This is a genomic window from Kitasatospora sp. NPDC052896, assembly GCF_044547075.1.
GTDB lineage: Bacteria > Actinomycetota > Actinomycetes > Streptomycetales > Streptomycetaceae > Kitasatospora.
Genome location: NZ_JBITZU010000011.1, coordinates 115,343 through 171,011 on the forward strand (window position 1 = coordinate 115,343; position 55,669 = coordinate 171,011).

At 72.4% G+C, this 55,669-nt stretch carries 54 protein-coding genes and 1 pseudogene (2 of these 55 cut by a window edge); 33 read left to right on the forward strand and 22 right to left on the reverse strand.

All coding sequences use genetic code 11. The annotated features are described in order from the left end of the window. Positions 1-2,428: the 5' end (the start) of a type I polyketide synthase gene (locus ACIGXM_RS22660; protein ID WP_396563615.1), read on the reverse strand. It extends 13,040 nt beyond the left edge of the window; only the first 2,428 of its 15,468 coding nucleotides appear in the window; the start codon lies at positions 2,426-2,428; its stop codon lies beyond the left edge, outside the window. 353 nt (positions 2,429-2,781) lie between these two features. On the opposite strand from ACIGXM_RS22660, the gene ACIGXM_RS22665 reads away from it, so the two are divergent. The 3 genes from ACIGXM_RS22665 (at position 2,782) to ACIGXM_RS22675 (ending at position 4,629) form a co-directional block, all read left to right on the forward strand. After that, positions 2,782-3,900, forward strand: a complete 1,119-nt coding sequence (locus ACIGXM_RS22665) for an agmatinase family protein (protein WP_396563617.1) — start codon at positions 2,782-2,784, stop codon at positions 3,898-3,900. Positions 3,901-3,985: 85 nt separating this feature from the next. After that, complete coding sequence (locus tag ACIGXM_RS22670) at positions 3,986-4,237, forward strand: hypothetical protein (protein ID WP_396563619.1); 252 nt, start codon at positions 3,986-3,988, stop codon at positions 4,235-4,237. Then, on the forward strand, positions 4,237-4,629 hold the full coding sequence (locus ACIGXM_RS22675; RefSeq protein WP_396563621.1) for a type II toxin-antitoxin system VapC family toxin: 393 nt from the start codon (positions 4,237-4,239) through the stop codon (positions 4,627-4,629). The genes ACIGXM_RS22670 and ACIGXM_RS22675 overlap by 1 nt, the downstream gene beginning before the upstream one ends. Before the next feature lie 66 nt (positions 4,630-4,695). Here ACIGXM_RS22675 and ACIGXM_RS22680 read toward each other — a convergent pair whose 3' ends face one another. The 4 genes from ACIGXM_RS22680 to rpmB all read right to left on the reverse strand — a co-directional run bounded on the left by ACIGXM_RS22680 (position 4,696) and on the right by rpmB (position 6,967). After that, entirely contained in the window at positions 4,696-5,079 is a 384-nt protein-coding gene (locus ACIGXM_RS22680) for a hypothetical protein (protein WP_396563623.1), read from the reverse strand. Positions 5,080-5,196: 117 nt separating this feature from the next. Continuing rightward, positions 5,197-6,387 carry a CobW family GTP-binding protein gene (locus ACIGXM_RS22685; RefSeq protein WP_396563625.1) on the reverse strand — a complete coding sequence of 397 codons (1,191 nt, stop codon included), beginning with the start codon at positions 6,385-6,387 and terminating at the stop codon, positions 5,197-5,199. A 38-nt stretch (positions 6,388-6,425) separates the two neighbouring features. Continuing rightward, entirely contained in the window at positions 6,426-6,731 is a 306-nt protein-coding gene (gene rpsN, locus ACIGXM_RS22690; RefSeq protein WP_396563627.1) for a 30S ribosomal protein S14, read from the reverse strand. Next, positions 6,731-6,967, reverse strand: a complete 237-nt coding sequence (gene rpmB, locus ACIGXM_RS22695) for a 50S ribosomal protein L28 (protein WP_396563629.1) — start codon at positions 6,965-6,967, stop codon at positions 6,731-6,733. Before rpmB ends, rpsN begins: the two co-directional genes overlap by 1 nt. A gap of 153 nt (positions 6,968-7,120) precedes the next feature. On the opposite strand from rpmB, the gene rpmG reads away from it, so the two are divergent. The 7 genes from rpmG (at position 7,121) to ACIGXM_RS22730 (ending at position 12,690) form a co-directional block, all read left to right on the forward strand. Continuing rightward, positions 7,121-7,285: a 50S ribosomal protein L33 gene (rpmG, locus tag ACIGXM_RS22700; protein ID WP_184944103.1), complete on the forward strand. Its 165-nt coding sequence runs from the start codon at positions 7,121-7,123 to the stop codon at positions 7,283-7,285. A 31-nt stretch (positions 7,286-7,316) separates the two neighbouring features. Beyond that, the gene (locus ACIGXM_RS22705; protein ID WP_396563631.1) at positions 7,317-7,586 is read left to right on the forward strand and encodes a type B 50S ribosomal protein L31; all 270 of its coding nucleotides are present in this window, start codon (positions 7,317-7,319) and stop codon (positions 7,584-7,586) included. A 38-nt stretch (positions 7,587-7,624) separates the two neighbouring features. Then, positions 7,625-8,878, forward strand: a complete 1,254-nt coding sequence (locus ACIGXM_RS22710; protein ID WP_396563633.1) for a GTP-binding protein — start codon at positions 7,625-7,627, stop codon at positions 8,876-8,878. Positions 8,879-9,099: 221 nt separating this feature from the next. Further along, complete coding sequence (locus tag ACIGXM_RS22715) at positions 9,100-10,071, forward strand: metal ABC transporter solute-binding protein, Zn/Mn family (RefSeq protein ID WP_396563635.1); 972 nt, start codon at positions 9,100-9,102, stop codon at positions 10,069-10,071. Continuing rightward, positions 10,071-10,922 (forward strand): metal ABC transporter ATP-binding protein, encoded by an 852-nt coding sequence (locus ACIGXM_RS22720; protein ID WP_396563637.1) that lies wholly within the window; start codon positions 10,071-10,073, stop codon positions 10,920-10,922. Before ACIGXM_RS22715 ends, ACIGXM_RS22720 begins: the two co-directional genes overlap by 1 nt. Before the next feature lie 6 nt (positions 10,923-10,928). Continuing rightward, positions 10,929-11,852 carry a metal ABC transporter permease gene (locus tag ACIGXM_RS22725; protein WP_396563639.1) on the forward strand — a complete coding sequence of 308 codons (924 nt, stop codon included), beginning with the start codon at positions 10,929-10,931 and terminating at the stop codon, positions 11,850-11,852. 7 nt (positions 11,853-11,859) lie between these two features. Then, positions 11,860-12,690 (forward strand): metal ABC transporter permease, encoded by an 831-nt coding sequence (locus ACIGXM_RS22730; RefSeq protein ID WP_396563641.1) that lies wholly within the window; start codon positions 11,860-11,862, stop codon positions 12,688-12,690. A gap of 91 nt (positions 12,691-12,781) precedes the next feature. On the opposite strand, the gene ACIGXM_RS22735 is transcribed toward ACIGXM_RS22730, so the two are convergent. Continuing rightward, complete coding sequence (locus ACIGXM_RS22735) at positions 12,782-13,291, reverse strand: Fur family transcriptional regulator (RefSeq protein ID WP_396563643.1); 510 nt, start codon at positions 13,289-13,291, stop codon at positions 12,782-12,784. Between the two features lie 318 nt (positions 13,292-13,609). Between ACIGXM_RS22735 and ACIGXM_RS22740 the strand changes: the two genes are divergently transcribed. Then, positions 13,610-13,912 (forward strand): hypothetical protein, encoded by a 303-nt coding sequence (locus ACIGXM_RS22740; RefSeq protein WP_396563645.1) that lies wholly within the window; start codon positions 13,610-13,612, stop codon positions 13,910-13,912. A 68-nt stretch (positions 13,913-13,980) separates the two neighbouring features. Then, positions 13,981-14,310 (forward strand): ArsR/SmtB family transcription factor, encoded by a 330-nt coding sequence (locus tag ACIGXM_RS22745; RefSeq protein WP_396563647.1) that lies wholly within the window; start codon positions 13,981-13,983, stop codon positions 14,308-14,310. A 24-nt stretch (positions 14,311-14,334) separates the two neighbouring features. Here ACIGXM_RS22745 and ACIGXM_RS22750 read toward each other — a convergent pair whose 3' ends face one another. Both ACIGXM_RS22750 and ACIGXM_RS22755 read right to left on the reverse strand, forming a co-directional pair. Continuing rightward, complete coding sequence (locus tag ACIGXM_RS22750) at positions 14,335-14,523, reverse strand: hypothetical protein (RefSeq protein ID WP_396563649.1); 189 nt, start codon at positions 14,521-14,523, stop codon at positions 14,335-14,337. 124 nt (positions 14,524-14,647) lie between these two features. Further along, positions 14,648-15,583 carry a LysR family transcriptional regulator gene (locus ACIGXM_RS22755; RefSeq protein ID WP_396563651.1) on the reverse strand — a complete coding sequence of 312 codons (936 nt, stop codon included), beginning with the start codon at positions 15,581-15,583 and terminating at the stop codon, positions 14,648-14,650. 105 nt (positions 15,584-15,688) lie between these two features. On the opposite strand from ACIGXM_RS22755, the gene ACIGXM_RS22760 reads away from it, so the two are divergent. Further along, positions 15,689-16,786: an FAD-dependent monooxygenase gene (locus tag ACIGXM_RS22760; protein ID WP_396563653.1), complete on the forward strand. Its 1,098-nt coding sequence runs from the start codon at positions 15,689-15,691 to the stop codon at positions 16,784-16,786. Positions 16,787-16,885: 99 nt separating this feature from the next. Here ACIGXM_RS22760 and ACIGXM_RS22765 read toward each other — a convergent pair whose 3' ends face one another. The 4 genes from ACIGXM_RS22765 to ACIGXM_RS22780 form a co-directional block, all read right to left on the reverse strand. Then, a complete protein-coding gene (locus tag ACIGXM_RS22765) occupies positions 16,886-17,089 on the reverse strand; it encodes a cold-shock protein (protein ID WP_396563655.1) in 204 nt (67 codons plus the stop codon). A 376-nt stretch (positions 17,090-17,465) separates the two neighbouring features. After that, positions 17,466-18,485, reverse strand: coding sequence for an alpha/beta hydrolase (locus tag ACIGXM_RS22770; RefSeq protein WP_396563657.1), 1,020 nt, complete (start codon positions 18,483-18,485; stop codon positions 17,466-17,468). A gap of 261 nt (positions 18,486-18,746) precedes the next feature. Beyond that, positions 18,747-19,838, reverse strand: coding sequence for a mandelate racemase/muconate lactonizing enzyme family protein (locus tag ACIGXM_RS22775; RefSeq protein ID WP_396563659.1), 1,092 nt, complete (start codon positions 19,836-19,838; stop codon positions 18,747-18,749). A gap of 109 nt (positions 19,839-19,947) precedes the next feature. After that, positions 19,948-21,117 (reverse strand): alpha-hydroxy-acid oxidizing protein, encoded by a 1,170-nt coding sequence (locus ACIGXM_RS22780; protein ID WP_396563661.1) that lies wholly within the window; start codon positions 21,115-21,117, stop codon positions 19,948-19,950. A 290-nt stretch (positions 21,118-21,407) separates the two neighbouring features. Between ACIGXM_RS22780 and ACIGXM_RS22785 the strand changes: the two genes are divergently transcribed. The 4 genes from ACIGXM_RS22785 to ACIGXM_RS22800 all read left to right on the forward strand — a co-directional run bounded on the left by ACIGXM_RS22785 (position 21,408) and on the right by ACIGXM_RS22800 (position 25,343). Further along, positions 21,408-21,551 carry a hypothetical protein gene (locus tag ACIGXM_RS22785; protein ID WP_396563662.1) on the forward strand — a complete coding sequence of 48 codons (144 nt, stop codon included), beginning with the start codon at positions 21,408-21,410 and terminating at the stop codon, positions 21,549-21,551. 283 nt (positions 21,552-21,834) lie between these two features. After that, the gene (locus ACIGXM_RS22790; protein WP_396563664.1) at positions 21,835-22,446 is read left to right on the forward strand and encodes a hypothetical protein; all 612 of its coding nucleotides are present in this window, start codon (positions 21,835-21,837) and stop codon (positions 22,444-22,446) included. A gap of 219 nt (positions 22,447-22,665) precedes the next feature. Next, positions 22,666-22,818, forward strand: coding sequence for a hypothetical protein (locus ACIGXM_RS22795; RefSeq protein WP_396563666.1), 153 nt, complete (start codon positions 22,666-22,668; stop codon positions 22,816-22,818). A gap of 980 nt (positions 22,819-23,798) precedes the next feature. Further along, positions 23,799-25,343, forward strand: a complete 1,545-nt coding sequence (locus ACIGXM_RS22800; RefSeq protein ID WP_396563668.1) for an FMN-binding glutamate synthase family protein — start codon at positions 23,799-23,801, stop codon at positions 25,341-25,343. A gap of 218 nt (positions 25,344-25,561) precedes the next feature. Here the strand turns inward: ACIGXM_RS22800 and ACIGXM_RS22805 are convergent, their stop codons facing one another. Beyond that, entirely contained in the window at positions 25,562-26,770 is a 1,209-nt protein-coding gene (locus tag ACIGXM_RS22805; RefSeq protein ID WP_396563670.1) for an alpha/beta hydrolase family protein, read from the reverse strand. Positions 26,771-26,881: 111 nt separating this feature from the next. On the opposite strand from ACIGXM_RS22805, the gene ACIGXM_RS22810 reads away from it, so the two are divergent. Continuing rightward, positions 26,882-27,517, forward strand: coding sequence for a TetR-like C-terminal domain-containing protein (locus ACIGXM_RS22810; protein WP_396563672.1), 636 nt, complete (start codon positions 26,882-26,884; stop codon positions 27,515-27,517). Between the two features lie 176 nt (positions 27,518-27,693). Here ACIGXM_RS22810 and ACIGXM_RS22815 read toward each other — a convergent pair whose 3' ends face one another. The 3 genes from ACIGXM_RS22815 to ACIGXM_RS22825 all read right to left on the reverse strand — a co-directional run bounded on the left by ACIGXM_RS22815 (position 27,694) and on the right by ACIGXM_RS22825 (position 33,971). Further along, on the reverse strand, positions 27,694-30,603 hold the full coding sequence (locus ACIGXM_RS22815; protein WP_396563674.1) for an ATP-binding protein: 2,910 nt from the start codon (positions 30,601-30,603) through the stop codon (positions 27,694-27,696). 164 nt (positions 30,604-30,767) lie between these two features. Beyond that, the gene (locus ACIGXM_RS22820) at positions 30,768-30,992 is read right to left on the reverse strand and encodes a hypothetical protein (protein ID WP_396563676.1); all 225 of its coding nucleotides are present in this window, start codon (positions 30,990-30,992) and stop codon (positions 30,768-30,770) included. Positions 30,993-31,043: 51 nt separating this feature from the next. After that, positions 31,044-33,971, reverse strand: a complete 2,928-nt coding sequence (locus tag ACIGXM_RS22825; RefSeq protein WP_396563678.1) for a type 2 lanthipeptide synthetase LanM family protein — start codon at positions 33,969-33,971, stop codon at positions 31,044-31,046. Positions 33,972-34,377: 406 nt separating this feature from the next. Here ACIGXM_RS22825 and ACIGXM_RS22830 point away from each other — a divergent pair, with 406 nt between their 5' ends. The 3 genes from ACIGXM_RS22830 to ACIGXM_RS22840 are packed head-to-tail and all read left to right on the forward strand — an operon-like array spanning position 34,378 to position 35,974. Beyond that, positions 34,378-34,794, forward strand: coding sequence for a septum formation family protein (locus ACIGXM_RS22830; RefSeq protein ID WP_396563680.1), 417 nt, complete (start codon positions 34,378-34,380; stop codon positions 34,792-34,794). Then, positions 34,791-35,273 (forward strand): hypothetical protein, encoded by a 483-nt coding sequence (locus tag ACIGXM_RS22835; protein WP_396563681.1) that lies wholly within the window; start codon positions 34,791-34,793, stop codon positions 35,271-35,273. The genes ACIGXM_RS22830 and ACIGXM_RS22835 overlap by 4 nt, the downstream gene beginning before the upstream one ends. Then, complete coding sequence (locus ACIGXM_RS22840; protein WP_396563750.1) at positions 35,270-35,974, forward strand: hypothetical protein; 705 nt, start codon at positions 35,270-35,272, stop codon at positions 35,972-35,974. The genes ACIGXM_RS22835 and ACIGXM_RS22840 overlap by 4 nt, the downstream gene beginning before the upstream one ends. A 117-nt stretch (positions 35,975-36,091) precedes the next feature. Here ACIGXM_RS22840 and ACIGXM_RS22845 read toward each other — a convergent pair. Further along, a pseudogene (locus tag ACIGXM_RS22845) lies at positions 36,092-36,157 on the reverse strand (hypothetical protein); the annotation flags it as partial. Then, a complete protein-coding gene (locus ACIGXM_RS22850) occupies positions 36,130-36,342 on the reverse strand; it encodes a hypothetical protein (RefSeq protein ID WP_396563683.1) in 213 nt (70 codons plus the stop codon). The gene ACIGXM_RS22850 and the pseudogene ACIGXM_RS22845, both read right to left, overlap by 28 nt. A 212-nt stretch (positions 36,343-36,554) precedes the next feature. On the opposite strand from ACIGXM_RS22850, the gene ACIGXM_RS22855 reads away from it, so the two are divergent. Next, positions 36,555-37,892, forward strand: coding sequence for a hypothetical protein (locus ACIGXM_RS22855; protein WP_396563685.1), 1,338 nt, complete (start codon positions 36,555-36,557; stop codon positions 37,890-37,892). Positions 37,893-38,100: 208 nt separating this feature from the next. On the opposite strand, the gene ACIGXM_RS22860 is transcribed toward ACIGXM_RS22855, so the two are convergent. Beyond that, positions 38,101-38,778: a response regulator gene (locus ACIGXM_RS22860; RefSeq protein WP_396563687.1), complete on the reverse strand. Its 678-nt coding sequence runs from the start codon at positions 38,776-38,778 to the stop codon at positions 38,101-38,103. Then, the gene (locus ACIGXM_RS22865; protein WP_396563689.1) at positions 38,772-39,986 is read right to left on the reverse strand and encodes a sensor histidine kinase; all 1,215 of its coding nucleotides are present in this window, start codon (positions 39,984-39,986) and stop codon (positions 38,772-38,774) included. Before ACIGXM_RS22865 ends, ACIGXM_RS22860 begins: the two co-directional genes overlap by 7 nt. A gap of 341 nt (positions 39,987-40,327) precedes the next feature. Here ACIGXM_RS22865 and ACIGXM_RS22870 point away from each other — a divergent pair, with 341 nt between their 5' ends. The 6 genes from ACIGXM_RS22870 (at position 40,328) to ACIGXM_RS22895 (ending at position 45,552) form a co-directional block, all read left to right on the forward strand. Next, a complete protein-coding gene (locus ACIGXM_RS22870) occupies positions 40,328-40,909 on the forward strand; it encodes a DUF2306 domain-containing protein (protein WP_396563691.1) in 582 nt (193 codons plus the stop codon). Between the two features lie 267 nt (positions 40,910-41,176). Next, positions 41,177-41,650 carry a hypothetical protein gene (locus ACIGXM_RS22875; RefSeq protein WP_396563693.1) on the forward strand — a complete coding sequence of 158 codons (474 nt, stop codon included), beginning with the start codon at positions 41,177-41,179 and terminating at the stop codon, positions 41,648-41,650. A 3-nt stretch (positions 41,651-41,653) separates the two neighbouring features. Next, a complete protein-coding gene (locus tag ACIGXM_RS22880) occupies positions 41,654-42,496 on the forward strand; it encodes an endonuclease/exonuclease/phosphatase family protein (RefSeq protein ID WP_396563694.1) in 843 nt (280 codons plus the stop codon). Positions 42,497-42,687: 191 nt separating this feature from the next. After that, positions 42,688-43,101 carry a YybH family protein gene (locus ACIGXM_RS22885; RefSeq protein WP_396563696.1) on the forward strand — a complete coding sequence of 138 codons (414 nt, stop codon included), beginning with the start codon at positions 42,688-42,690 and terminating at the stop codon, positions 43,099-43,101. A gap of 221 nt (positions 43,102-43,322) precedes the next feature. Further along, the gene (locus ACIGXM_RS22890; protein ID WP_396563698.1) at positions 43,323-44,942 is read left to right on the forward strand and encodes an MFS transporter; all 1,620 of its coding nucleotides are present in this window, start codon (positions 43,323-43,325) and stop codon (positions 44,940-44,942) included. Beyond that, positions 44,932-45,552: a TetR/AcrR family transcriptional regulator gene (locus tag ACIGXM_RS22895; protein ID WP_396563699.1), complete on the forward strand. Its 621-nt coding sequence runs from the start codon at positions 44,932-44,934 to the stop codon at positions 45,550-45,552. Before ACIGXM_RS22890 ends, ACIGXM_RS22895 begins: the two co-directional genes overlap by 11 nt. A gap of 182 nt (positions 45,553-45,734) precedes the next feature. Here ACIGXM_RS22895 and ACIGXM_RS22900 read toward each other — a convergent pair whose 3' ends face one another. Then, positions 45,735-46,946, reverse strand: coding sequence for an FAD-dependent monooxygenase (locus ACIGXM_RS22900; RefSeq protein WP_396563701.1), 1,212 nt, complete (start codon positions 46,944-46,946; stop codon positions 45,735-45,737). 125 nt (positions 46,947-47,071) lie between these two features. On the opposite strand from ACIGXM_RS22900, the gene ACIGXM_RS22905 reads away from it, so the two are divergent. After that, entirely contained in the window at positions 47,072-47,713 is a 642-nt protein-coding gene (locus ACIGXM_RS22905) for a TetR/AcrR family transcriptional regulator C-terminal domain-containing protein (RefSeq protein ID WP_396563703.1), read from the forward strand. A 104-nt stretch (positions 47,714-47,817) separates the two neighbouring features. Here ACIGXM_RS22905 and ACIGXM_RS22910 read toward each other — a convergent pair whose 3' ends face one another. Next, on the reverse strand, positions 47,818-48,594 hold the full coding sequence (locus ACIGXM_RS22910; RefSeq protein WP_396563705.1) for an SDR family oxidoreductase: 777 nt from the start codon (positions 48,592-48,594) through the stop codon (positions 47,818-47,820). A 197-nt stretch (positions 48,595-48,791) separates the two neighbouring features. On the opposite strand from ACIGXM_RS22910, the gene ACIGXM_RS22915 reads away from it, so the two are divergent. The 4 genes from ACIGXM_RS22915 to ACIGXM_RS22930 form a co-directional block, all read left to right on the forward strand. Then, complete coding sequence (locus ACIGXM_RS22915) at positions 48,792-49,664, forward strand: helix-turn-helix transcriptional regulator (RefSeq protein ID WP_396563707.1); 873 nt, start codon at positions 48,792-48,794, stop codon at positions 49,662-49,664. Positions 49,665-49,831: 167 nt separating this feature from the next. Then, complete coding sequence (locus ACIGXM_RS22920) at positions 49,832-52,636, forward strand: LuxR C-terminal-related transcriptional regulator (protein WP_396563709.1); 2,805 nt, start codon at positions 49,832-49,834, stop codon at positions 52,634-52,636. Between the two features lie 538 nt (positions 52,637-53,174). Further along, positions 53,175-53,369 (forward strand): hypothetical protein, encoded by a 195-nt coding sequence (locus ACIGXM_RS22925; RefSeq protein ID WP_396563711.1) that lies wholly within the window; start codon positions 53,175-53,177, stop codon positions 53,367-53,369. Between the two features lie 229 nt (positions 53,370-53,598). Next, a protein-coding gene (locus ACIGXM_RS22930; RefSeq protein WP_396563713.1) for a lantibiotic dehydratase crosses the window boundary here: on the forward strand, positions 53,599-55,669 show its 5' portion. 446 nt of this gene lie beyond the right edge of the window; 2,071 of the gene's 2,517 nt are visible here — the first part of the coding sequence; the start codon lies at positions 53,599-53,601; its stop codon lies off the right edge, out of view.

The following is a 55,669-nucleotide window of genomic DNA, read 5'->3' on the forward strand; positions in this document are numbered from 1 at the left end:
CGATCGCGTCGCGGAACCGGACGGCCTCGCGGACGTGGCGCACCCAGTACTCGGGCGAGGTCAGGTCCGCGGCCTGGTCGAGGGTCGAGACGATCGGGATCTTCGGCTCGTGGAACTCCAACCCCTCGGCCACCGCACGGAACTCGGCCAGCATCGGGTCCATCAGCGGCGAGTGGAACGCGTGGCTCACCGTCAGCCGCTTCGTCTTACGACCCTGCTCCGCCAGCTTGCCGGCAACCGCCAGCACCGCCGCCTCGGCACCCGAAAGCACCACCGAGGACGGTCCGTTGACCGCCGCGATCCCCATCTCGCCGGACAGCAGCGGCAGCACCTCGTCCTCGGACGCCTGCACCGCCACCATCGCACCACCGGCCGGCAGCGCCTGCATCAACCGACCACGCGCCGCCACCAGCTTCGCCGCGTCCGCCAGCGACAACACACCCGCCACGTGCGCGGCCGCGATCTCACCGATCGAGTGACCCGCCAGGAAGTCCGGCTTCACACCCCACGACTCGACCAGGCGGAACAGCGCCACCTCGACGGCGAAGAGCGCGGGCTGGGTGCAGCCGGTCTCGTCGATCCGCTCACCCGCGAAGACGACATCCTTCAGCGACCGGTCCAGGTGCCCGTCCAGCTCCGCGCACACGGCATCGAACGCCTCGGCGAACACCGGGAACGAGCCGTACAACTCGGCACCCATCCCGGCCCGCTGACTCCCCTGCCCGGTGAAGAGGAACGCCAGCCGCCCCTCGGCCACCGAGCCGCGGACGACGTTCGCCGCCGGCTCACCCGATGCCAGCGCACCCAGCCCGCGCAGGAACTCCTCGCGCCCGCCGGCCACCAGCACGGCCCGGCGCTCCAGCGCCGCCCGGCCGGTCGCCAACGAGTGGCCCACGTCGAGCGGTTCGAGCCCGGGCTCGGCCTCCAGCCGCTCCCGCAACCGAGCCGCCTGGGCGCGCAGTGCCTCCTCGCTCCGGCCGGCCAGCGGCCAGGGCAGCACGGCGGGCGCCGGGACCGCCGACTCGGCGCCCGTCTCCGGCTCCTCGTCGGTGGGTGGCTGCTCGATGATGGTGTGCGCGTTGGTGCCGCTCATCCCGAACGAGGAGATGCCCACCCGGCGCGGCTGCCCGGTCTCGGGCCAGGGTCGGGCCTCGGTGAGCAGTGAGACCGCCCCGGCCGACCAGTCGACGTTCCGGGTCGGCTCGTCCACGTGCAGGGTCTTGGGCAGCACGCCGTGCCGGATCGCCATCACCGTCTTGATCACCCCGGCGACGCCGGCGGCGGCCTGGGTGTGCCCGATGTTGGACTTCAACGAGCCCAGCCACAGCGGGCGCTCACGGTCCTGACCGTAGGTGGCGAGCAGCGCCTGGGCCTCGATCGGGTCACCCAACCGGGTCCCCGTGCCGTGCGCCTCGACGGCGTCCACCTGGTCGGGGGTCAGCCGGGCGCTGGCCAGCGCCTGGAGGATGACCCGCTGCTGGGACGGGCCGTTCGGGGCGGTCAGGCCGTTGCTGGCGCCGTCCTGGTTGACCGCCGAGCCGCGCACGATCGCCAGCACCGGGTGCCCGTTGCGCCGCGCGTCGGAGAGCCGCTCGACCAGCAGCATGCCGGCGCCCTCGGCCCAGCCGGTGCCGTCGGCGGCGTCCGCGAAGGACTTGCAGCGGCCGTTGGCCGCCAGCCCGCGCTGGCGGCTGAAGTCGACGAAGGTGCCCGGGGTGTTCATCACCGTGACACCGCCGGCCAGTGCCAGCGAGCACTCGCCGTTGCGCAGCGCCTGCACCGCCAGGTGGAGCGCCACCAGGGAGGACGAGCAGGCCGTGTCCACCGTCACCGCCGGGCCCTCCAGGCCCAGGCTGTAGGCGATCCGGCCGGAGACGACGCTGGCCGCGTTGCCGGTGCCAAGGTAGCCCTCGACGTCGTCCGCGGAGTTCAGCAGGACGGCCAGGTAGTCCTGACCGCTGGTCCCGGCGAAGACGCCGACCCGGCTGCCGTGCACCGACAGCGGGTCGATGCCGGCCCGCTCGAACGCCTCCCAGGACGTCTCCAGCAGCAGCCGCTGCTGCGGGTCCATCGCCAGCGCCTCACGCGGGCTGATGCCGAAGACGGTCGGGTCGAAGTGGGCGAGGTCGTGCAGGAAGCCACCCTCGCGGGTGTACGAGGTGCCCGGGTGGTCCGGGTCCGGGTGGTAGAGCGCCTCGACGTCCCATCCGCGGTCGGCCGGGAACTCGGACATCGCGTCCCCGCCGGCGGCGACCAGCTGCCACAGCTCCTCGGGCGAGGCCACCCCGCCCGGGAACCGACAGCTCATGGCGACGATGGCGATCGGTTCCTGGTCCTTGGCCTCCACCTCGCGCAGCCGCAACCGGGTCTGGTGCAGATCGGCCGTCACCCGCTTGAGATAGCCGCGGAGTGTCTCTTCATTCGCCATTTAACGTGACCTCTTTACGGCGTTCCGGCTGCCGATCCGCGGTGGGGCCGCTTGCGATCGAAACGATATCCGGCGTCACGCTAGGGCTGCCCCATCGGACCGCCAACCCCTACCCACCCCCTAGGTGACGTCCGGTAATTCGTCGCGCGCGGCGAGGGAACGGCGGCCACCGCGAATAGGGGTGAACCCGGTTCCGAATAGGGGTCAAAGGGGTCGAACAGGAGGCCGGCCAGGGTTCGGCGGATTTCCCGACCCGCCTAGGCTGGTGCCCCAGCAGAGTATGCGAACCAGTCGATGAACCAGCTGCACCAATCGAATGCGGAATGCGACGTAACGTCCACCGGGGAGATGTGTTGAACGACAAGCCTCAGACGCCCGAGCACCGCCTGGAGATCGACCGGTCGACGGCGCCCGGCCGGGAGCCGGGGCCGATCGACCTCCGCCGGTACTACGCGCACCCCGCCTACTCGGGCATCGCGACCTTCATGGGCGTTCCGTACTGCCTCAACCAGGAGGACCTGCGGGCCGGGAACGTCGACGTGGCCGTGCTGGGCATCCCGCTGGACGCCTCGGTCGGCCACCGCGGCGCGTCGTACGGGCCCCGCATGATCCGGTCCGACGAGCGCTACATCTTCAACACCCCCGAAGCGGTGATCAACGCCAGCACCCGGATCAACCCGTTCGACGTGCTGAAGGTGGTGGACTACGGCGACGCGGCCGTGGACCCCTTCAGCACGGCGAACTCGATCGGCCCGATCCGGGCACTGGTCCGGGAGATCGCCGAGGTGGGGGCGGTGCCGGTGCTGCTCGGCGGCGACCACTCGCTGCTCTGGCCGAGCGTCGGCGCGCTGGCCGACGTCTACGGCCCGGAGAAGATCGGTGTCATCCACTTCGACGCCCACCCCGACTGCCACGACACCATGTTGGGCCACCGGGTGACCCACAGCACCCCGATCCGGCGGATCATCGAGGACGAGAAGATCCCGGCCGGCAACGTGGTCCAGGTCGGCCTGCGCACCGTCACCGGCCCCGACAACCAGCTGTTCAACTGGATGCGCCGGCAGGGCATGAAGTCGCACTTCATGGCGGAGATCGAGCAGATCGGCTTCCACGCCGTCCTGGACAAGGCGATCGCCGAGGTGCAGGAGAACGCCGAGTTCGTCTACCTCTCGCTGGACATCGACGTGCTCGACCCGGCCTTCGCCCCCGGCACCGGTACCCCCGAGCCCGGCGGCCTGACCAACCGTGAGCTGTTCCCGGCCTTCCGCCGGATCTGCCACGAGACCAAGGTCATCGGCATGGACGTGGTCGAGGTCGCGCCGCACCTGGACGCCGGCTACTCCACCACGATGAACGCCCGCCGCGCCATCTTCGAGGGCCTGACCGGCCTGGCGATGAACCGCCTGAAGATCACCGGACCGAACTACCTCAACCCCATCGTCTCCGGCCAGATCAAGTTCCCCATGGGCTGACGCCCCGCCGGAAGCTGCGGCGGCCCGGCCACCCGCGCCGCCGCACCTCGACCGATCCTTACCACCGCCGGTAGGACTCGGAGGCATGAGCGGGAGCAGGAAGTACTCGATCAGCCTGCCCGAGGGCCTCGCCGAGGCCGTACGGGCTCACGTCGGCCCCGGCGGATTCTCGGCCTACGTCGCCGAAGCCCTGGAGCAGCGGGTCGCGATGGACAAACTCGGTGAGATCACGGCCGACTTCGGGACGGACCACGACGAACCGACCCGTGCCGAGGTCGAGGCCGCCCGGGCACTGCTGCGTCACGATCACCGCGCCTCTGGCGGAGCCGCCGCCTGATGGCCGGCACGCTCCTGCTCGACAGCGAGGGCCTCTCGAAGCTCTACCGCAAGGACCGCACCGTCGCGGTGTTCGTCCAAGCCGCCGCGGAGGAGGGCGTACGGGTGGCCACCAGCGCGATGACCACCCTCGAAACGGACTACGCACGCGTCCACCCGGCCCGCGTCGCGTGGATCCTCTCCCGCATCGACGTCCACGACGTCACCCGGGCGATCACCGACCAGGCCGCCGCGCTGCTGCGCCACCACCGCCTGCACGGTCACGAGTACGCGATCGACGCGGTCCTCGCCGCCATCGCCCGCACCTCCCCGGGGCCGGTGACCCTTCTCACCTCCGACCCCGACGACCTCGCTCTGCTCTGTGGCCCCACCATCCAGGTCGTCAAGGTCTGAGGGCGCCCGGCTCACGGCCGGCACCGGTTCGAGGTACCGGTTCGAGGTACCGGTTCGAGGTACCGGTTACCGCCCGGGCGCGCGGGTGCGCTGCGGCGGAGTGGCCGCGCTCCCCGCGCCCCGACACGATCCCGTCGTCTTGGTCGACGAGGTGTAGTCCTCGCGCAGCGCCACCACGGCGGGCAGCAGGTCACCGGTGCGCAGCAGGACCCGACCGTCCGGGGTGCGCACGTCCCACAGCGCGTCGCCGGCCCGGACGGCGGCGCCCAGGCAGAGCGGGCGGGTGATGTCGGTGACGTCACTGAAGGTGACCCGTTCGGCGGCGGCTGCCGCCGAGTAGGTGCGGCCCATGCACTTCACGAGCACCGCCCGGGCGCCGACCTCCTCGAAGCCCAGCACGTGGGGGACGGCGGCGGCATCGGCGTCCTGGCGGACCGGGGACTCCAGCATGAGCCCTCACTCCAGGCAATCGTTCTGAAACACAGAGTTAACTGTGCCACAGTCGCGCCGCCCGCTCAAACAGTCCGTCCGCCCCGACTCCGCCGCCCCGGGCCCAGCGGCTCGGGCTCAGGAGCCGACCGGGTCGAGCAGGTCCTCGAAGGCGTCCGGCAGCGCCTTCCACCCCGGCTCCCCGGCCGCGAGCTCGACGTCGGTGAGCAGGCAGGAGTCGAGCAGTTCGGTGATCCCGTCCGCGTCCAGCCCCTCCGCGGTGAAGCTCAGCTGCTGCACCCGGTCGCCGTGCCGGCGGTCCCAGTCGAGCGCGGCGGCGGCCCGCCGGGCGGGCGGGTAGAGCTCCCAGACGGCGTCCGGCAGCGCGGCGAGCCACGGGCCGCACTCCTCGACCGCCAGGTTGGCCCCCGCCGCGTCCCAGGCCAGCATCAGGTCCGGCCGGTTGGCCAGCCAGAACCGCCCCCGGCTGCGCTGGGCGGCCGGGACCAGCTCCTCCAGCGCCTCGTACAGCCGCTCGGGGTGCAGCGGCCGACGGCGCTCCCAGACCAGGGTGGCCACGCCCGCCTCGTCGGCCTGCTGCGGCAGCAGGGCGAGCGCCGGGTTGACCCGGTCCCGGGCGGCGGCCACGTCGAACCCGGCGAGCGCGGCGGCGCCCAGCGCGCCCGTCCCGAGCTTCACCGCCCGCACCGTCGGGTGGAGTTGGCGCAACATGGCGAGACCGGCGTGCAACTCGGCGCTCCCGGCGGCCTCCCGCGCGGCGGCGACGGCCAACACCCCGGCGTACTCGATCTGGTGGGCCAGCGCCTCGGCGAGGGTGCGCTCGTCGTCGGCGCAGGTGTGCAGCCGGTGCTCGGAGAGCTGGTCGGAGACCGAGAGTTCGGGGACGACCCGCAGCGCGTCCACGGCGGTGACCACGCCGACCACGTCCACCACCTCGTGCATGCACCGGTCGCCGGTCTCACCGCCCGCGATCACCTCGACCAGCGGGTGCGGGTCGCTGCCGCCCCACAGCTCCACCACGGCGAGGCGATGGCGGCCGGCCTCGGCGATCCGCCGCAGTTCGGGCAGCAGGTCCTCGCGCAGGGCGCAGCACGGACAGTCGTTGGTGAGCGGCACCCGGACGTCGTGCAGCGGCCCCGAGGCGTCCCGGGCCTCCCGACGGACCCGGCCCTCGCCGGCCCGGGCGAGGTCGTGGTGCAGGACCACCGCGTCCCGGTGGGCTTCGAGCAGTTCCAGGACGGCCTGGCGGCGGGCGGCCTCGTGCAGGCCGCCGACCACCACCACGGGCAGCAGGCTGGATGGGGACACCCCTTGGTCTTCCTTTCCGATCGAGTTCGGTGCCGGTGCTACCAGCTGGCCTTGCGGACACCCGGGAGGAACCCGGCGTGGGCCTGCTGTCGCAGGCCGATCCGGGAGAGGCCGAAGGCGCGCACGTACCCGCGCGGGCGGCCGTCGACGGCGTCGCGGTTGCGCACCCGGGTGGCACTGGCGTCGCGCGGCTGGCGTCGCAGCTCGGCCTGCGCGGCGGCGCGGTCCTCGGGCGTGGTGGCCGGGTTCGCGATCAGCCGCTTGAGTTCGGCCCGCCGCTCGGCGTACCGGGCGACGATCACGCGGCGCTGCTCGTTCTTGGCGATCTTGCTGCGCTTGGCCATCAGACCTTCTCCCCCCGGGCGCGCACCCGGGCGACGGCCCGCTCGATGCCGAGCTTGTCGACCGTCTTGATGCCCTTGGCGCTGAGCGTCAGGCGCACGAAGCGGCCCTCGCTGGGCAGCCAGTAGCGCTTGGTCTGGATGTTCGGATCGAAGCGGCGGCGGGTGCGGCGGTGCGAGTGCGAGATGGCGTTGCCGAACCCGGGCTTGCGGCCGGTGAGTTGGCAGTGGGCGGACATGGCGTCTCCGTGTCGACTGGGGGCAGGGCGGGAGGCCGGGCGGGGAATGCCACGACTGCCGCCGACGTTGAACCGACACTACACCAGATGAAAACGAAAACCATTACGCTAGTGTGGTGCGGCAGCCGCCGCGCCCCGCCCGGAAGGACACCCATGGCCCGCAACGAACTGCGCCCGATCATCAAGCTCCGGTCCACCGAAGGGACCGGCTACACCTACGTCACCCGCAAGAACCGCCGCAACGACCCCGACCGCCTCGTCCTGCGCAAGTACGACCCGGTCGCCCGCAAGCACGTGCTCTTCCGCGAAGAACGCTGACCCCGCCCACCCCCACCTCTGGGAGACCGCCATGAAGCCCGGCATCCACCCCGAGTACCGCCCCGTCGTCTTCCGCGACAACGCCGGCGGCCTCGCCTTCCTCACCCGCTCCACCGCCACCAGCACCCGCACCATCGAGTGGGAGGACGGCAACACCTACCCCGTCGTCGACGTCGAGATCTCCTCCGCCAGCCATCCCTTCTACACCGGCACCGCCCGCGTCCTGGACACCGCCGGCCGCGTCGAGCGCTTCCAGCGCCGCTACGGACTCACCGGCTCGAAGCCCAGCACGGCCAGCTGACCCCAGGTCGACTCCGCCGGCCACCCGAGAGGAGCGAGATGCCCCCGCAGGGCGAGCCGCCGCCACTGCCCGTCACCGTGCTCGGCGGCCTCGCCGCCGGAGTCCGCGACTGCGTCGCCGACCTGGCGCGCATCGAGACCCCCGGGGTGGCGGCGCTCGCCCTGCGGGCCCACCCCGACGGCCGGGAGCTCGCCTGGCGGCTACTGGAGCGCTCCGGGCCACTGGACGGCGGATCGGTACCGGTGGACGGCGACCGGGGGCCCGATTCCCGCCCGTCCTCCTCCCGCCTCCTGCCGGCGGCCCTGCTGCCGCTCCTGTTGCGGCTGGCTCGTGCCGGCCGCCACCGGCACCTGCTGCTCACGCTCCCGCCCGGGATGGAAGCCGACCTGGTCGCCCTCGGCCTGCTGCACGGCCAGGCACGCGGGCAGGCGCTCGCCGACCACCTGCGGATCGACACGGTCGCCGTCGCCGTCGACCTCTCCCGGACCGAGGACGACCTCAACAGCGGCGACCGGCTCGCGCGGCACGGACTCGCCCTCGGCCCCCACGACCGGCGCACCCTGGCCGAGACCGCCGCCCGGCACCTGGAGAGCGCCGACCTGGTGGTGACCGCGAGCACGAACGACCCGGACCCCACCGCCTCCGCACGCGCCGCGACACTGATCCGCCACCTCGCCCCCGCCGCCGCCACGACCCACCTCTGCCACGACCCACTGACCGGGTCACTCCGCACCTCCGACCCCGCGCCCCTGACCGGCGCGCACCTCTTCGACGCCGACCGCGCCCGGGAGCGGCACGGGCCGCTGCCCCCGCCCACCCGTCCGCCCGCGCCCGAGTACGGGGTCCGCTCCACCCGCTGGACCTCCCGCCGACCGCTGCACGCGCGACGCCTCCACGACGCGCTGGAGCAGATCTGTGCGGGCGCCCTCCGCGGCCACGGCCACCTGTGGCTGGCCAATCGCCCCGGCACCATCCACCGTTGGGAGTCCGCCGGCGAGCACCTGGCCATCCAGACCACTGGCAACTGGCTCCCGGACCACGACGACCCGGCCTGGCAGGCCGCCTCGGCCCAGCGCCGCACCTTCGCCGCGCTGCTCTGGGACCCCTACTACGGTGAGCGCCGCTGCGAGTTGACCTTCACCGGCATCGACCTCGACGTCCCCGCGCTGCACCGGCTCCTGAACGACTGCCTGCTCACCGACACCGAACTCTCCCTCGGCGCGGAGCGCTGGACGCTCTCGGACGACCCCTTCGCCGACGCCCTCGGCCCCGCGGACCTGCCGACACCCTGACGCCCGCCGGCCACCGCCCACGGGTCGCGTGCCCGCCGCTCCCGGCCGTCGACCCCGCGGTGCCGCACGCCCGGCCCGGGCGCGGCTGGCCACAGATCACAAGTTGGCAATGATTTCCATGTTGCATAGATATGAAAATCATTACCATCTAACGTGATGGCGTCACCGAGAGCCGGAGTCCGCCGTGCGGACCTGGCAGGCCGTCGCAAGGAGTACTCGTCATGTCCGTTCCCACCAAAGCCCGTTCAGCCGGTCCGCGCCGCACCCGGCCCGCACTGCTCGCCGCCGTCACCGTGCTGACCGCGGCCGCCGCCACCGCCTGCTCCTCCTCCGCACACGGCGCGAGCGGCACCGGGTCGTCCGGCGCGACGATCCAGGCGGTGGGCGCGGAGAACGAGTACTCCGACGTGATCAGCCAGATCGGCGGACAGTACGTCACGGCGACCGGGATCATGAGCAACCCGAACACGGACCCGCACACCTTCGAGGCGGACCCCAAGGTCGCGCACACCGTGAGCTCCGCCCGGCTCATCGTCCAGAACGGGGTCGGCTACGACGACTTCATGGCCAAGATCGAGCAGGCGTCGGGCAGTTCCGGCCGCCAGGTGATCGACGTCCAGAAGCTGCTCGGCCTGCCCGACTCCACCCCGAACCCGCACCTGTGGTACCAGCCGGCCACCATGCCCGCGGTGGCGAAGGCCATCGCCGACGACCTCTCCACCATCGACCCCGCGCACAAGGACTACTTCGAGGCGAACGCCACCAGGTTCGACGCCTCCCTGCAGCCCTGGACCGAGGCCATCGCCCAGCTCAAGGCCGCCTTCCCCGGCGCCGCGGTGGCGACCACCGAGCCGGTGGCCGACTACCTGCTCGACGCCGCCGGCATCAACAACCTGACGCCCTGGGCGTTCCAGGCCGACGTGATGAACGGCACCGACCCCTCGCCGCAGGACGTCGCGGCCGAGCAGGGCCTGTTCACCCAGCACAAGGTGAAGGCGTTCGTCTACAACCAGCAGGTCACCGACTCGCTGACCCAGTCGCTGCTGACCCTGGCCAAGCAGAACGGCATCCCGGTCATCGGCGTCTACGAGACCATGCCGACGCCCGGCTACACCTACCAGTCCTGGATGAGCGCCGAGGTCTCCGCACTCAAGAACGCCCTCGCCAACGGCACTTCGGCGCCGACCCTGTGATGACCGGCGACGGGACACGACACGGTGACGTCCTCTCGCTGGCGGGCGTCAGCGTGTGGCGGGGCGGCCGGCGGATCCTCGACGAGGTGGAATTCTCCCTCGGTCCGGGCGAGTTCACCGGCCTGATCGGATCCAACGGCGCCGGCAAGACGACGATCCTGCGGGTCGTGATGGGGATGCTGGCCCCCACCGAGGGCCGGATCCTGGTCGACGGCCGGCCACTGGGCCGGCGCAACCGTTCGGTCGGCTACGTCCCGCAGAAGGTGCTGATCGATCCCGACGCCCCGCTGCGCGCCCGCGACCTGGTCGGGCTGGGCCTGGACGGCGAGCGGGTGGGGGTGCGCACACCGTCCCGGCAACGCCGGCAACACGTCGAGGAGATGCTCGACGCCGTGGACGCCTCGGCGTTCGCCGACTCCCGGGTGGGCAACCTCTCCGGCGGCGAGCAGCAGCGGGTGTTGATCGCTCACGCGCTGATCAGCCGCCCGCGGCTGCTGCTCATGGACGAGCCGTTGGCCAACCTCGACATCCGCAGCGGGCAGGAGATCGTGGACCTGCTCGCCCGCATCGCGAAGGAGCAGCGGATCGCCGTGCTGCTCTCCGCGCACGACATGAACCCGCTGCTCCCCGTGCTGGACCGGGTCGTGTACGTGGCCGGAGGGCGCACGGCGGTCGGGACGACCGACGAGGTGGTGCGGACCGAGGTGCTGAGCAAGCTGTACGGGCACCCGGTGAACGTCCTGCGGGTCGACGGGCGCGTCCTGGTGGTCTCGGGTTCCAGCGTCTCGCTCGACCCGGCGCCACGGCAGCCGGGGCGCCCGGTCGCCGAGGCTTCGACCGAGGGGCGGTGAGGTGTGGTGGCAGGAGTCCTCGACGCCGTCTTCGCCCCGGGCTTCTTCGACAGCGACCCGGTGCGCACGGCACTCCTCGCCGGGGCGGTGGTCGCGGTGGTCTCCGGCGCGGTGGGGGTGATCACCGTCCTGCGCGGGCAGTCGTTCGCCGGGCACGCGCTGAGTGCCCTGGGCACGCTGGGCGGCTCGGCCGCCTTCCTGGTCGGCCTCACCCCGCTCTGGGGCTTCCTCACCAGCGGCTTCGTCGTCGCGGGGGCGATGGAACTGGTCGGCGCGCAACGGCAGCGCGGTCGCGACGTGGCGACCGGCCTGGTGCTGAGCACCGCGCTCGGCCTCTCGGCGCTGCTCATCTACTTCGAGACGATCGTCAACAGCACGACGGGGGTGACCATCACCATCCTGTTCGGCTCCCTGTTCGCGCTCAGCGGCATCACCGTGCCGGCCATGGTCCTGCTCGGCGCCGTCTGCCTGGCGGTCGTCGCCCTGCTGTACCGCCCGCTGCTGCTCAGCTCGGTCAGCTCGGAGCTGGCCGCCGCCCGCGGCATCCCGGTGCGCGCCCTGGGTCTGGCCTTCCTCCTGCTGCTGGCGCTGTCGGCGGCACTCTCCTCGGTGGCGGTGGGCACCATCCTCAGCACCGCGCTGCTGATCGGGCCCGCGGCGACGGCACTGCGGCTGACCCGCCGGCCGGCCCGGGCGATGGCACTGGCCGGCGCCATCGGGGTGCTGTCGACCTGGATCGGAGTCGTCCTGGCCTACGACAGCTACCGCTGGCCGCCGACCGGCAAGGGCTGGCCGGTGAGCTTCTTCGTGGTGGCCGTGGTCTTCACGCTCTACCTGCTCGCCGACCTCGGCAGCCGGATCCGGGCGGCACGCGCCCGCCACCGTGGCGGATCGGCGCTCACGGCACGTTCCCTGGCAACGGTGAGGTGAGGCTGGGATGTTCGCGGACTACATGGTCAACGCCTGGATCGTGGCGACCGTCGTCGCCGTCGTCGCCCCGGTGGTCGGGTTCTTCGTCGTGCTGCGCGGCTCGGCGTTCGTCTCGCACGCCGTACCCGAGGCCGCCTTCGCCGGAGCGGCCGGAGCGAGTCTGCTCGGCCTCAACACGGTTGTCGGCCTCGGCGTGTTCGCACTGGGTGCCTCACTCGGCATCGGCCTGCTCGGTCGGCGGGGCCGCCACGACGTGGTGACCGCCCTGGCGCTGGCGATGCTGCTCGGCATGGGATCGCTGTTCCTCAGCTGGAGCACCGAGTACGCCCCCGAGATCTACTCGCTGCTCTTCGGCGAGGTGCTCGGGGTCAGCGGCAACGAGATCGGGCTCACCGCCGTGCTCGGCGCCGGCTGCCTGGGCGCGATCGCCCTGCTCTACCGGCCGCTGCTGCTCACCTCGGTGGTGCCCGAGATCGCGGCCGCCCGCGGCATCCGTGGCCACCGCGTCGAGATGGCCTTCCTGGTGGTCGTCGCGCTGGCCACCACCACGGCCGTGCCCGTGGTCGGCGCGCTGCTGATGTTCAGCCTGATGGTCGGCCCCGCGGCCGCCGCGCGCTGCCTCACCGACGAGCCGCTGCGCACGATGGCCCTCTCGGTCGTGATCGCGCTGCTGACCGTCTGGTCCTCGATCGCCGCGGCCTACCAGACCAACTGGCCGATCGGCTTCTTCGTTACCGCGCTCGCCTTCGGCAGCTACCTCCTCGCCCATGCCGTGCGCTGGGTGCGCCAGGTGTACCGCAGGAGCCGGGCACCGCTTCCGGCCGGAGCCTCGGCCTGACGGTCCGTGGGGAGCCGGCCGGCTCCCCACGGACCGTTCCGGTCGCGCCGGCGCCACCGGTGGCCGGAGTGGTGGTCCGGGTGCCCCGGGATCAGTGGGCGGGTCGGCCGTCATCGGCGGCGGCGAGGCAAGTCGTGCAGACACCGGCCAGCTCCACGGTGTGCCGCACGTCCGCGAACCCTGACTCCTCGGCCACCTGGTCCGCCCAGGTCTCGACCGGGCCGGAGTCCACGGCCACGCTCAGCCCGCACACCCGGCAGATCAGGTAGTGCCGGTGGTCGGCGCCCGGACGGTAGCGGAACAGCCGTTCGCCGTTGACGTCCCGGACGACGTCGGCCCGGCCGGCGTCGGCGAGCGCGGTGAGCGTGCGGTAGACGGTGCTCAGCCCCACCCGTGACCCCCCGGTCAGCAGACCGGCGTGCAGGATCTGGGCGCTGACGAAGCCCTCACTGCCCATCAGCGCCTCCAGTACGACGGTGCGCTGGGGAGTCGGCCGCCCGATCGACGCGAACTCACCGGACGGCGTGCGGCCGGCCGCGCCGGTTCGCTCCGCCGTGCGGCCGAGGGACGGGGCCGGCACGGAGACGTCGGTGTCGTTCACGTTCCTCCCCGTTCCGGCGTCGCGGTCGGCACGAGTCGGGCGGGATGCCCGCGAGCCTTACGGGGCACGGCAGCACGCATGGTGTGGAGTACTCCTCGGGAACCTGCGGCCCCGGCAGGAGGGGCCCACTACGGCCCACGCTAATCGGAAACGATTTTCAAAACCAGAGCAGGACGGCATCGAGTTGCGCGCCGCCCTGGAAACCCGACCCGATCGGAGCACCCCCACGCCGACCGCCACGTCCCGCACTTCACACATGCACAGATCGCCATATGCTAATGTCCATTCTTGTCAGGCACCGAACAAGGAGGCACGCGCATGTCCGCCACCGTCGAGCACCGGCCGCACCCCGACCACGCCCACACCCACGGCGAGGGCTGCGGCCACGTGGCCGTACCGCACGGGGACCACGTCGACTACGCCCACGACAACCACCTCCACCGCGCCCACGGGGACCACGTCGACGAGTGCGCCAGCACCGGACACGTGACCCACGAAGGCCACCAGCACGAGCACGGCCCGGACTGCGGTCACGTCGCCGTGCCGCACGGGGACCACACCGACTTCATCCACGACGGCCACCGCCACGCCGCCCACGAGGGCCACTGGGACGACCACTGACCGATCGCTCTCCGCGAGCGTCCGAGCACGGACAAGTGAAAGTCGTTGTCATATGCTAATTTCCGCATATGACAACGACTCCTCCGGACGACGAGGCCAGACCGGACCTACAGGCCGCCAGCGAGCTGCTGCGCGCGCTGGCCGCCCCGGTCCGGTTGGGCATCGTGCGCGAGCTGGCCGACGGCGGCAAGCGCGTGCACCAACTCGTCACCGCCCTCGGCGTGAGCCAGCCCCTGGTCTCCCAGCACCTGCGAGTGCTGCGGGCCTTCCGGATCGTCACCGCCCATCGCCAGGCCCGCGAGATCGAGTACACCCTCACCGACGGCCACATCGCCCACATCGTCCTGGACGCGATCCGGCACGCCCAGGAGTCCGGCACGCCCAGAGCGGAACGGTAGGGCCGCGCACCGGCGCGGCCCGGGTCAACCGCCGGAGCGCAGCCGCCGATGGCGCTCCCACAGGTCGGGCCGGTCGTCCTTGCCGAAGTACCCGGCGAGGAGCAGTTCCAGGAGAACGCCCTCGACCTCGGCCGCCACGCCCCGCGCTTCGAGCTGTTCCTCGACGCGCTCCTCCGGGGCCTGCCGGCGCGGGAACCAGGCACCGAACGACACCGGGAAGCCCGGCCCGCTCCGCGATCCAACCCTCCGGCGCCTCCGGCGGGTCCTCGATCCCCGGAGCCAGGAGGGCAGGAGCCCAAGCCGTGACCGCTCGACCGCGGTCCAGGTCCGCCGGCCTTCAACCCATCGGTTCCGGAACCGGAGCCGTGCCGGCGGCGCCCGGAGCCCGCGTGACGGCGGCGAGGGTGTCGGTGATCAGGGTGCGGAGCCAGCGGTGGGCGCTGTCGCGGTCGTGGCGGGCGTGCCAGGCCAGGACGGCGGGGACGGCCGGGGCCGGTCCGGGCAGGGGGTAGCCGCGCAGCGGTGCTGGGAGTGCGTGGCCGGTGAGCAGCCTGGGGACGACGGTGATCAGGTGGTGGGCGGCCACCGTCCGCAGGGCCAGGGCCAGGGTCGGCACGGTGAACGCGACGCGCCTGCGGAGGTGCTGGGCGTCGAGCAGGTCGTCGACGCGGTCGTGGACGCGCCCCCGGCGGGAGATCACGACATGGGGAAGCGAGGCGAATCCCTCCCAGGTGGAGGGGTCGTGCGGTAGGTCGTGGTGGCCGACGACGGCCAGGGTGTCGGTGAGCACGGTCGTCGAGCGGGTGTCGGCGTGCCGGGGGGCCGCGTCGGTGACCTGGAGGTCGACGTGTCCCCGGCGCAGTTCGTCGACGGTGGTGTCCGCCTCCCCGAGGAAGCGCAGGCGGACCCCGGGCGCCGAGTCGGTGAGCTCGGCGGCGAGGCGTGGGAGCAGGGCGTCGGCGATGACGTCGTTGCACTGGAGGGTGAAGGTCCGCTCCAGCGCGGCGGGATCCACCTCGGCCGTCGGGCTGAGGACGGCCTGGGCCCGGGTGACGAGTTGGTGGACCTCGTCACGGATCTGCTCGGCGTAGGGCGTGGGCAGCATGGACCGGCCGGTGCGGACCAGGATCTGGTCCCCGGTCGCCCGCCTGATCCGGCTGAGGGTGCGGCTCATGGCGGGCTGGGAGAGGTGCAACCGGTCGGCGGCGGCGCTGACGCTGCGCTCGTCCAGCAGGGCGTCCAACGCGGTCAGGAGGTTCAGATCCAGATGCATGAGGGTAATGCTAAGCATCACAACTATGCATTTGAGGTTATCGAACTCCCCGCGTTGACTGGGTGTCAGGCGCCGGCCGGCGCCCGGGAACGCGAGGAGGCAACGATGCGTACAGTGATCGCCGGAGGGGGTCTGGTCGGGCTCACCACCGCGGCGTCCCTCCAGCTGATCGGACACGAGGTCACGGTGCTGGAGCAGGCGCCGCGGGTGCGTGCCGCGGGAGCGGGGATCGGCCTGTGGCCCAACGCGCTGCGCGAGTTCGACCGGATCGGCGTCGGCGCGGACGTTCGCGGCATGGGTGGGGAGATCGACGCCTGGTTCTTCGACGCCGCCGGCCGCCCGCTGCGCACCCCCGGCCACCACGAGTCCGACCACCAGTTCCTGCTCGTGCCGCGGCCCGGTCTGAACAGCCTGCTGGCCGACACCGTCGGCCGCGACCGGATCCTCCTCGACGCCCGGGTGACCGGGTACACCGAGCGCGAGTCGGAGGTTGTCGTCCACCTCGCCGGCGGTGCGGAGCTGCACGCGGACCTGCTGATCGGTGCGGACGGCGTGCACTCCCGCGTGCGCGCAGAGCTCGTGCCCGGCAGTGCCGCCACGGCGCACGCCGGGCACTACGCCTGGCGCGCCGTCGTGCCCGCGGGGGACGAGCGCCCGGAGGGCACGGTGCTCACGATCGGGCGGGAGCGCACCCGCGGTGGGTACGCGCGAGTCGCGCAGGGGCGGACCATGTGGATGGTCAACCAGTTCGACGCCGGTCCGCTCACCGGCACCAAGCGGGACCGGGCGCTGCGGCGCGCCCGGCACCTGGCCGAGGCGGGCTGGCACGACGACCTGCTGGAGATGATCGCCACAACCCCCGAGGAGGCGATCCTGGAGAACGCGATCATGCTCGTCCCTCCCCTGTCACGCTGGACGAGCGGGCGGGTCGCGCTGGTCGGGGACGCCGCGCACGGCCTGTCCCCACACATCTCCGCAGGTGGCACCCTCGGCATCGAGGACGCAGGTGTGCTGCGCGCCAGCCTGGCGGCCGGGCCCGACACGGCCCGGGCGCTCGCCCGGTACGAAGACGCCCGCACCGCGCGGTTCGACCAGGTCCGCGAGCACGCCGCCGCCGTCGAACACGCCACCGGAGCAGCCGAGTTCGCCCAGCGGTACGCCGCGTTCAGCCACTGGATGCTCAGCACCGCGCCCACCACCTGAGCCGGCGGGGCGGCGCTACCCGGCGGGTCGGCATCGGGCTGTCTCCCCCAGCGGGAACGGCCCGTCCCCAGCCGGGACGGGCCGTTCGCGGGTACGGCGTCAGGCGGGGCGGATGTGCTCCGCCTGCGGGCCCTTCTGGCCCTGCACGACGTCGAACTGGACCTTCTGGCCTTCCTGCAGTTCGCGGAAGCCCTGCGCGTCGATGTTCGAGTAGTGGGCGAACACGTCGGCGCCGCCGCCGTCCTGCTCGATGAAGCCGAAGCCCTTCTCGGCGTTGAACCACTTCACGGTTCCGGTAGCCATTGCCTGTCTCCTGTTCGGGGCAGTTGCCGGGCCGGCACTGTTGCGGGCCCGCGCGGAGGTGATCGCCAAGGTCCGGAGAGGGCATGTGCTGGACAGCGAAAACGCCCGCGGCTACCACCGCGGGCGAACGACTTCGGAACCACGACTGCTGTGATCGACGCTACACCCGGACCGGCCCCACCGCACGGGATGCGGGGCGCCGGGCGCGGTCAGGGACGGCAGCGGTGCCGGCCCTGGTGCCCCGGCCGGAGAGGGCTGAACGGGTCCCCGGGCGACGGGCCCGCCCCTGCCGGGGTGGGCCGTTCGTGTGTCCAGGTGCCGGGCCGCCCCCGGAGCGCCGGCCGTCACCGGCCCCCGCCGACTCACGGGAGCGGGTTCATCGTCCGACGATCCGCCGGAGCCAGCGGGAACGGGCCTCGCGGGCGTCCTGGCTGAGGACCGCCCGCGGTGCGAGTGTGTCGAAACCGTGGAAGGCGCCGGGCCACACGTGCAGTTCGGCCGCGCCACCGGCCTGCCAGATCGCGTTGGCGTAGGCCACGGCCTCGTCCCTGAAGGTCTCGGCCGACCCGACCTCGACGTAGGCCGGGGGGAGCTCGGACAGGTCCGTGGCGCGGGCGGGGGCGGCGTAGGGCGGCAGGTCGGCAGCGCCGTACCGGTCGCCCAGCAGTGCCTGCCAGGCGGTCGCGTTGGAGGTTCGGTCCCAGGTGTCGCGGCCGGCCATCTGGTGGCTGGAGAAGGTGTCGTTGCGGTCGTCCAGCATCGGGCTCAGGAGCAGTTGACCGATCGGAACCGGCCCGCCGCGGTCACGGTTCAGCAGGGCGAGTGCTGCGGCGAGTCCCCCGCCGGCGCTCTTGCCCCCGACGATGATGCGGTCCGCGTCGAGGCCCAGCCCGGCCGCGTGCTCAGCCGCCCAGACGAGTCCGGCGTGACAGTCCTCCACCGGTCCGGGATACTGCGCCCGCGGCGCCAGTCGGTACTCGACGGAGATGACGGCGAGCCGCAGCGGGAGGGCCCATTCGCGAAGCAGCCGCGGAAGTACGGACCAGGCGTTGCCCATGATCATTCCGCCGCCGTGCATGTAGTACAGGACTGGCAGCGGCCCGGCGATCCCGGCGGGCCGTGCGCTGACGAGCCTGACCTCCCTGCTCCCCTGGGTCCCCGGCACACGCAGTTCCTCCACCGCGAACCGGCCGCCGGCCTGGAGCTCGCGCACCGTCGGCCTGGGCCGAGCAGCGGCGTCCCGCTGCTGCCTGGCCGCAAGGCCCTCCAGGGTGACCGGCTCCCGCGCGTCCCCTCCCACCGCTGTCAGCGCGGTGCGCAGCTCCGGGTCGAGGGGAGGCGCGTGCCGAGCCGTCGAGGCGGGGCCGTGCTGCGACGGCGTTCCACTGGCACCCACGACAGAACCTCCCCCGGTCGAGGGACGCCCGGCGGCGTCCCGACCGGGACAGCTTGTCAGCCCGACCGTGCCCGTGGGGAGGCCCGGGGCCACCCGAGGGGTCAACAGCCGCCACGGCGGTCGACTCGGCTCTCGCACCACCACCGGGGCAGGAGTCGTCCGGCGGCCCGGGACGACCTACCACCACCCCGCGATGCGAGGAAGCACCGCCCTTGTTGGAGCGCCTGAGACGTCCGGCGACCTGAGACGTCCGGCGATTCGTCAGAAAACCTCCAGGGTGAGGTTCTCGATGGCGTCGCGGTCGACGCGGTAGCCCAGTCCGGGGTGCTTCGGGGCTTCCAGATAGCCGTCCTCGTCGACCCTCGGCACGTCGGCCATGCCCATGCTCAAGAGGGTTTCCGGGACGATGATCTCCGCGAACTCGCAGTTCGGGACCGACAACGCGACGTTCACGTACATCGCGAGGTTCAACGGCGGACCGTAGCTGTGGATCTCGTAGTTCACGCCGAACGCCTCGGCCGCGTGGGCGGATTTCAGGACGTGCGACAGACCGCCGGCGTACTCGCCGAGGCTGCGGACGTAGAAGCCGATGCCCGACTTCAAGTAGTCGCGCAGGGCCGGGAAACCCACGTAGTTCTGCTCGCCCACCGCCAGCGGGGTCCTGAGCTTGCTGCTGAGATGCGCCAACCCGTCGAGGTCGTAGTCGGAGATCGGATTCTCGTACCAGAAGTAGCCCAACTCGTCCAGTGCGTAACCGACTTCGAGGGCGTCGGGGAGGTTGTACGCGCACACCGGGTCGATCATGAGGTCGATGTCGGGGAACTCCGAGCGGAGGGCGCGTACCAGTTCGACGTCGCGCTTCGCGTCCCGGAAGGGGTGCACCTTGGCCGCGGTGTAACCCTGGGCGACGGCATCCGAGATCACCTTCAGGTAGCCGTCGACGGTCGGGTACGGGACGGTGCTGGCGTACCCGCGGATCCTGTCGCGGCAAGCGCCGAGGTACTTGTACAGCGGGAGGTCCACCGCCTTGGCGTTGATGTCCCAGAGACAGACGTCCGCCGCGGCGAGCGCCTGCGGGTGGCTGTTCGGCGGCAGGACCCGCATCATCTCCTGGGAGATCGCGCCGACGTCGTAGCTGTCCCGCCCGACGAGGATTTCGCGGGCCAGTTCGACGCCGTGCCCGATGGTCCCCGTCGGAATGCAGTAGCTGATGTAGTTGCCCTCGACGCCGTCTTCGGTGATGACCGACGCGAACACGAGCGGGGGCATCCTGTTCGCCTTGCCGCTCGCCGGGATGACGCTCTCACCGACCTCGGTCCGCAGGGTGCGGTACTCGACTGACCTGACCTTCATGGATCATTCCCTGCTTTCTCCGCACGTCTAAGGGTCGAGTCGGACGATGTCCTGCCGGAAGCGTCTTCTGAACCTGTGCGCCCATCGGCGATCGGCGGCCTTCGGCCCGCTACCCGGTGACGCGCACGACCCCGGCTTCGCGGAGCTCCTCGAGGTCCTTGAATCCGGCCACCGCCATGCAGAGGTCGAGCTCGGCGAGGAAACCGCGGAGGTAGTGCGTGAGGCTCTCCGCGCCGCCGTAGGAGAGGGCGTAGGCGTAGGGTCGCCCGAGGCCGACGGCCGTGGCACCGAGAGCCAGCGCGATCAGGGCGTCGGTCGCGGAGCGGACGCCGGAGTCGAAGACGACCGGGGTCGTCCCCGCGGACTTCAGGACGTCCGGGAGCAGTTGGAGCGTCGGGACACCGGAGTTGACCTGCCGGCCACCGTGGTTGGTGACGTAGATGACGTCCGCGCCGTGGTCGATGGCCTTGCGGGCGTCCTCCGGGTGCTGAATCCCCTTGACCGCGACGGGCAGCGTGGTCTGCGTCCTGATCCAGTCGAGGTCCTCCCAGTCCAACGGCTTGGCGAACACCGTCGCGTAGTGGCGCTGCGCGGGAGCGATGTCCTCCTCCGGCGGCTTCGAGAGGTGCTTCAGGAAGTTCTCGTCCGTGTAGTAGTTCTGCATGCAGAAACCGCGGAACTGCGGGAAGTTGCCGATCACGAGGTCGTTCGGCCGGAAGCCCAGTGTCCAGGAGTCGACGGTGAGCAGAATTCCGGAGTATCCGCTGCTCTCGGCCCGTTGGATGAAACTCGCCGCCAACTCCCGGTCGTTGGGGAGGTAGAGCTGGAAGAAGACGGGGGTGCCGCCGGCGTGCGGGACCACTTCCTCCATGCGGGTCTGCGAGAAGGTCGACAGGCAGTAGGGAACGCCGGTCGCTCCGGCCGCGGTGGCCGCGGCGACGTCGCCGTGGAAGTCGGGCGAACAGAGGCCGATCATGCCGATGGGGGCCATGAAGATCGGCACGTCCACCTTCTTGCCGAACAGGACCGTGGAGAGGTCGCGCTCGGGTGGGCTGGTCATCATCCGGGGGATGATGCCGTATCGCGAGTACGCCTCGACGTTGGCGCGCTGCGTGCGCCCGTCCCCGGCGGCCGAGGAGACGTAGCGGTACACCCAGTCCGGGAGGGCCTTGGCGGCCTTCTCCTCGATGGAGGGGTAATCGAAGGGATAGCGGGAGGCGATCCCTTTCAGGGCCTCCGCGTAGACGACGTTCTGGAAATCACCGAATTGGTGCACCATATGGCTTTCACCCTTCCGCTGCCGGTCCGGGCGGGGCTCGTCATCGACCGTCGAGAGGGCAGCGGCGGGGCGTGGAAGCGTCCGGATGCTCGCCGCATCGATGGCCTTCGCATCGGTCGCTGAATGCACGGGAGGCGACCTGGACACAAATTCCAGGTTTTTCAGGATTCGCAGGACTTTCACCCGAATGCTGATCCGACTTTAATCCGATCCGCAAATGGCCGCAACCCCGGACCGCGCGGGCGGCCTGCCCGCGCCCGGCGACAACGGGAGGCGGCCGGAGACCGCCGATGGGGGCGAGCCGTGACCCGGCCACGGTCCGGCACCGTGACGCCGTCACCCGGTCGAAGCCGCCCACGACCTACTTCTCCGACCCGAAACTGCTGCGGCTGAGTGACAACGGGTACGGCTCCCCGAGGATGTTCACGATGTGACGAGTTGACTCCTCTTAACTTCTTCTGAGATTCGGATGTGTGACCCGGCAGGTGGTCGCCCGCGTCCGCTACCCATGGAGGTCATTGGATGAGTCTTCGTCCCTGGGTCGCAACGTCGCTGGCGGGTGCGGCCATCGCCCTCGCCCCTCCGTTGGCAGGCATCGCCGCGCAGGCGTCCGCACGCGCGCCCGACTCCTCGTGGCTCCAGAAAGGGGGCGGGGAAGGGGGCGGGGGCCACCATCGCCACAATCCCTTTCGGAACTGCTACAGCCCCCGCAGCGTCGTGCTCATCGACAAGGACTTCAGGGCGATTCTGCGTAACGGCCGGCGTGGGCCGGAGGCCCTCGTCCTCCTACGGGTCTCGCCTTCATCCTCGTCGCCGGACGCACCGTGGACGAACTTCTCCATTTCCACGTATCTGAACGTGAACTATCCCACTCAGACCGAAAACCAGTACGAGTTGGAGATTCGTGACTTCTTCCGGGTCCACCCACTCTTCGTGGTGAAGGCCTTCGACCGCCACGAGCGAGCCTTCCCCTTCCCCGTCACCCACTGCGTCGACGACGAGGACGAACGCGGCCGGGACGGCAAGGACCGGGACGACCGTGATCGTGACGACCCCGACTTCCCACACGATGGTGCGGCTGCCGACGGGGACGGGTCGTCCAGCTCCCCGTCGCCGCAGGCGGGGGGCAGCCCTCAGAACGGCCAGCAGAAGCCGGGGGCTCCCGGCTCCGGGAGTACCGTCCGCCCTCTTCCGCCCGGCACCGCGGCTGCCGGTTGGGACAGTGGTCTTCTGAGTGCGAAGCACATCGGGATCGCGGCCAGCGGTCTGCTGGTGGCCCTGGGAACGCTGGCCACGGCCTGGCTGCTGCGACGTCGTTCCGGCTCGTGACACTGGGCCGGAAGAGGAACCGGCAGCGCCTCCGGAGGGCGGTCACCCGGGACGTTGCCGCGTCCGTGCACTCCGTTCAGCGGCCCGCGTGGCCGACGGTCGGACGAAGAACCGCGGTCCGACCCTCATCGGCGGGCGGGCACGGCCGCGACTGCTGGTCGCCGGAGCCCTCGCAGCGGGACCGGTCAGGAGGAACTGCTTCCTCCGACGGAGGCCGACATGGCCGTGTGGCCGGGCTTCGCCGTACGACTGGGCTTCGCCGAGGCGCTGGGCTTCGCCGAGGCGCTGGGCGTGGCCGAGGCACTGGCTGTGGCCGAGGCGCTCGGGCGGGGGTCGTGGGGACAGATCAAGTCGGGGTTCTTGATTCCGTAGCTCAGACCCCACTCCCGGTCACAGCCGCCCCAGTACCTTTGCACCCAGCCGCAGTAGGGGCCGCCGTAGCTGTAGCAGGGGGGCCATGATGCCTGCGGGCCCGGATTCGAGGCGGGCAGCCCGGGCGATCCGGCCTTGCCCTCCGACGTGCCGGGGGCGCCGACCATGCGGACCTGCGTGGCAGCGGAACTCTGGGATGTCCAGTGCGTGAGGAAGAGCGGCAGGCCGATGGCTGAGGCGGAAGCCGCCACCGTTGCGGCGGCGAGAGCGCAGCGGGTCAGGCGCATGACTGTTCCCCTTGGCTTTGCGGTCTGCGGCAGGTGTGAACGAACTCCGTGAGCGCCGCCGCCGTGAGCGCCGGATTTTAACGTAGGGTTCGGAGCTCCCCCCAGCAGCCAGCGAACCGCCAGCCAGACGGCCTTGCGCCGGTTTTTCACCCGAAGAGTCTCGCCTCGATCCACTGTCGTTCGACACCGCACCGCGTGTGTGCCGCCCCGCGACGGCCGGGCGAGCGGATCGCGGTGACGGATCATCAGACAACCTTGACGACAATCCGGTTGACGGTCCAATGGCCTCGGTCGCCAACTGCCTCCCCGGAACTCCACCGACCGTCCGCGACCCGTCGCGCACCGCCTCGCCCCATCGCCAACAAGATCTCGGAGCGGGACACCCGCGGCGCTGCCGACCTCGGACGGAGTGGTAGAGGTCGGCGATCCGGCGTGACACGCAACTGTCCGTCGGCGAGCCCGCGGCGGGGGAAGCCACTCGGGGGCACTGCGCCGCCCCACCCGGCCCACGTCGCCAGCGCACCTGGACCAGCCCCCTGACCGCAGGGCCGTCCGCGCGGCCTCCTACTATCGTCTCGCATTCTTCGACGGACGCCGATGCCCGCTTGGCGGTGTGCCCGCCGTCCAACGCCCCAACACGACACGACGGCTCCACCGCCTGGCGGTGGAGCCGTGCATCGAGGAGGAACGTTCATGCACGCCCGGAGGATCGGCGCGGTCGCCGCGACAGCGTTGGCGGTTCTGGCTGCCCGCGACCTCATCCAGAAGAGGCACGCACTGCTCCGGAACTTCCCGGTGATCGGGCACGCCCGGTACCTGTTGGAGACGATCGGACCGGAGCTGCGGCAGTACATCGTGACCTCGAACGAGGAGGAGCGCCCGTTCAGTCGTGACCAGCGCACCTGGATCTACGCGTCGGCGAAGGAGGAGAACAACTACTTCGGGTTCGGCACCGAAGTCGACGTCGAGCACGTGCAGGGGCACGCCTACCTGAAGCAGCGCACGTTCGCCGGCACTCTGCCCGACGCGCACGACCCGCAGGCCCCCCTGCCCTCGGCCAAGGTGCTGGGCGGCCCGCGCGGGCGCGCCAAGGCGTTCCGACCGGCGAGCGTGGTGAACATCTCGGCGATGAGCTTCGGATCGCTCTCCGGCGCGGCCATCACGGCGCTCAACAAGGGGGCGGCGCTGGCGGGCACGATGCACAACACGGGCGAGGGCGGCCTCTCCCCGTACCACCGCAACGGCGGCGACCTCGTCCTCCAGATCGGTACGGCGTACTTCGGCTGCCGCAACGAGGACGGCAGCTTCAACCTCGACAAGCTCAAGGAGGTGGTCGCCGGCGCCCCGGTCAAGGCGATAGAGATCAAGCTCTCCCAGGGCGCGAAGCCAGGGCTGGGCGGGATGCTGCCGGGCGCGAAGGTGACCCCGGAGATCGCCGGGATCCGCGGCATCCCGGTCGGCGAGGACTGCGCCTCCCCGTCGCGGCACACCGCGTTCGGCGACGTCGACTCGATGCTCGACTTCGTCGAGTTGCTCGCCGCCGAGACCGGTCTGCCGGTCGGGGTCAAGAGCGCGGTGGGGGAGATGGGCTTCTGGCAGGAGCTGGCCACGCTGATGGCGCGTGGTGACCGTGGTGTCGACTTCGTGACCGTCGACGGCGGCGAGGGCGGCACCGGGGCGGCACCGCGGATCTTCGCCGACTCGGTGTCGCTGCCGTTCCGGATGGGCTTCTCCCGGGTCTACGGCACCTTCGCCGAGCTGGGGCTGACCGACGAGCTGACCTTCATCGGCTCCGGCAAGCTCGGCCTGCCCGAGAACGCCGCGGTCGCCTTCGCCCTGGGCGTCGACATGATCAATGTCGCCCGTGAGGCGATGCTGTCCATCGGCTGCATCCAGTCGCAGAAGTGCCACACCGACAAGTGCCCCACCGGCATCGCCACCCAGAACCCGTGGCTGGCCCGCGGCCTCGACCCGACCTCGAAGGCCACCCGGGCCGCCGTCTACCTGCGTACCCTGCGCAAGGAGCTGATCAAGGTCTCGTCGGCCCTCGGCGTCGCCCACCCGGCACTGATCACGGCCAACGACATCGAGGTCATGAACGGCGACTACGAGGCCCGCACCCTGGCCGGCGTCTACGGCTACAAGGAGGGCTGGGGCGAGCTCGGCCCGCACCTCGCCGACGGGATCCCGGCGCTCCTCTCCACCGGGCCGACCTCCGTCCAGCGGCCGGCCGTCTGACGAGCCGGCGGCGAGGAGCACCGCGCTCAGGGCCCCGCGGGTGCCGTCGAGGCATCCGCGGGGGTCGCGACCCTGATCGTCGCCCTTCGGCCCCGCCCACCGAGGACGTGAGAGCCTTCGCCGGGTCGGGCACGTCCGGCCGCGTCGCACCGTCCCGGCGTTGTCGGGGCTGCTTCCCGCCCTCCCCGGCGTTCCCCGACTCGGACTGCCCCCGCCTCCTACTCGGCCGCCGGGGCCAGGGTGGTGCCGAGCCAGTCGAAGGCGACCTGGTGGAAGCGGGACATGGCGCCCATGTGGCAGTGCTCGCCCGCGCCCTCGGCCTCGGGGAGGGTGACCAGGGTGTGCGGGCAGGTCAGGGCGGCCTCGACGCGCTGGGGCTGGCCGCGGAAGAACTGGTCGTTCTCGGCGTCCAGGACGAGGGTGGGGCAGTCGATGAGCTGGGCGACGCCGTCGAGGGTGTAGGCGGCGGTGCGACGGACGTAGTCCGCCACCGAGCTGGCGCCGAACGTCCACACCCCGTTGCGCATGGCCCAGCGGATCTGGGTGCTCTCCCGCATGAGCAGGCTCAGGACGGGCTCGGCGAGGTCGTCCCGGCCGGCCTCGACCCACTCCCGCAGGAACGCCGGCATGACCCGGGCGTGGGCGTCGCCGTAACTGTAGAGGCCGTCGTCCAGGACCAGGGCGGCCAGGCGGTGCTCGTACGCGGCGGCGCGGGCGGTGAGGTAGCCGCCGAGGCTGTAGCCCATCAGGACCAGCCGGTCGGCGGCGATCTCGGCGCGGGTCAGCGCGTAGTCGACCACGGGGGTCACCACGGCCTCCCAGTCCGGGCGGAAGACCAGGTGCTGCTCGCGCAGCGCCGCGCCCTGACCGGGTCCGTCATAGGCCAGCACGTTGTAGCCGCGGCGCAGCGCGGCCGCGCCGATGGCGAAGTAGACCTCTTCCAGGGTGGAGTCGAAGCCGCTGGTGAAGATGACGGTGGGACGGGGGGCACCGGAGTCGTCGACGAGGAAGAGGTAGCCGGGCAGGGTGGTGTCCTCGTAGGGGATGCGCACCGGCTCGACGGGGGTGTCCATCAGGGTCGCGGCGGTCGCGAAGGTCTCGCGGGAGAGGGTCGAGAGGAGCTTGACCTCGGGGTCGTCGGCGGGGTCGTCGCGGCGGTAGAACTCGGCGGTGCGGTAGTAGTTCGACGCCCGCAGCAGGGCCTCCCGGGCGCTGACCCGGTGCCCGGCCGCCAGGGCGCGGTCGCCGATGGCGTGGACGCGCTCCGCGGTGTTCTTCCACTCCCGCAGCCAGGCCTCCTCGTCGCCCTCGCCGATGTTCCGGACGGTGGCCACGACCTCGCCCAGGTCGGCGCCGCCGTCGTTGGCGAACCCGGCCGCGCGCAGCGTCTCGAAGGAGAACGACTCGTCCTCGAACAGGAATCGCATGATGCACCCCTCACTGATTGTCGAGACGGAACGGTTGCGTCTCGGATACGAGAAGACTCTAGCTCTCACCAAGTCGAGACGCAACCGTTCCGCCTCGTGTAGATTCGGGGCATGCCCAACGCACCCACGCCCCAGACCCCCGCTCCCGCTCCCGCTCCCGCTCCCGAGCGCCGGCTGCCCGGCGGGCCGGTACTCCAGGACTCGGTGACCGAGGCGATCTCGGCCGCCTTCTTCGAGGAACTGGCGTCGGTCGGCTACGCGCGGCTCTCCCTGGAAGCGGTCGCCAAACGGGCCGGGGCGGGCAAGGCCGCCATCTACCGCCGCTGGCCGTCCAAGCTGGAGATGACCGTCGCCCTGGTCTGCGCGGTCGCCGTGGACGCACCCGGGGTCACCGACACCGGCACGCTCCGCGGCGACGTCCTCGCCTTCCTCTCCGAGGCCGCCGGCGCGCTGCGCCACCGACTCCCCTCGAAGATCATCCCCGACCTGCTCGCCGAGAGCGGCCGCAACCCCGAGCTGGCCCAGGCACTCCTCGCCGCCGTCCGTGACCCCCGCCGCACCCGAGCCACCCACCTCCTGGAACGGGCGATCGAGCGCGGCGAACTCCCCGCCGACGTGGACCGCGAACTCGCGCTCGACCTCCTCGCCGGCCCGCTCTACTGGCGCCTGGCGGTCGTCCGCACCCCGACCGGACCCGACTACCTCGAGCGCCTCACCGACAAGCTCCTCGCCGCCTTCGTCGCCTGACGGTGACCAGCACCGCACCGGCGCTCACCGTGCTGGCTGTCGGGTTCGCCCGCTGGCCTGCTCATGGGTGGGGAGACATCGTCCTCAGCGGCGATCCGACCCCGGGGGTACTCGCCGCGCCGACCGCCGTCCTGACGGCGGCTGCCACCGGCCCCCGCGTGGGGATGACGCTCCGGTCAGCCCGGTTGGGCCAGCCCGTCGGCCAGGGCCTGCAGCCCGACCCGGTCGGCCTGACCGGTCTTGCGCAGCAGGCTCGCCAGGTGCTTCTCCACCGTCCGGGGGGAGATGGACAGCCGGCGCGCGATGTCCTGGTTCCCCAGTCGCTCGGCGACCAGCGCGAGCACCTCGAACTCGCGACCCGTCATCCCCGTGGTGCGCAGGTCGGCCGGTATCTGCTCGCGCCCGTCGCGGCGTTGGGAGACCGTCGCACCCGTGCGGCGCAGCAGGGCCCGGCAGGCGGCCGGCACGGCCGGCACGTCGAGGGCGTGGAAGTAGTCCTCGGCCACGCGCAGCCACGTCACGGGGTCACCCCAGCCGTCGGCCAGGGCCGCCTCCGCCGCCAGCCGCAACGCGAGATGACTGCCCGTCGGGAAGATCCCGGCGGCGGAGCGCATCTGTTCGACGGTCCGGGTGGCCTGCTCCGGGTGGCCCTCGCGGCCCAGCAACACCGCCTCGGCGACCAGCAGGAACTGGTGGTTCCAGGCGAGTTCGGCCGCCGGGGCGAGCGCCACGGGGGTGAACCCGGCCCGGCCCACCCGGCCGGCGAGCACGTCGAGCAGCGGGCGCAGGCCGTAACGGCCCGCGAGGTAGAAGACATTGGGATGGTCGCCCTCCCACTCCGCCGCCGCGGCGAGCTCCGCCTCGGCCTGCGCCCGGTCCTCCTCCAGCAACGCGCAGACCGCCCGGCACAGCCCGAACATCACCGGCACCAGGAAGGACCGTCCGCCGCCCGCCCGGTCGAAGGCCTGCAACTCGCGTTCCATGTCGCGGCGGCGCCCGTGGTGGGCGGCCAGCGTCGCCGCGGTCAGCAGCAGGTAGCGGTGGGTGGCGACGTTGCGCATCCGCGACGTGGCTTCGACGGAGCGGTCGATGATCTCCCGGGCCCGGGCCGGGTCGCCGGTGAGCACCGCGTTCATGGCCAGCAGCCCCTCGGTGCGGTGGGTGCGGGTGATCGATCCCAGGTCGTTCGCCGCGGCCAGGGCCTGTTCGAGCAGGCGGGCGTCGCCGGTGCGCATGAAGGTGTTGGCGCCGAGGCGGATCAGGGCCTCGAACCGCCAGCCGGGCAGCCTGTGCGCCTCGGCCTCCGCGAGCATGCGGACCAGGTATCCGTCGGCCTCGTCGAAGCCGCGCTCCCGCGCCAGCATGGCGAGCAGCTGCCAGGCCTGGCAGGCCAGTACCGGCAGCTCCGCCCGCCGGGCCACCTCGGCCGCCTCCCGGGCCTGCCGATCCGCGTCCGCCAGCCACTCCTCGAACCCCGGCACCAGCGCCAGGTGCCCCTCGATCACCGCGAGCGCGGCGGTCTGCGCCGGTGCCGCCCCGGTACCGAGCAGCGCCTTCGCCGCCGCCAGCTGCTCGCTGCTCTCGGTGTTCCGCTCCGCGGTCAGCGCGGCCCAGGCCAGCCGGGTGTGCAGCGCGATCCTGCGGTCGGTGTCGAGCGCGGCGGCGCCGACGGTGGGGAGGGTGCCGAGCAGTTCCAGGGCGCGGTCCAGCTGCCCGGCCTCCGCGAGCGCGTGCAGCAGCGCCTCGGTGATGTCGGTACGGTCCGCCGGGGCGGCGAGCCGGTGCGCGCGTTCGAGCAGCCGCACGGCCTGCCCCGAGGTGCCGTCGGCCAGCGCCCGACGGCCCGCCTCGGCGTACCCGCGGGCGGCCTCGGCCTCGTCGCCGGCCGTCTCGAGCAGCATCGCGGCGAGGTGGGACCGACTGTCGTCGAGCACCGCCTCGGCCTGCCGCAGTGCCCCGGCGGCCCGGCGGGCGCCGGCGGCCCGCTCCGCGCGGGTGAGCCCGGCCAGCAGCGCCTCACCGATCAGCGCGTGGCGGAAGGCGTAGCCGTCCGCCACGGTGCTGTCGGGGACGATGAGGTCCGCCTCCTCGGCCGCCCGCAGCTGGGCGAGGAGACTCCGCTCGTCGTACCCGGTGATGAGCTGGACCGTGCCGACCGAGAACCAGGGGCCCAGCAGGGCAGCCAGCAGAAGGAGTTCACGCCCGCGGGGGCCGAGCGCCGCCGCCCGGCGGTCGTAGGCGCGCACCACGCTGGCGGGCACCGCCGTGGCGAGGTCCCCCGCCACCCGCCAACCCGCACCGTCCGCGCGCAGCGAACCGGTGGCGACCATCTCGGCCAGCAACTCCTCGACCAGGTAGGGGTTTCCGCCGCCGGCCTCGACCAGCCGGCCGGCCACCTCGACGGGCACCTCCTCGGTCCGCGCACCGAGGCAGCCGGCCGCGAGGGCGCGGACCTCCCGGGCGTCGAGCGGACCGAGCGTGCGGACGGTCGCTCCCCGGCGCCGTTCGACCGCCTGGAGCAGGTCGAACGCCGCTCCGGTGGTCGGCCGCAGGGTGGCCAGCAGCAGCACCGGGAGGTCCGCGACGTTGTCCACCAGGTACTCCAGCACCGCCACGGTCTCGAAGTCCGCGTCGTGCAGGTCCTCCAGCATCAGCACGCAGCCGGTGTCCCGGCCGAGGACGGCGAGCAGCCGCAGCAGCGCCTCGGCCAGCTCGATCACGCTCTCCTGGCCGCCCGGCCCCGCGCCGGTCCGCCACTCCGGGACCACCCGGGCCAACGCCGGCCGGTACGGGACGAGCTCCGGGTCCTGCACCGGGCCGGTCCGGCGGAAGCGGGAGCTCAGTGCCTCCAGGAGCGGTCGGTACGGCGTGTCGGCGGCGTTCGGGCTGCCCCGGCCGCGGAGCACCGGCACCTGCAGCGCGGCGGCCTGCCGGGCGCACTCGTCGGCCAGCCGGGACTTGCCGATCCCCGGCTCGCCCGACAGGAAGAGCGCCCGGCCGCTGCCGTGCCGAAGGTCCCTCAGACTGGCACCGAGCAGGGAGATCTCACTCTCCCGCCCGATGGTGACCGGCGACGTGGTGTGCATGGCCGCAGGCTAATCCAGCCGGCTGACGGACCGGAAGACGGCTCCCCCGGGGCCCCACCGGAGCGGCGGCGAGGCGCCGTGCCGTGGCCCTCCCGCCCCTTCCCGGCCTCCGGCCGGGCGGACGCCCACCGTGCGCGGCGGGCGTCCGCCCGGGACGACCAGGCTCACACCCAGTCGTCGCCCTCCCCCGGGGCGACCGGGCAGGACATGGTCTCGTAGGGCAGGTGAACCGTCTCCGCGTAGGCCGAACCGTAGCCCGCCAGCAGGTCCGCCCGCCGGGCGAGCGCGCCGGAGGTCCGCAGTGTGATCGCACCGGCGGGGTGGCCCGGCATGCCGTCCGTCCGCAGGTCGGGTCGCTTCCACGAACGGACCAGGTCGAGAGTCTCCATGGCGTCTTTTCCTCTCCTCAGGCGTCACGATCTCGGTACGGTGACGCATGCTCAGGGCTCGGTGCGCAGCAGCAGCACCGAGGCGATCCGGTCGGCGAAGCCCAGCCGCAGCAGGCCGTGGCCGATGCCCGCGAGGCCGGTCAGCAGACCGGGAACCACCAGCCCGCCCGGGGTGCCGCAGACCGGTCCATGCCGGTCGAGAGCGGTCCACAGCAGCCCCGCGCGCCGGTCCCGCACGGCACGGGACATCGGGTCGGACAGTCGGTTCAACAGCTCCAGACCACCCAGTTCGCCGTGGCACAGGCTGTGGTCCGCCGACGGCGCCGGGCCGGCGAGCTCACGGACGGCCCGCTCGACGACGCCCGCCAACAGCGGGTCGGCCGCGGCGGCCGGGCGGTCGGCCACCGCCAGCGCGACCCCCGGCAGGCCCTGGCACCACGAGTCGCCGGACACCCGCTCGGCGGCGTTCCGCAGGGCTGCCAGTCCGGCGCGCTGGTACTCCGCGCCGCCACCCGCCTCCGCCAAGCCGAGCAGCGCCCAGCCGACCCCGGCCTCCCCGGTGAGCAGGCCCGCCCCGGGCGGCAGCGGCCGGGCGACGAGTTCGGCCGCGCACCGGGCCGCGCCGCGCCAGGCCTCCTGCGAGCCGGTGGCCCGGTGCACGGCCAGCAGGGCCGCGAGACCGCCGGCCAGACCGTCGGCCACTCCTGACGCCGCTTCGGCGGTCGCGGCCCGGACGGTGAGGCTGGTCGCCGGAGCGGTCAGCGCGGCGGTGTCCGGGTCGTCCAGGGCCCGGGCGGTCGCGGTCACGGCGTAGGCGATACCGCCCAGTCCGGCCAGGCCGCCCGGACCGACCGCGAGGGCGTCGTCCGGTTCGGCCGCGAGCCGCTCCAGCAGGGCGGGCAGCGGCCGCAGCGCACGGCGGGCGAGCTCCGCGTAGCGGTCGGCCCCGGTGAGGTCGGCGAGTTGGGCGAGGAACAGGGCCACGCCCGGATAGCCGCCGCCCAGGTCGGCGCCGCAGGGCCGGAGTTGGAAGTACCGGTCGCCGAGGACCTCCAGACCGAGCCAGTTCGCCCGATCGGGGCCGCGGTGGGCCAGCGCGACGAGCCGGTCGCCGATGCGGCGGGCAGCGGCGAGCAGCCGTTCCGGGTCCGCGCCGGACCCGCCCGCGCCGCGGGGGCCTCCCGGGCGCGGGCGGCTCCCGCGCGGCTGGGTGGGCCGGTGCGGCGCGACGGTCGACCTGGCGGCCATCGCCGCGCGGATGACCCACTCCTGGGCCTCCCGGTCCGCCTCGCCCAGCTCTCGGATCCGCTCGGTCACCAGGTCCAGGCCGGACCGGGCGAGGACGCCCGGAATCCGCGCCCCGGTACCGCTCCACAGGTCCGCCGACCCCGGCCGGGTGGTGAACAGGGGGACGTCGTCGTCCCGCAGTTGCACCACCTCGTGGGCGAGGAGGCCGGGGTGACTCGGCCGGGCGAGCTCGTCGGTGTCCAGCAGGCCGAACAGCGCGTCCCTGGCCGCCGCGTCGCGCAGCACGTCCGGGTGCGTCGCCTCGGCCAGCAGCGTCGCGTAGGTCCGCGTGGGACGCACCACCACCCGGGCCTCGTCGGCCGCGAAGATCCTCAACAGCCCGGCCGGGCCCAGCAGCTCCTGGCGCCCGGCGACGATCGCCCGGTAGCCGGCCCGGAACCCGGACAGCAGCGCGTCGGTGTGTGCCGCGGGTTCGGCCCGGCTGCCGGTGAGCCCGGGCCGGTTGGCGGCGCCGGGGAGCGTCCCGGGCCGACGGACCAGGCGCATCCGGTCGGTGCCCGCGTCCGCCCAGCTCACCGAGGCCACCGGTAGCGGCTCCCCCGGGTCGCCGCCGAGACCGGAGGCGTCCAGCGCCGTCCGGTCCCCGAGGAGGAGCCGCGGGAGCAGGCCGGTGCGGTACACCGACGACCGCAGGGCCTCGACCGCCGGGTCCTCGACGCCGTCGGCCGCCGGCTGCGGGTGGAAGAGCGTCTCGACGTCGATCAGCACCGGTTCGTCGCCGCGCGCGATCAGGTTCTCGTGGTGCAGGTCGGTGCCGCCCACCGCGTGGAGCAGGGCCAGCAGCGCGCCCTGCCGCCGGTAGAAGCGGTCGAGCTGACGCGGCGTGGTGCACGGGCGGTGGGCGACGAACTCGGTCCAGCCGTACCCGTCCTGCTCCAGCAGCCCCAGCACCGGCAGCGCCGGTACCTCCACCACCTCCGCCCGCGCGTTGAACCATCCGACCAGCTCGTTGAAGTGCCGGTGCATCCGTGGTGACCGGGGCTTGTATACCACCCGACGGCCGTCGGCGAAGCGCAGCAGTGCGACGCCGCGCCCCTGTTGGTGCCGGTCGCCGGCGCCGGTGTCCACCGCGACCAAGGGGCCCGGGTCGGTTCCCTCCAGCAGTGTCGCGACGATCTCCGCCCGGTCCGCGCGGAACCGGTCGAGCAGCTCGGTCAGTGTCGCGACGGCGTTCCGGCAGGTCTGCCCGAGCAGCCGCCCGAGCAGCGGGTACTCGTCGAGCACCGCCCCCAGGCCGTCCTGGCGGGACGTCAGCGCGATGAAGTCGCGGAACCGGTCAGCCGGCGTGTCGCCGGACAACCGCCCGTTCACCCTGGCCACGTTGAGTTCCAGCACCAGGGTGCGGGCCGAACGCCCGGCCAGGACCCGGGTCAGCCGGGGGACGAACACGCCCCGGATCGCGGGGAGATCGATCACGGCTTCGTCGCCCCGGCCCGTCAGCCGCTCCGCGGCGCGCTCGGCGAACGGCGTCAGAAGCGCCGTGAACCCGGTGAGGCCCGGGAGTTCACCCGGCGGCGGCGCGGTGACCGACGGCAGCGCGGAGATCACCTCGTCGACGAGGGCCGCCCAGTCCGGCCTCCCGGCGCCGGGCCGCTCACCTGGAGACAGCGCGCGATGCCACCATGCGTCCGCCCCTGTGGCAGTCGCGGCGCGCGCCCATACGTTGATCACGAAGCTGAGCGTGCCATCCACGGACTCTTCACACAATGCGATACGGGTTCGGCTCTCCTCGGGTGAGGGTGAGATGTAGCGATTTCCCTGCGGATCGGGGTTTATGTCTTCTGCGGTGAGGTGGGGTCCGCTCACGGCATGCGGCCCGTGGTCCCGTCCGACACCGCTCGTGACTCCCTGGAGGTCCTCGAGGAACACGACATCCCACCCGCGTCCGCGCGACGGAGCGCCGGGCGGACGTCCTGCGCGGCCGAGCCGACGCCCTGCTCACCTGCGGCCTCTTCCGGTGTCGTCGTTCAGCAGGGGGTTGCGTAGTCGAACCGCGTAGTTCTACCGATGCCACCACTGCGCTGCCCCCGCCATAGTCGGGCGACCGAAGTGAACGCGGGGAGATGACGACAAGGCGATGGCTGTGCGACACGACCCGAGCAACGCGAACGGCCGACACCATGGCGGCGGTTCCGGGGAGTTCATGCAGGAGGGCCCGCCCGGTCAGCGGTTCGGCGGGCCGGCCACCGCCGGACAGGGCACGGTGCGGTCGATCGAGGCGGTCCCGTGCGCCCAGCCGCACGACGCCCAGGTCATCGGCATCTCCATGCTCACCGACGACTCCTACGACGACGCGACGGTCAAGAGCGAGGCCGACGACACCTGTCAGAAGATGGCGTCCGGCATCACCGTCGACCAGACCAAGCTCGGCAACGACGCGAACATCGTCGACTTCACGCCCACCGCGGACTCCTGGGGGAACGGCGACCGCCGGGTCACCTGCGCCGTGGACAACGGCACCGGAAACAGACTCACCGGCTCGGTGATGAAGTGACCCAACTGGACGAGACCCGACTCGGTCCCGTGGTGGTGCGTCTTCGGGGCACCCCCGGCCTCGGCGGCCACCTGGCGTACATCGCCGCCTTCGCGCTGGTCGCGGGGGTGGTCGGAATCAGCACCGGCGAGGTCCTCGACGGGCTGTACGGCCTCGCGGTGGGCACCCTGGCGGGTTCGCCGGTCGTCCTCGGGTGGCGGCAGGAGGTGACGATCCATCAGGATGCCTTCGTCTGGCGGCGGCTGACCGGCACCCGCACCATCGCGCGCACCGAGATCAGGAGCCTGCGACGGATCAGGTTCAGCAGCTTCCCGCGCGGCAACTACGAGGTGCTGGCGGTGACCCTGCTCAACGGGCATCAGCTCTCCATCGGGTGGATCCAGGACCCGGCGCGGCTCGCACGGCTGCTGTCCGGCGCGGAGCCCGCGCCCATGTCGGCCTGGCAGCCGCCGGAGCCGACGGGACGGGGTCACCGGTGATCGCCGCTCTGATCGTCCCCGCGATCGGCCTCCTGGTCGGCCTCATCGTCCTGTTCCGGGGCGGCGCGCCGATGCGCGGGAGCAGCCGCACGTACGCCCGGTACCAGGCGGGGCACCTCGCCTGGCTGCTCGACCTCGTCCTCGTCGAGGGCGACCCGGCCACCAACCTGGGCGTCAGGCTCGCGAACCCCGAGATGCGGCGCGGCCACTCGCCGGCCGAGCCGCTGGACGTACGGGTCCTGCTGAGCGGCTCACCGCACGGGGTGCGGGTCGAGCTGTGCTACGAGTACCGGGAACAGACGACACGGAGCATCGGGTCGGTCACCCGGCGGGAACAGTTCGCCTGCCGGATGACCGCCGTGGCGGCTCAGCCCTTCCCGCCGTTCGAGGTGACGTCCCGTCGTGTCCCGCGGGGCACCATCGATCGGCTCCAGGAACTGCCCACGACGAGCACCGGACGGCCCGAGATCGACGCGGCCCACCTCGTCGCCACCTCCGTGCCGGCGATGGCGGAACTGCTCGGCGAACTGCTGGACGGCTTCGCGCCGTTCGCCGCCTCCGGGGTGCACCTGGTCGGTGACGGGCAGCGCATCGCGTTCGTGATGCGGCACAACGGATTCCCCTTCGTCCGCACCTCGCTCGACCACGCGGTCACCATGCGGGACCAACTGACCCTCCTGGTACGGAAGGTGGGCGGCTGAGCGGAACCTCCCCCACGCCGCGCCAGGCGCCTCGCCCAGCAGGGCGCGAGTGGGGCCCGCCCGGTTGGCCGCACCGAGTTCGCGGTAGCTCCGGCCGAGGTGGGACTCCGCGGTCCGGCGGCTCGGGAACGACTCGTCCGCGATCTGGCCGTTGGTCAGCCCCTCGCCGGCCAGTCGGGCCATTTCGCGTCCCCGCGCGGTGAACCCGTCGAGCCGGGGGCGCGCGGCTTCGGCTCGGCCGCCAGCTCGGCCCCCACCGTCTCGGCCAGCCCGGCCAGCGCGGCCCGGCCCGGCATCCCCCGGGCGTTGGCGGCCGGCCAGTTCCCGCGCACGCCGACGCGGTCCACCGCTTCGCTCGCCGCCGCCATCGCCCGCGGATCGCCCGACCCCCGCAGCCTGCGACACGGAATGTAATCAGACTGTTACAGTCGATCACGGCGGACGAGCTGGCGGAAATTCTCGCCGCTTCCGCGGGATTGCATCAACTCCCATGTCGCGCATGCCGGTTCGATCAGATCGCGGTGGCAGTCACCGCATCGGCCCCATCAGCAGGCGCCCACCCAGAAGGCGGTAAGCACTCATGGCGCAGGAACCAAGGATCGACGTCGAACTCACGTTGGCGCAGGGCGAGGGGACGACCTCGACGGAGAAGCTGGCGGAACTCACCCGGCACCTTCCCCCGGGGCCGTGGTTCGGCACCCGGATCGGCCCGGCGCGCCGGGCCGGCGAGCGGCAGGCGGACGAGGTCTGGGAGCTTCGGTCGGCCCGGCCGTACCGGCGCGAGGTGGCCCAGGGCACGGCCGCCGTCTACCGCGCCGACGGACACCAGCGGCTGCGGCGGCCGTTCATCTTCGCCGACGGATTCAACTACGGCCCCAGTGACCTGCCGGGCCTGTTCGCTTACTTCAACGCGCCCTACGAGGGAAGCAAGATCGGCTTCCTCGACCAGCTGCTCGCCGCCGGCATCGACGTCATCCTGCTCGGCTTCGAACAGCGGCACACCTACATCCAGGCCAACGCCGGAGTGGCGATCAGTGCCATCCAGCGGGCCATCTCGGAGCGGGAGGGCGACGCGGAGCTGATCGTCGGCGGGGTGAGCATGGGTGGTTTGATCACCCGCTACGCCCTCGCCGAGATGGAGAGCCAGCGCCTCGACCACCAGACCGGCACCTACCTCTCCTGGGACTCCCCGCACAACGGCGCCTGGATCCCACTGATCCTCCAGCAGCTCGCCTACTTCTTCGAGTCGGCGCCGGTCGAGCCCGGCAGGATCAAGCCGGCCGAACTGATCAGGAGCCCCGCCGCGCAGCAGCTGCTCTGTGCCTGGGTCCCCGACGCGAAGTACTCCGGGCCGGTCGCCACGGCCAGCGAGCTGCGCACGCAGTTCCTGGCCGAGCTCGAGGAGCTCGGCCAGTTCCCGGTCCGTCCGCGCAAACTGGGCGTGGCCAACGGCACCGGGAACGGCACCGGACGCGACCTGCCGGCCGGCGCCCAGGCCTTCAAGAAGCAGCTGCCGCTGGTCTACTACGTGGAGGCGAACTTCCAGCCCGACCGCGGTGAGCACCAGCCGATCGGCGAGATGCGGGCCCTGGGGCAGGTGCGGCGCGGCTTCACCTCGCACGTCCCCGGCCTCGACGGCGCGCCCGGCGGCATCCTCGACACCTTCGGCGACATCGCCGAGGCGCTGAACGCCGAGATCCCGGACGCGTACAAGCTCAGCAACTTCGTCCCCTCCGTGAGCTCCGTCGCGCTGGACTTCGACCCGGCCAAGTGGAACATCGACCCGTACGAGAAGGTCGAAGCCGCTCACGAGAAGAGCGCGCTCGACGAGTACAAGTGCGACACCCGCAACAGCGAGCACAGCGAGGTGACCAGGCCGCTGGTCGACTGGATCGTGGAGCAGCTCACCCGCCGCTGACGCCCCCGACCGCAGGCACACCTCGGGCACCTCGACGGCTCACCGCCCCCGAGGTGCCCGCCCGCACATCCGGCGGGGCGTCTGCGACCACGGCCAACCCGCCGACCTCACCATCACCCCTGCTGGTCGGGAGCGTGGCGCGGGTACGAGGTGGGTGAGGTCGAGCGGCTCCGCACCCGGCTTCCCGGCCCGGGGCCTCGGGCGGTGCTCAACGGGTGCTGCCCCAGGACGTCATCAGACCGCCCTGGTAGGCGAGGGCGACCGCCTGCGCGCGGTCACGCGCACCGGCCTTGGCCAGGACGCGCTTCATGTGCGTCTTCACGGTGGACTCGGCCACCAGGAGCAGGTCGGCGATCTCCGCGTTCGAGTAACCCTCGGCGGCCAGCCGGAGCACCTCGCGCTCGCGTGCGGTCAGCTGAGCCAGCCGCCGGTCCTGGACGGCGGGCGCGGCCCGGCCCGGCTCCCGGCCGGCGAGCTGGGCGACCAGGTCACGGGTGACAGCCGGGTCCAGCAGCGCCTCTCCCGCGGCCAGGGTCCGCACCGCGTCGACGAGGCGCTCGGGCGAGGCGCGCTTGAGCAGGAAGCCCCCGGCGCCGGCCCGCAGCGCACCCCACACGTACTCGTCGTGGTGGAAGGTCGTCAGCACCAGCACCCGGGTCGCCAGGCCTGCGGTGACGATCCGGCGGGTCGCCTCGACGCCGTCGATGCCGGGCATCCGCACATCCATCAGGACCACGTCCGGTGCCAACGACCGGCACAGCTCGACCGCGAGCAGACCGTCGGCCGCCTGGCCGACGACCTCGATGCCGTCCTCGCTGCCCAGCACCAGCGCGACCCCGGCCCGCAGCAGGGCGTCGTCGTCGGCGACCACCACCCGGATCAGCACGGGATCGGGAGCACGGCATGCAGCCGGAACCCGCCCCGTTCACCTCCCCGGTGCTCCACGCTGCCCCCGAACATCGACACCCGCTCGGCGATCCCCAGCAGCCCGCGGCCCGGGACGTAGCCGCCGGACGCGCCCAGCCCGTCGTCGAGGACCTCGATGTCCAGCACGTCCCCGTCGCGGCGGACCGTGACCTCGGCGCGGTTGGCCCGCCCGTGTTTCACGGTGTTGGTGAGGGCCTCCTGCACGATCCGGTAGGCCGACATGTCGATGCTCCGGGGCAGCCTGCGGGCGGCGGGGTCGATCCGGGCGGTGACCCGGATCCCGGCCTGCTCCATGCGTCCGACCAGCCTGGCCACCTCACCGAGGCCGGGCTGCAGACTCGGCCCGTCCGCGGCGGCGTCCGACTCCGCCCCGGGCGGCCGGCCGGACGGTGAGGGGCCGTCCGCGACCGCGGCACCGGGTGAGGCGGGTCCGCCCCGGCGCAGCAGCCCCAGCACCCGGTCCAGCTCCTCCAGTGCCTCCCGGCCGGTGTGCTCCATGCCCGACAGCAGCTCGCGGGTCTGCCTCGGATCCCGGTCGATGAGCCGCCGGGCGGCGCCGGCCTGCACGAGCATCACGTTGAGCGTGTGGCCGACGAGGTCGTGCAGCTCCCGGGCGATGCGGGCCCGCTCAGCGTCGACCACCCGCTGCCGCAGCTGCCGCCGCGCGGCCTCCCGCTCCTCCTGCCGCCGGGCCGTGCCGTACCCGAACGCCCAGGCCAGCAACCAGATGAAGAGGACGCCGGCGGGTATCACCGGGTAGGTGCGGGCGGCGCCGGTGAAGTACGCGGCGATGCCGAGGAGCACGATGACCGGCGCCAGCCGCGCCCGGCCCCGCGTCGCGTACAGACCCAGCGAGTACAGGCCGACCAGGTTCGCGTACGGCGAGACGGGGCTGGGCAGCACGAACAGGGCCTCTGCGGACAGCGCGGCCGAACCGACCAGGTACGAGGTCAGCGGCGCCGTGCGCCGTAGGGCGAGCGCGCCCGCCACGACCACGCTCAGCGCCACGGCCACCGGCATCCGCGCACCGATCCGCGGCGCCGCGCCGACCCGTTCGACCAGCATCGCCGCCAGGAACACGGCGGCCAGGGCGCGGTCGACGACCGCCGCACCGGGCCGCACTCCACGCCGGGCGGTGGCCCCCAGCGACCGCAGGCGCCCTGCCATGGTGCGGGTCCTGGCCGGGATCAGGCGAGTCATTGCAGCTCCGGGGGTCTGTCACCGCCGCGCGGTGCCGGTTTGGGACGATAGCGGTACCGGCCGCGCCGCACATCGCCCTGTGGGGGTACGGCAGCTGTACCCCGAGCGGGGCAGGCGCCGCCGCCGCCCGCGCCGTACCCCCGCCGGGGTACCCGGAACGACCCCGGCGGGAGGACGCCGCCCGCACCGCCCGCTCGTAGCGTCCTCGTCATGAACTTCCCCGCAGTCAAGCATCCTCGGCACCCCGCCAGTTCCAGGGCGGACCGGTGATGGCGGCCCCCGGTCTCCGCCGGTCCCGGTGGATCTCGATGACCGTCCTGGCCACCGTGACGGCCCTGGTCGCCTCCCGCTACTTCACGCTCGACCCCGCCACCTTCCTCCCACAGCAGCGGGCGGTCTACCTCGCCCACCTCGCCCCGCTCCTGCTCCACATCGGCGGCGGCGTCCTGGCACTGTCGCTGGGCCCCTGGCAGTTCTCGCACCGGCTGCGGACCCGGTCCCCGGCGGTGCACCGGGCGATCGGCCGCGTCTACCTCGTGGGGGTCCTCGCGGCCGGGATCGGGGGCCTGCTCCTGGCGCCCGAAGGACTGGTCGGCCCGATCGCACCCCTGGGCTTCTCCGCACTCGCGGTCCTGCTCCTGGGCACGTCGACGGCGGCGTACGTCACCATCAGACGACGGTCGGTCGTCCGCCACCAGATCTGGATGATCCGCTCCTTCGCCCTGATCTTCGCGGCGGTCACCTTCCGCCTGTGGCTGACCGTCCTGCCCGCCGTCGGCCTACCCTTCGACCAGGCCTACGGAAGCGGTGCCTGGACCTCCTGGCTGATCAACCTGCTGGTGGCCGAGCGGCTCATCGCCTCGCTCGAGCGTCGGCACCGACCCGGTTGACGACACCGCAGCCGGATCGGGGACTCCGGCTCGCTGCCCGGCCGCCACTGGCCCGTGGACGAGGTCGGCGGTGTGCCGTGCTCGTAGGAAGCGGGGCCGACGGGATGGCCGGAACTCGGCGGTCAGCCGGGCCGCACGCCTGCCGAGGGCGGCGGAACCCGGTGAACCGCACAGCCGGAGCACGTAGTTCTACCGATTCCCTCGGGCCCCGCCATCGGGCAGACTCACCCGGGCGACAGGAGCAGCGACCGATTCGAGAGGAACCGAGTGAAGAACTGTCTGGGTTGGCTCATCGTCATCATCGTGCTACTCACGGTCCCCGGCGCGATATTCACCATCAGGTGGTGGAATTCGGGTGACAGGTCGAGCATGCTGAGCCACGCCCAGCTCCAGTCGCTGAGACTTTCCGGCACCTGGAAGAACCGTGACGGCGCCACCATCACCTTCTCCAGCCACCCGTCCGGCAGCAGTGGCGCCCAGGGCGGCGCCACCTTCGCCGACGTCCCGCACATCTTCACCTTCGGGTCGGGCACAGCGCCGATGTCGGGCACGGGCCACTGGCAGCTGGGCAAGATGTGGGACTCTCCCACCGGCCTGGTCATCAGCTTCGAGAACAGCGCGACGAAGCAGAACTCCCCGACCTCGGTGCTCCTGCTCGCCGAAGGCGATCCGGCCTCTCCCACTCTGATCTGCGACAGCAGGAAGTCGAACCCCGCCTGCGATTTCACAAAGGTCTCCTGAACCTTGGCTCCGGCAGAACACCAGGTGTCCGCCGGCCGGCAGGCGGGCGACGCGAGCACGCTGACGGTCGCGACGCTGAACACGCGCGGGTCCCCGTTGTCGGGCACCCACCGGGCCGAGCGGTCCGCGGCCATCGGTGCGGAGTTCGAACACTCGCCCGTCGGGGTCGTCGGTTTCCAAGAGGTCCACACCTACTGCCACCTGAAGCAGCTCAGGGCCCACCTGCCCACGTTCGCGCACGTGGCGTACGTCCACACACCGGTCGGACCCGCCGGCGGGTTGGTGACCTTCTCCCGCACCCCGTTCGCCGAGACGCGATTCGAACGGTTCGGTCGGGCGCGTGGAACGTCCGGCATGCGGTGGCGCACACGGGTCATCGCCGCGCTCAACGGGAGCCTGATCACGCGCGTCGCGGGCCACGACCTCCACATCGTCAACACCCATCCCGTCGCCAATCACGATGGCGACTGGAGCGAGGCCAACCGCTTCCACGCGCTCCAGAGCAGCCAGTACGCGGCGCTCGCGCAGCTTGTGCGCGAGCTCTCCCCGCGGGTCGTGGTCATCGGCGACTTCAACGCTCCCCGCGAGAGCGCCGTCCATGCCACGTTCATCGCGGAGACGGGCCTGCGCGATGTCTTCGGCCACCGGTGCCCGCCCACGTTCCACGCCGAGTACCTCGGCCCCGGGCAGGCACCGCAGTGCGTCGACTTCATCCTGGCCGCCGGGGACATCGTGGCCAGGCACGCGGAGCTGATCCTCGACCAGGAGGTCGCGATGCCGTTCGGCCGCGGATTCGTCTCCGACCACCTCGGCCTGCGCGCGGACCTGCTGCTCCACGGCTACTGAGGTGGGACAGCCCGCTCCTCGACGCGCCCTTCGCCAGCGGCGGCCCGTCCCACCTGACCGACCTCGCCGAAGCCAGCGCCGCGCACTCCCCTCTTCGGTTGGCCTTGACGCCCACGTCAAGGCGTAGCTTCGGGAAGATCGCTGCCGCGCACCCGTGGCAGCGGCTCCCTCACAGAGCGGAACACGCGAACATGCCCACAGTGGCCGACTCCCGCGACCGCGCGGCCCTGGTCGAGCACGACCAGCGCTTCTTCGACGCCCTGGTCGCCGCCGACACCGCCCGCCTGGGCGAGCTGCTGGCAGACGACTTCATCCTGGTCAGCGTGGAGGACGGCTCGGTCGTGCCCCGGTCCACGCTGCTCGACGCGGTCTCCCGCGGGCTCGTCACCTTCCCCGCCGTCCAGTCCTTCCCCGAGGAGGCTGTGGTCCGCCGCGTCGGCGACGTCGCCATCGTCGTCGGGCGGACCAGCATGAACGTCGTCAACTCCGACGGCACCACCTTCGCGACCGGAAGCCGCTACACCCACGTCTTCGCGGCGGACTCCGCCACGAGCTGGCGTCTCGTCTCCGCCCAGGGCACCCGGATCACGTTCGCCGCCACGTGAGAGCGCGGTGGGGGCGACCCGGCATCCGCCGCGCGACCTTCCCCCGCCGGACTCGGCGCGCCGCCGCTTCGCGGGCGCAGGACGCCACCGGGCGCGCGGCGGCTGGCTTCCGGTGCCCCTGTGGGACGGACCACCATTTCGGACCTTCCAGGTCTCGTAAATCATGGTACCGTTTTCGAGACCTCAAAGTCTCGTAATCGCAGGGAACGGAATACCCTTCTATGACCACCCCCACCGTCGACCCCAGGGTGCACAGGCGTCGCTGGCCGATCCTGGGCGTTCTGGTGCTGAGCCTGCTGGTCGTCGTCCTCGACTCCAGCATCCTCAACGTCGCCCTCAAGACCATCGCCGACCCGGTGAAGGGCCTCGGTGCCTCCGAGACCGACCTCGAGTGGGCGACCAACGCCTACACCCTGGCCTTCGCCGGGCTGCTGTTCACCTGGGGCGTCCTAGGCGACCGGATCGGCCGCAAGAAGCTGCTGCTGCTCGGCATGACGGTGTTCGGCCTCGCCTCGCTCGCCTCCGCCTACTCGCAGTCGCCGGGAGAGCTGATCGGCGCCCGCATCCTGATGGGTGTCGGCGGAGCCGCGGTCATGCCCACCACGCTGGCGATCATCTCCAACGTCTTCGAGCCCAAGGAGCGCGCCAAGGCCATCGGCATCTGGTCCGGCGCCGTCGGCATCGCCATCGCCATCGGCCCGATCACCGGCGGCGTCCTGCTCGAGCACTTCTGGTGGGGTTCGGTCTTCCTGGTCAACATCCCGATCGTGCTGCTGGCCCTCGCCCTGATGGTCGTTCTCGTCCCGGACTCCAAGAACCCCAGCCCGGGCCGGTTCGACCCGGTCGGCGTGCCCCTGTCGATCGCCGGCATCACCGCCTTCGTCTACGGGATCATCCGGGCCGGCGACATCGGCTGGCTCAAGCCCGAAGCGCTCGGCATCATCGCCGCCGGCGTGGTCCTGCTGGTCCTGTTCATCCTGTGGGAGCGCAGGACGGACCACCCCGCGCTCAACGTCAAGCTCTTCCGCCACCGGAGCTTCTCGGCCGCCGTCGCCGTCGTCGGCATGGTCTTCTTCGCCCTGATGGGTCTGACCTTCTTCCTCTCCTTCTACATGCAGGCCGTCCGCGGCTTCTCGCCGCTGAAGTGCGGCGTGCTGCTGATCCCGCTGGCGGCGGCCCAGTTGATCTTCTCCTCGCGCAGCGCGGGCCTGGTCAAGCGCTTCGGCCACAAGGCGGTCACCGCCACCGGCATGGCCCTGGTCACCCTCGCGCTCGGCTCCTACGCCTTCGTCGGCACCGACAGCCCGATCTGGCACCTGGAGATCGCCCTGTTCGCCATGGGCATGGGCATGGCCAACGTGATGCCCCCGGCCACCGCCGCGGTGATGGCCTCGGTACCGCGCGAGAAGGCAGGCGAAGGCTCGGCGATCAGCAACACCGTCCGCCAGGTCGGCGGCGCCCTGGGCGTCGCGGTTCTCGGATCGATCCTCACCTCCGCCTACCGCAGCCGGATGACTCCCGTCCTGGACTCCGTGCCCCAGCTGCACTCCAGCCCCGGCACCGTCAAGGACCTGTCCGGCTCGATCACCGCCACCCAGGCCTTCATCGAGAAGGTCGGCCCGCGCGCCGACGCGCTCGCCGCGCCCGCGAACGACTCCTTCGTCCACGCCATGCACCTGGCCGTCGGCGGCTCCGTCACCGTCGGAGCACTCGGCGTCCTGATCGCCCTGCTGTGGCTCCCCGGCCGCAACGCCCTGGCCCACGGCGGACCGCACGGACCGGGCGCACCCGTCGTTCCCGGCCAGGCCCGGACCGAAGAGAAGGTGCCCGTTGCCGACTGAGACCCCGCAGCCGGGCGAGCGCCCCGCCCGCGGGCGCCCCCGCAGCGCCGACTCCGAACAGGCCATCCTGCGGGCCGCCCTCGATCTGCTCGCCGAGGGCACCGACCTCGGCGACATCAGCATCAACGCCATCGCGGCCCGCGCCGGCGCCGGCAAGAACACCGTCTACCGGCGCTGGCCCAACAAGGACGCGCTGCTCGTGGACGCGCTGGCCTCGCTCAACCGACCGGTCCCCGCGGCCACCAGGCAGACCACCCGGGAGAACCTGACCCTGCTGCTCGCCACCATGGTCACCCGCCTGCAGGACACCAGGGCCACCCGGATCATCAACGGAGCGATGGCCGCGGGCGTGAAGTACCCGCAACTGCGCCAGCGCTACTACACCGACGTGATCGAGCCCCGCCGGGAGGCGATGCGACAGGTCCTCAGGAGCGGGATCGCCAGCGGCGAGCTGCGCCCGGACATCGACCCCGCCGCGATCGTGATCACGCTGACCGGCTCGCTGATCGCGCGCTCCATCGAGGGCACCGTGCCCGAGGGTCCCCCGGAGAAGGTCGCCGGTGACCTGGTCGACGTGATCCTCTTCGGCATTGCCCGCAGGCCGGACTGACCGCGCTCCGGGCGGGGAGAGGCCCGGAACCCGGCTCCTCCCCGCCTCGGCCGGGCCGCGTGCGGCGGCTGCGCTGCTCTCGGCCTCGCGGGCCTCGACCCTGGCACCGTCCACCTTGCCGCGGCACGACCGCGAGCAGGACCGGGCCGGCCGGATCGCCCGGTCGCGACCGGCGACCACGGCTACACCTGCGGGCAGGCGCGGTTGGCGGCGGTGACCACGTCCTCGCGCAGCGCGTGCACCCGGTCCTCCTCGGCCTGGCTGATCCGGTGGTCGCCGGCTCCCTCCGCGAAGACGAACCAGTCCTTCGAGCGGACGGCCAACTCCCGGCCGAGGGTGACCATCTCGTTGATCCGCTTCTCGTACCGCGCGAACGCGGCCTCGGCGTCGTCCGGGCTGGAGATGATCTCCTCGGCGAGCACGGCCGCCCCCACGATCGCCAACGTCGCGCCGACTCCCGACAGGAGCGACGGGGCATGGGCGGCGTCCCCGGCCAGGACGATCCGGCCGCGGTGCATCCCGTCCATGACGACCTGGCTGATGGGGTCGAAGTAGAAGTCGGTGGACCGGTGCATGGCGTCGACGAGTTCCGGGACCTTCCAGCCGAGGCCGGTGAACGCCTCGGCCACCAGCCGTTGCTGGGCGGCGATGTCGCGCCGGTCGTAGGTCAGCGATTCGGAGCGGAAGAACCATCCGACGACCAGGTCCCGGTTGTCGTGGACGGTGTAGCAGCCCAGCGTCCGGCCGGGGAGGTTCAACAGCAGGCCGGTGCGGTCCAGGCCCAGGGTGTTCGGCATCGTGAAGTGGCCCTGGTAGCAGCCCAGGTGCCGGACGAAGTCGGTTTCGGGTCCGAAGGCCAGGGACCGGGTCCGGGAGTGCAGTCCGTCGGCGCCGACGACGAGGTCGAAGGTGCGGCGGGCTCCGCTGTCGAACGTCACCCGGACATCGTCGCCGGTGTCGGCGAGCGCCGTGACCGTGTCGCCGAACAGGTACTCCACGCCGTCCTGGGCGGCGCCGAGCAGGATCGCGTTGAGGTCGCCGCGCGGCAGTTCGACGTCGCCGGCGATCGCCTCGGCCGGGAGCATCGCGATCGTGTCGCCCTCGCGGTCGATGCGGTGCATCGCCCCGTTGCCGGTCTGCTGTGCGCGGACCGGATCGAGCACGCCCATCGCGGCCACCACGTCCACCGCGGCACCGCGCAGGTCCACCGCGTTGCCGCCGGTCCGCACGCCGGGGGCGTACTCCACCACGGTCACCCGCAGCCCGGCCCGTGCCAGCAGGTGGGCCAGCACGGTGCCGGCGATGCCGGCACCGGAGATCAGCACCCGCCGGTCGTCGGGCGCGGGCGTGCTGTCGCCGTGGGTGGCCGGGGTGGTGAATTCATGCCTGGTCATGCCGAACCCCTTCGAGGTTGCCGGGCAACGCCCGGTGTTCCGGTACGACCGTGACGCTAGCCCCGTTCTTGACCAGTGGTCAAGAACGGGGTTTTGGTACCGTCCTCTCGACGGAAGGCAGGTGGATGGCACGTCTGGACCGGGCGGCAGTGATCGCCGGCGCGTGGGATTTCGTCGAGGCCCACGGCCTCGACGCCCTGACCATGCGCAAGCTCGCATCCTCGTTGGGCGTCAATCACGGCACCCTGTACTGGCACGTGGAGAACAAACGGGCACTCGTCGACGCACTCGCCGAAGACCTGCTCGCCGGAGTCGCCGACGTCGACCCGGCCCACCAGGGCGCCGATCGCCTGATCGCCCTGGCCGGCCGACTGCGGTCGGCACTGCTGTCGCACCGCGACGGAGCGCGCGTCATGGCCGGAACCTTCGTCCGGCAACCCAACACACTGGCGTTCGGCGAAGCCGCCATCGCGGCCGCGCGCGCCGCGGGAGCCCAGAGCGCCGACGCCGCACTGGCCGCGTTCTCCGTCCAGTACTTCGTGCTCGGCTTCACCATCGAGGAACAGGCCCACCAGCAGCTGACCGCCGCCGACGCCCAGCCCACCGACACCGCCGACACCACCGACTTCGACGCGGACCGCTTCCCGCTCGTCGCATCCGCGCTGGACACCATGCGGGAGATCCCCCGCGACGCGCAGTTCGACTACGGCGTACGCCAGCTGGTCCGATCCCTCCGCTTCACGGAGCGGCGTGGGCGCTCCGACTGAGCGGGCACTTCCACGAGGACCGGGCAGCGCGCGGTCGGCGTCGGCGCTGGACCGTGGCGGGCCCGCCCTCGCCGCGGGCGGACCCAGGAGGGGTACCGGGAGGGTCAGTTGGGCTGGCCGGTGGGCATGATCGTGACCTGCTGGAGATTCACCCGCGATGGCAGCGTGGCGATGAAGCCGACGGTCTCGGCGATGTCCTGCGGCGAGAGCCACTCCATCGTCTCCTTGGCGCCCGCCAGCCACTGGAGCGCACCGTCATCGGTGACGTGGCCCTGCAGCTCGGTCGCGACGATGCCCGGCTCGAGCGCCGACACCCGCACGTTCTTGGCGCCCAGCTCGGCACGCAGATGACGCGAGAGGTGCGTGACGTACGCCTTGGTGGCGCAGTACACGGCGAAGTTCGGGAAGATGTTCTGCGCCGCGATCGACGAGGTGTTGATCAGGTCGGCCACGCCGCGCTCCCCGGCAGCCCTGACCAACTGCGGGGTGAACCCGCCGATGACGTTCATCAGTCCGCTGATGTTGAGGTCGATCTGACGCCGCCACTGGTCGGTGGCCAACTCCTCGATCGGGGCGGGCAGCATCACGCCCGCGTTGTTGAACAGCAGGTCGGCGTCGCCCAGCTCGGCCGCCACCTGGCTGGCGGCCGACCGCACAGCCGCGGCATCGGTCACGTCGACAGCGATCGCCAAGGCGGTACCGCCGCTCTTCTCGATCCGGGAGACCAGCTCGTTCAGCCGGTCCGCGCGCCGGGCCAGGACGGCGACGTACGCGCCCAGCCCCGCCAGGTGTTCGGCCGAGGCTTCGCCGATGCCGCTGGAGGCACCGGTGACGACCGCCACGCGGCCGGTCAGGGGCTTGGCCATGGTTTCCGTGGACATGGGGCACACCTTTCGAAGGGGGGTTGACTCAAGGGGGACCGTGGCCGACTGCCATCGGCCACGCATCCAGCACACCACCCCTGAGCTCCGCTCACGGGGCTTCAACCGGCCCTGGGCAGGCGGGTATCGGGAAGGCAGGTACTGACAGGGCCACCCAGGGCGGACCGCACCGCAGGTGACTGCCCCACACTGGGCGCATGGACCGTAGTAGCGAGATCGCCGACTTCCTGCGCTCCCGTCGCGCCCGGATCACTCCCGACCGGGCGGGCCTGGCAGCGGACGGCCGCACCCGGCGGGTGCCGGGACTGCGCCGCGACGAAGTCGCCCGCCTCGCCGGCATGAGCACCGAGTACTACACCCGTCTCGAACAAGGCCGCGCCGGAACCCCGTCCCCGGAGGTCGTCGAGGCCCTCGTGGGCGCGCTCCAGCTCGATCCCGCGGAGCGCGAGCACCTCACGGACCTGCTGGCACGGCCCACCCGCGCCTGCCGCTCCCCCATCGGTCCGCAGCGGGTCCGCCCGGGCCTGTACCTCATGCTCCAGACCCTGGAGCACGTCCCCGCCTTCGTCATCGGCCGCCGCACCGACGTGCTGGCCGCCAACCGGCTGGCGCGCGCGGTCCTGACCGACTTCGACGCCCTCCCCGCCACACAGCGCAACCTCGCCCGCTACTACCTCCTGAACCCCGACGCCCGTGACCGCGTCGCGGACTGGGCACAGATCGCCGCCGAGACCGTCGCCATGCTCCGCCTCGAAGCCGGCCGACACCCGCACGACCGGCGACTCGCCGACCTCGTGGGCGAACTCACCCTGCGCTCACCCGAATTCACCACCTGGTGGAACGACCACCGCGTCCTGCGCCGCACCCACGGCAGCAAGCACTACCGCCACCCCGTCGTCGGCGACCTCCACTTCACCTACGAGGCCCTCCAACCTGCCGGCGACCCCGACCAGACCCTGTGCGTCTACACCGCCGAACCCGGCTCCGCCACCGCCGAGTCCCTACGGCTGCTGAGCAGCTGGGCCATGCCCGTCCCCCAGGAGCACACCCCGTCCGCCGAGTCACGGTGAACACCCCAGGCCTCGACCGCCCCAAGCTGCCCTGGGGCAGGTAGCGGCGGGGGATGTCGATCCACCCGCTGTGCGTCCCGACCGGGACGGCGGTGACCGGCCGTCAGCGACGCGAATGCCGTGGACGGCTGATGATTCTGACACCCGGTACGGCTAAGGTGCCGCTCATGTCGGATGGAATACGGGACGGCGGATCTCTTCTCGAAGGTTCGCCGGCGTGGGGGGTGGCCGCCGGAGCGCGTCAGCTGTTCGGGCGGTCGCGGGAGATCGAGGCGCTGCTGGGGGTGCTGGGTGGCCTGAGGACGGCGGGCGGACGGGCGATCGCGCTGGTCGGGGAGCCGGGCATCGGCAAGAGCGCGCTGATGTTCACGGCCGTCGCGCACGCCAGGGCCGCCGGGGTCCGGGTGGACGCGGCCCAGGGGCAGTACGCGATCGCACCCGCGTTCCCGGACCCGCGGTCACCGCTGGACGAGCCCTGCGACGGGCGCGAGCGGGTGGCGCGGGGCGTCGGCGCGGTGGTGGCGGTGGACGACCTGCACCACCTCGCGGCCGATCAGATCCCGGGCCTGGAGCGGATGCTGCAGGCGACCGCCACCAGTCCGCTGCTCTGCCTGCTGGCCTACCGGCAGCGCCAGCTCTCGCCCGCGCTCGCCGCCGTGCTGTCCCGCGCGATGTCGGCCGGCCTGCTCGAGGTGTGGCAGCTGGGGCCGCTCCCCCTGGCAGCGACGAGGGAGTTGCTCGGCGAGCGCCCCGACCTGGCGGAACTCCATCGCGAGGCCCTGGGCAATCCGCGGTACCTCGAGATCATGGCCGCCGACGGCCAGGCGATCGCCGTGGCCGGCACGGCGATCCTCGGCGAACTGGCCGACCTCGACGACACCGCGCTCACCGTGCTCCAGGCCGCAGCGGTGTTCGGTCACTCGTTCCACCCGGAGCTGCTCGCCTCGGCTCTGGGGCTGGAGTCGGCCGACACCATGCGGGCGCTGGACCGGCTCACCGGCCTCGACCTGGTGCGGCCGGCCGAAGCCGGGTCGAAGATGGTACTGCGCCACCCGGCGGTGGGCGCGGTCGTCTACCAGCAGCTCGAACCCAGCCGGCGCCGGGACCTGCACCGCCGCTCGGCGGCCGCGCTCGCCAAACTGGCAGTGCCGATCGCCCGGCGGGCCCACCACGTGGCGCGGTGCCTCGACCCGAACGAGCCGGAGCACCTCACCACCCTGATCGCCGCCGCCCGGGACGCGCTGCACACCTCTCCGGCGGTGTCGGCCAGGTATCTGGAGGTCGTACTGCCGCTGCTCCGGGAGGACGGGGAGCACTGGCACGAAGCGCGGGTGCTGCTCGCGCAGACCCGGCTGCTGACCGGCGACGCCGCCGAGAGCCGGGCCCTGCTCGACGCGCTGCGCCGGCCCGTGGTCGGCCAACCGCCGCGCGGGGACCACGACCTGACCGCACTCGCCGACGCGAGCCGGGCCGAACGGCAGCTCGGCCGCTACACCGAGGCCGGCGCCATGGCCCGCGCCGGGCTGGCGGCCCTGGCCGACCGCGACTGCGCCACGGCAGCCGCCCTGCACGCCGAACTCGCCGACTGCGCCTACGACCTGCAGGACTACGCGAGCTGTCGGCAGCATGCCGAGACGGCCGCCGCGATCGCGCGCCGGAACCACGACCGGGTCGGCGAGGCCAAGTCCCTGGCCCAGGTGTCGCTCGCCCACCTGTTCACCGGGGACCTGGCCGCGGCCGACCGCACGGCGGACAGCGCGGTCGAACTCGTCGACGCCATCTCCGACGCCACCCTCCTGACCAACCTGGAAGCCCTGTACCAAGTGGGCTTGGCCGAAGGGATCCTCGGACGCCTGGCCGCCGCCGAGCGCCACCTCACCCGAGGCGCGACGCTGTCCCGGCGCACCGGGCAGACGTACGTCCAGCCCGCCCTCCTGATGGCGCTGGCCAACACCCAACTGCGCTGCGGGAACCTGCGCCGCACGCTGGCCACGCTCGACGAGGCCGACCGGCATGCCGAGTTCGACGGCAACCCGGCGATCCAGGCGGTGCTGGCGATGATCCGGGCCGAGGTCCTGCTGTGGCGGGGCGGCTCCGCCGAGATGCGCGGGGTGCTCGCATCGGCTGATCGCGCCGCGGCGCTCGCCGACGGTCAGGTCACCGCCTGGGCCGTCAACGTCCGCTGCTCCCACGCCGAACTCGTGCTGATCACCGGCGATCCAGCCCGAGCGGGCCGGCTGCTGCTGGACGCCGCGGGCGGCGTCGACCTGCCCCGGATCACCGGCTGGCGCCAACCACGCTGCTACGAGACCCTGGTGCGGGCCGCGGTTGCCGAGGGTGACCGGGCGATGGCCGAGCACTGGGCGCACCTGGCCGAGACCCGGGTCGACGAGCTGCCCTCCGCCAGTCGGCGCGGGTACGCCGGGCGCGCACGGATGTGGGCCCACACCGTGCGCGGGGACCTCGAGCGGGCCCGGCTCAGCGGGCTGGCGGCGGTCGCGGACTTCACCGTCGGTGGTGAGCGCATCGAGGTGGGCCGCACGCTGGTCGCGGTGGCCGCGCTCGCGCTGGACGCCGGGCGGACCGAGCAGGTGGACGGGTGGCTGGAGCAGGCCGCGGCGCTGGCCCAGCAGTGCGGCTCGGTCCGACTGGCCGACGAAGTCACCCACCAGCGTGCCCGGTTGTTCACCGCGCCGGCCGCTCCCGCCGCTCCCTCGGCTTTTGCCGCGCCCAACGCCCAGGGCGGCGCGGACCTGGCCGTGCCGGCCCTCCTGGCCCTGCTCACCGGACGGGAACGGGAGATCGCCCACCTCACAAGCACCGGCCTGACCAGCGGAGAGATCGCCAGCAAGCTGTTCCTCAGCGTGCGCACGGTCGACAGCCACCTCGGTCGGATCTACCGCAAACTCGGCGTCTCCAACCGGGCGAGCCTCACCCGCGCCCTGCTGAGCGAGGCACCCGGCGCGGCGTGAGGGGAATCGTCGCTCGGCCGCCCACCCGCCCTGCGGGAAAGGCCAGTTGGCCCCGCAGGGCGACCGCGTGGTCGAGCGGGGCGCGGGCCCTGCCGACCACCTCGGGCCGCACGCGAGCGTCTACCACCACCCGCCGCTGAACGCCACCGCCCGCCACCCACCGCTCCACCGCGTCAGGCGAGTGTCAGTGATGTGTGCACGAGCGGGCCCTCGCGGCGACCCCGTGCCGATCCGGTGACCAACGAGCCCGCATCACAAGCACGTTCACCACCACCCCCGCACGCCCGGAACGGCGTGACAACGGCGTGACACCAACACGGCCCCGCACTCCCACCGCCCTCACACGGCAACAAGTTGCCACACCCCGAGGGCGGATCACCCCTCCGCGCGGTGCAACTTGCTGCACCGGGATCTCCTTGTCGCACGGCGAGTCACGGCCGGAGGATGGCGAGTACTCCAGGTCCGGGCACCCTCGGGCACCCCCACGACCCGGAGACCCCACGTTCCCCCTGCGAACCCCAGAAAGGACCGATGCGCCATGAGCATTGACTTCGCCACCTTCGACCTGACCGAGCTGGCCGTGCTGGACCTCGACACCACCGCACCGCAGACCTCCCACACGGCGCTGTTCCTCGACGACACCGAGGACCTGCTCGGCAAGCCGAGCATGGACGTCGTGGGCCCGATGTGCTGCTCCTGCGTGACCAGCGCCTCCTGCTGCTGCGCACAGTGACCCACTGACCCTGCCCCACCCCCGACGCCCCTGGCTCTGAGGCCGGCGTCCCCCCTAGCCCGGTAGCACCGGGCCGGCCCCTGCGTACCCCTGCTCCAGCTCACTGGAGACGGGACAACGCGTCACACCTGGAGTCACCATCAACCGATCCGAACCAGGTCAGGCCACCCACCCACAAGAACGGACAGCCGGTTACCCACAGGACCAGGCCGGTCTCGCGGACACCACCATGGTGCGCGTCAACCCCCTGCCCGGACGCCGCCTCGGCACCACCGCCCTGACCACAGCGATCACCGCGCTGACCGAGGCCGAGCAACTGTGCACCACGCTCGCCAACGCCGCCTGCGCCGAACTGTTCGAGCTCGCCGCGACGGCCACCGGACGCGAGCTACGACCCGTCCTGGAGCTCAAGCGCGCGATCCACAACCAACGCACCCCCAAAGCGTCCGCGGCCGGCCGCAGCTGGCCCACCGCGACCACCGCATGGCTGACGGCCCGGAAGCACGGCGACCTCGCACGGAGTGTGCTGACCACGGGCTACGAGCACTCCCTGGCCAAGGAACGGGCCACCCTGGCCGAAGTGGTCGGAGCCGAGCCGTTCCAGTCGTCCCTGGCGCTCACCTCACCCGGGGTACTCGCGGCGGTGCGCCGCTACGCCCGCTCGGCCGGCCACCCCTCCAAACAGGACCGGAAGTCGGAACGAGGCATCCTGCAACACCTGACCCGGGCCATGGTGCGCACCTCACCACTGGCCCGGTTCACCGCGATCGGCTTCGCCTCCTGGTCCGAGCAAGGCACCGCGCTCGACCGATTCACCTTCCACCGCAGCCGCGCGCACGCGATCGCCTCGGTGGACCGGGCACTGTTCGCCGCCCTGGTCGAGGGCCTGCTGCCGGTGGGCGGCGGAGTGGCGCGGGTGACCACGGTGCGCCGCAACCCCTCGCTGCGCACCACGCAGGACGCCGTGCGTTTCCGCCGGCGCGACGGCTCGCGGATCCAGGTGCTCGCCACCCCGCTCACCCCACAGCTGACCACCCTGCTGGACCTGCTCGCGCTGGGGCCGCTCGCGCCCACCGAGCTGGTCCTGGCACTGACGGACCGTCTGCGGTGCACCGAGCGGGAGGCCTCGGAGCTGGTCCGGGCCGCGTGCGAGGCGCAGATCCTGCTGCCCGGACCGGTCCTGGACGAGCAGGCGGCGGACCCGCTGCCGGCCGCCCGGGACCTGCTGCGCGAGCACGACCCGGTCGCGGCCGCCGAGCTGGCCGAGGCGGCCGCCTCGCTCGGGCGCCTCCCCCACGCGACCGTGCCGGAGCGGGTGGCCCTGCTGAACCGGTTGGAGTCGGCGCAGCAGCGGCTGACCGAGCACGGCACCCGGCCGGGCCGGCTGCGGGTCAACGAGGATTACGTGCTCGAACCGTTCGAGGTCTCGACCGGCGGGCACCGGCAGGCTCTCGACGACCTGGCCCGGATCGCGGACTTCGCCGCGCTCTTCGACCGCCATCAGGAGCTGCGGGCCCTGGCCTGCGCCCTGTTCGTGGAGCGCTTCGGCCCGGGCGCCGCGGTCCCGCTGCTCGACCACGCCGCCGCTCTGGTCGAGGCGCTCCGTCGTGCCGAGGCCCGGATCGCTCAGCCGGACGGGGCGGACGGGATGGCCGGCCCGCGTGACGGTTCGCTGGCCCAGCTGCTGAAGCTGCGCGCGACCGCCGTGCGCACGATCGCCGAGCGGATCGCCCGGCACCGGGCCGAGCAGCCGCAAGCCGAGGAGCTGGCACTGGCGCCGGACCTGCTGACCGAGTTGGCGTCCGCGCTGCCCGAGCGGTTCCGGCGCCCGTCGGCCTCCTACGGGCTCACGGTCCAGCCGGTGGCAGGGCGGCTGGTGCTGAACGGCTGCTTCCCGGGCCACGGCCTGCTCGGCATGCGCTTCCTCGGCGCGGACCGCGATCTGGGCGGCCGGGCGGCCGATTCGATCGCCCGGCGCGCCACCGCGGTCCTCTCGGCGGACGGCATCGCACCGTGCGAGGACCGCGGACTGCACGGCTTCAACATCAACCACCGGATCCCGCTCCTGGAACGGACCGTCACCCCCGAGGGTTGGCTCGGGATCCGGCTGGCGCACGACCCGGTCCGGGACGAGCTGGTCCTGCTGGACGCGGACGGCGCCCGGGTGCGTCCGGTCACGCTCGGCATGCGCTGGCAGGAGCTGCACCCGGCCCCGCTGCGCATCGCCACGCTGCTGGCCGACACGAGCCCGGTGGCGGTCGACGCCTTCGGCTGGGAGAAGCCCCCCGTGACCGGTTCGC

Excerpts from the sequence above, each read along its gene's own strand:
- ACIGXM_RS22670 (WP_396563619.1), top strand. The coding sequence starts at position 3,986 with ATGAGCGGGAGCAGGAAGTACTCGATCAGCCTGCCCGAGGGCCTCGCC.
- ACIGXM_RS22675 (WP_396563621.1), top strand. The coding sequence starts at position 4,237 with ATGGCCGGCACGCTCCTGCTCGACAGCGAGGGCCTCTCGAAGCTCTAC.
- ACIGXM_RS22680 (WP_396563623.1), bottom strand. The coding sequence starts at position 5,079 with ATGCTGGAGTCCCCGGTCCGCCAGGACGCCGATGCCGCCGCCGTCCCC.
- rpsN (WP_396563627.1), bottom strand. The coding sequence starts at position 6,731 with ATGGCCAAGCGCAGCAAGATCGCCAAGAACGAGCAGCGCCGCGTGATC.
- rpmB (WP_396563629.1), bottom strand. The coding sequence starts at position 6,967 with ATGTCCGCCCACTGCCAACTCACCGGCCGCAAGCCCGGGTTCGGCAAC.
- rpmG (WP_184944103.1), top strand. The coding sequence starts at position 7,121 with ATGGCCCGCAACGAACTGCGCCCGATCATCAAGCTCCGGTCCACCGAA.
- ACIGXM_RS22705 (WP_396563631.1), top strand. The coding sequence starts at position 7,317 with ATGAAGCCCGGCATCCACCCCGAGTACCGCCCCGTCGTCTTCCGCGAC.
- ACIGXM_RS22710 (WP_396563633.1), top strand. The coding sequence starts at position 7,625 with ATGCCCCCGCAGGGCGAGCCGCCGCCACTGCCCGTCACCGTGCTCGGC.
- ACIGXM_RS22715 (WP_396563635.1), top strand. The coding sequence starts at position 9,100 with ATGTCCGTTCCCACCAAAGCCCGTTCAGCCGGTCCGCGCCGCACCCGG.
- ACIGXM_RS22720 (WP_396563637.1), top strand. The coding sequence starts at position 10,071 with ATGACCGGCGACGGGACACGACACGGTGACGTCCTCTCGCTGGCGGGC.
- ACIGXM_RS22730 (WP_396563641.1), top strand. The coding sequence starts at position 11,860 with ATGTTCGCGGACTACATGGTCAACGCCTGGATCGTGGCGACCGTCGTC.
- ACIGXM_RS22740 (WP_396563645.1), top strand. The coding sequence starts at position 13,610 with ATGTCCGCCACCGTCGAGCACCGGCCGCACCCCGACCACGCCCACACC.
- ACIGXM_RS22745 (WP_396563647.1), top strand. The coding sequence starts at position 13,981 with ATGACAACGACTCCTCCGGACGACGAGGCCAGACCGGACCTACAGGCC.
- ACIGXM_RS22755 (WP_396563651.1), bottom strand. The coding sequence starts at position 15,583 with ATGCATCTGGATCTGAACCTCCTGACCGCGTTGGACGCCCTGCTGGAC.
- ACIGXM_RS22760 (WP_396563653.1), top strand. The coding sequence starts at position 15,689 with ATGCGTACAGTGATCGCCGGAGGGGGTCTGGTCGGGCTCACCACCGCG.
- ACIGXM_RS22765 (WP_396563655.1), bottom strand. The coding sequence starts at position 17,089 with ATGGCTACCGGAACCGTGAAGTGGTTCAACGCCGAGAAGGGCTTCGGC.
- ACIGXM_RS22775 (WP_396563659.1), bottom strand. The coding sequence starts at position 19,838 with ATGAAGGTCAGGTCAGTCGAGTACCGCACCCTGCGGACCGAGGTCGGT.
- ACIGXM_RS22780 (WP_396563661.1), bottom strand. The coding sequence starts at position 21,117 with ATGGTGCACCAATTCGGTGATTTCCAGAACGTCGTCTACGCGGAGGCC.
- ACIGXM_RS22785 (WP_396563662.1), top strand. The coding sequence starts at position 21,408 with ATGGGGGCGAGCCGTGACCCGGCCACGGTCCGGCACCGTGACGCCGTC.
- ACIGXM_RS22795 (WP_396563666.1), top strand. The coding sequence starts at position 22,666 with ATGGCCGTGTGGCCGGGCTTCGCCGTACGACTGGGCTTCGCCGAGGCG.
- ACIGXM_RS22800 (WP_396563668.1), top strand. The coding sequence starts at position 23,799 with ATGCACGCCCGGAGGATCGGCGCGGTCGCCGCGACAGCGTTGGCGGTT.
- ACIGXM_RS22805 (WP_396563670.1), bottom strand. The coding sequence starts at position 26,770 with ATGCGATTCCTGTTCGAGGACGAGTCGTTCTCCTTCGAGACGCTGCGC.
- ACIGXM_RS22810 (WP_396563672.1), top strand. The coding sequence starts at position 26,882 with ATGCCCAACGCACCCACGCCCCAGACCCCCGCTCCCGCTCCCGCTCCC.
- ACIGXM_RS22815 (WP_396563674.1), bottom strand. The coding sequence starts at position 30,603 with ATGCACACCACGTCGCCGGTCACCATCGGGCGGGAGAGTGAGATCTCC.
- ACIGXM_RS22820 (WP_396563676.1), bottom strand. The coding sequence starts at position 30,992 with ATGGAGACTCTCGACCTGGTCCGTTCGTGGAAGCGACCCGACCTGCGG.
- ACIGXM_RS22830 (WP_396563680.1), top strand. The coding sequence starts at position 34,378 with ATGGCTGTGCGACACGACCCGAGCAACGCGAACGGCCGACACCATGGC.
- ACIGXM_RS22850 (WP_396563683.1), bottom strand. The coding sequence starts at position 36,342 with ATGGCGGCGGCGAGCGAAGCGGTGGACCGCGTCGGCGTGCGCGGGAAC.
- ACIGXM_RS22855 (WP_396563685.1), top strand. The coding sequence starts at position 36,555 with ATGGCGCAGGAACCAAGGATCGACGTCGAACTCACGTTGGCGCAGGGC.
- ACIGXM_RS22865 (WP_396563689.1), bottom strand. The coding sequence starts at position 39,986 with ATGGCAGGGCGCCTGCGGTCGCTGGGGGCCACCGCCCGGCGTGGAGTG.
- ACIGXM_RS22870 (WP_396563691.1), top strand. The coding sequence starts at position 40,328 with ATGACCGTCCTGGCCACCGTGACGGCCCTGGTCGCCTCCCGCTACTTC.
- ACIGXM_RS22885 (WP_396563696.1), top strand. The coding sequence starts at position 42,688 with ATGCCCACAGTGGCCGACTCCCGCGACCGCGCGGCCCTGGTCGAGCAC.
- ACIGXM_RS22890 (WP_396563698.1), top strand. The coding sequence starts at position 43,323 with ATGACCACCCCCACCGTCGACCCCAGGGTGCACAGGCGTCGCTGGCCG.
- ACIGXM_RS22900 (WP_396563701.1), bottom strand. The coding sequence starts at position 46,946 with ATGACCAGGCATGAATTCACCACCCCGGCCACCCACGGCGACAGCACG.
- ACIGXM_RS22905 (WP_396563703.1), top strand. The coding sequence starts at position 47,072 with ATGGCACGTCTGGACCGGGCGGCAGTGATCGCCGGCGCGTGGGATTTC.
- ACIGXM_RS22910 (WP_396563705.1), bottom strand. The coding sequence starts at position 48,594 with ATGTCCACGGAAACCATGGCCAAGCCCCTGACCGGCCGCGTGGCGGTC.
- ACIGXM_RS22915 (WP_396563707.1), top strand. The coding sequence starts at position 48,792 with ATGGACCGTAGTAGCGAGATCGCCGACTTCCTGCGCTCCCGTCGCGCC.
- ACIGXM_RS22920 (WP_396563709.1), top strand. The coding sequence starts at position 49,832 with ATGTCGGATGGAATACGGGACGGCGGATCTCTTCTCGAAGGTTCGCCG.
- ACIGXM_RS22925 (WP_396563711.1), top strand. The coding sequence starts at position 53,175 with ATGAGCATTGACTTCGCCACCTTCGACCTGACCGAGCTGGCCGTGCTG.